Origin of the sequence: Pseudoalteromonas sp. L21, from assembly GCF_021728035.1 — a bacterium.
GTDB lineage: Bacteria > Pseudomonadota > Gammaproteobacteria > Enterobacterales > Alteromonadaceae > Pseudoalteromonas > Pseudoalteromonas arabiensis.
Genome location: NZ_JAKKCV010000010.1, coordinates 1 through 57,671 on the forward strand (window position 1 = coordinate 1; position 57,671 = coordinate 57,671).

Annotated in this window: 57 protein-coding genes (1 of these 57 running past the window's edge); 29 read left to right on the forward strand and 28 right to left on the reverse strand. The window is 41.2% G+C overall.

Features of this window, described 5'->3' with window-relative positions; all coding sequences use genetic code 11:
* Window positions 1–114: 114 nt before the first annotated feature.
* Complete coding sequence (locus L3V41_RS19315; protein ID WP_237128314.1) at window positions 115–327, reverse strand: hypothetical protein; 213 nt, start codon at window positions 325–327, stop codon at window positions 115–117.
* Between the two features lie 78 nt (window positions 328–405).
* On the opposite strand from L3V41_RS19315, the gene L3V41_RS19320 reads away from it, so the two are divergent.
* Window positions 406–939 (forward strand): gamma carbonic anhydrase family protein, encoded by a 534-nt coding sequence (locus L3V41_RS19320; protein ID WP_237128315.1) that lies wholly within the window; start codon window positions 406–408, stop codon window positions 937–939.
* On the opposite strand, the gene L3V41_RS19325 is transcribed toward L3V41_RS19320, so the two are convergent.
* Both L3V41_RS19325 and aroE read right to left on the reverse strand, forming a co-directional pair.
* Window positions 936–1,190, reverse strand: a complete 255-nt coding sequence (locus tag L3V41_RS19325; RefSeq protein ID WP_237128316.1) for a DUF1488 domain-containing protein — start codon at window positions 1,188–1,190, stop codon at window positions 936–938. The two genes, L3V41_RS19320 and L3V41_RS19325, sit on opposite strands and share 4 nt — an antisense overlap.
* On the reverse strand, window positions 1,187–2,011 hold the full coding sequence (gene aroE, locus L3V41_RS19330) for a shikimate dehydrogenase (RefSeq protein ID WP_062568429.1): 825 nt from the start codon (window positions 2,009–2,011) through the stop codon (window positions 1,187–1,189). The genes L3V41_RS19325 and aroE overlap by 4 nt, the downstream gene beginning before the upstream one ends.
* A 41-nt stretch (window positions 2,012–2,052) precedes the next feature.
* Between aroE and L3V41_RS19335 the strand changes: the two genes are divergently transcribed.
* Window positions 2,053–2,484, forward strand: coding sequence for a group II truncated hemoglobin (locus tag L3V41_RS19335; RefSeq protein ID WP_062568430.1), 432 nt, complete (start codon window positions 2,053–2,055; stop codon window positions 2,482–2,484).
* Between the two features lie 76 nt (window positions 2,485–2,560).
* A complete protein-coding gene (locus L3V41_RS19340; RefSeq protein WP_237128317.1) occupies window positions 2,561–4,153 on the forward strand; it encodes a methyl-accepting chemotaxis protein in 1,593 nt (530 codons plus the stop codon).
* A gap of 57 nt (window positions 4,154–4,210) precedes the next feature.
* Here L3V41_RS19340 and hemF read toward each other — a convergent pair whose 3' ends face one another.
* The 6 genes from hemF to L3V41_RS19370 form a co-directional block, all read right to left on the reverse strand.
* On the reverse strand, window positions 4,211–5,161 hold the full coding sequence (gene hemF, locus L3V41_RS19345) for an oxygen-dependent coproporphyrinogen oxidase (protein ID WP_062568432.1): 951 nt from the start codon (window positions 5,159–5,161) through the stop codon (window positions 4,211–4,213).
* Window positions 5,162–5,163: 2 nt separating this feature from the next.
* Window positions 5,164–5,730: an L-threonylcarbamoyladenylate synthase gene (locus L3V41_RS19350; RefSeq protein WP_237128318.1), complete on the reverse strand. Its 567-nt coding sequence runs from the start codon at window positions 5,728–5,730 to the stop codon at window positions 5,164–5,166.
* A gap of 34 nt (window positions 5,731–5,764) precedes the next feature.
* The gene (locus L3V41_RS19355; protein ID WP_062568434.1) at window positions 5,765–6,334 is read right to left on the reverse strand and encodes a topoisomerase DNA-binding C4 zinc finger domain-containing protein; all 570 of its coding nucleotides are present in this window, start codon (window positions 6,332–6,334) and stop codon (window positions 5,765–5,767) included.
* 71 nt (window positions 6,335–6,405) lie between these two features.
* Complete coding sequence (locus tag L3V41_RS19360; protein ID WP_062568435.1) at window positions 6,406–6,879, reverse strand: DUF494 family protein; 474 nt, start codon at window positions 6,877–6,879, stop codon at window positions 6,406–6,408.
* Window positions 6,872–7,969, reverse strand: coding sequence for a DNA-processing protein DprA (dprA, locus tag L3V41_RS19365; protein WP_237128319.1), 1,098 nt, complete (start codon window positions 7,967–7,969; stop codon window positions 6,872–6,874). The genes L3V41_RS19360 and dprA overlap by 8 nt, the downstream gene beginning before the upstream one ends.
* A gap of 30 nt (window positions 7,970–7,999) precedes the next feature.
* Window positions 8,000–9,118, reverse strand: coding sequence for a LysM peptidoglycan-binding domain-containing protein (locus L3V41_RS19370; RefSeq protein ID WP_193988075.1), 1,119 nt, complete (start codon window positions 9,116–9,118; stop codon window positions 8,000–8,002).
* Between the two features lie 118 nt (window positions 9,119–9,236).
* On the opposite strand from L3V41_RS19370, the gene def reads away from it, so the two are divergent.
* From def to trkA, 4 genes are read left to right on the forward strand one after another with little or no spacing between them, the layout of a single operon-like run.
* Window positions 9,237–9,746, forward strand: coding sequence for a peptide deformylase (gene def, locus L3V41_RS19375; RefSeq protein ID WP_062568438.1), 510 nt, complete (start codon window positions 9,237–9,239; stop codon window positions 9,744–9,746).
* A 20-nt stretch (window positions 9,747–9,766) separates the two neighbouring features.
* Window positions 9,767–10,720 (forward strand): methionyl-tRNA formyltransferase, encoded by a 954-nt coding sequence (fmt, locus tag L3V41_RS19380; protein WP_237128320.1) that lies wholly within the window; start codon window positions 9,767–9,769, stop codon window positions 10,718–10,720.
* Window positions 10,713–11,999, forward strand: coding sequence for a 16S rRNA (cytosine(967)-C(5))-methyltransferase RsmB (rsmB, locus tag L3V41_RS19385; protein ID WP_237128321.1), 1,287 nt, complete (start codon window positions 10,713–10,715; stop codon window positions 11,997–11,999). The genes fmt and rsmB overlap by 8 nt, the downstream gene beginning before the upstream one ends.
* Window positions 12,000–12,011: 12 nt before the next feature.
* On the forward strand, window positions 12,012–13,388 hold the full coding sequence (gene trkA, locus L3V41_RS19390; protein WP_054563775.1) for a Trk system potassium transporter TrkA: 1,377 nt from the start codon (window positions 12,012–12,014) through the stop codon (window positions 13,386–13,388).
* A 72-nt stretch (window positions 13,389–13,460) separates the two neighbouring features.
* On the opposite strand, the gene L3V41_RS19395 is transcribed toward trkA, so the two are convergent.
* The 9 genes from L3V41_RS19395 to L3V41_RS19435 all read right to left on the reverse strand — a co-directional run bounded on the left by L3V41_RS19395 (window position 13,461) and on the right by L3V41_RS19435 (window position 21,302).
* Window positions 13,461–13,679: an EF-hand domain-containing protein gene (locus L3V41_RS19395; protein ID WP_237128322.1), complete on the reverse strand. Its 219-nt coding sequence runs from the start codon at window positions 13,677–13,679 to the stop codon at window positions 13,461–13,463.
* Between the two features lie 81 nt (window positions 13,680–13,760).
* Window positions 13,761–13,976 (reverse strand): EF-hand domain-containing protein, encoded by a 216-nt coding sequence (locus tag L3V41_RS19400; RefSeq protein ID WP_237128323.1) that lies wholly within the window; start codon window positions 13,974–13,976, stop codon window positions 13,761–13,763.
* 148 nt (window positions 13,977–14,124) lie between these two features.
* Entirely contained in the window at window positions 14,125–14,337 is a 213-nt protein-coding gene (locus tag L3V41_RS19405) for an EF-hand domain-containing protein (RefSeq protein ID WP_062568443.1), read from the reverse strand.
* Between the two features lie 67 nt (window positions 14,338–14,404).
* Window positions 14,405–14,617, reverse strand: a complete 213-nt coding sequence (locus tag L3V41_RS19410) for a calmodulin (RefSeq protein WP_193988073.1) — start codon at window positions 14,615–14,617, stop codon at window positions 14,405–14,407.
* A 481-nt stretch (window positions 14,618–15,098) separates the two neighbouring features.
* Window positions 15,099–15,752: a flagellar brake protein gene (locus tag L3V41_RS19415; RefSeq protein WP_237128324.1), complete on the reverse strand. Its 654-nt coding sequence runs from the start codon at window positions 15,750–15,752 to the stop codon at window positions 15,099–15,101.
* Between the two features lie 31 nt (window positions 15,753–15,783).
* Entirely contained in the window at window positions 15,784–17,235 is a 1,452-nt protein-coding gene (locus L3V41_RS19420; RefSeq protein WP_062568447.1) for a TrkH family potassium uptake protein, read from the reverse strand.
* Between the two features lie 89 nt (window positions 17,236–17,324).
* Window positions 17,325–17,948, reverse strand: coding sequence for a YigZ family protein (locus L3V41_RS19425; protein WP_062568448.1), 624 nt, complete (start codon window positions 17,946–17,948; stop codon window positions 17,325–17,327).
* A 56-nt stretch (window positions 17,949–18,004) separates the two neighbouring features.
* Entirely contained in the window at window positions 18,005–19,327 is a 1,323-nt protein-coding gene (gene pepQ, locus L3V41_RS19430) for a Xaa-Pro dipeptidase (protein WP_237128325.1), read from the reverse strand.
* A gap of 88 nt (window positions 19,328–19,415) precedes the next feature.
* Window positions 19,416–21,302 (reverse strand): transglycosylase SLT domain-containing protein, encoded by a 1,887-nt coding sequence (locus L3V41_RS19435; protein WP_062568450.1) that lies wholly within the window; start codon window positions 21,300–21,302, stop codon window positions 19,416–19,418.
* Window positions 21,303–21,497: 195 nt separating this feature from the next.
* Between L3V41_RS19435 and fadB the strand changes: the two genes are divergently transcribed.
* Both fadB and fadA read left to right on the forward strand, forming a co-directional pair.
* Window positions 21,498–23,657, forward strand: coding sequence for a fatty acid oxidation complex subunit alpha FadB (gene fadB / locus L3V41_RS19440; protein WP_062568451.1), 2,160 nt, complete (start codon window positions 21,498–21,500; stop codon window positions 23,655–23,657).
* A 5-nt stretch (window positions 23,658–23,662) separates the two neighbouring features.
* Complete coding sequence (fadA, locus tag L3V41_RS19445; RefSeq protein WP_237114651.1) at window positions 23,663–24,829, forward strand: acetyl-CoA C-acyltransferase FadA; 1,167 nt, start codon at window positions 23,663–23,665, stop codon at window positions 24,827–24,829.
* A gap of 68 nt (window positions 24,830–24,897) precedes the next feature.
* Here the strand turns inward: fadA and L3V41_RS19450 are convergent, their stop codons facing one another.
* Window positions 24,898–26,862: an RNA-binding domain-containing protein gene (locus L3V41_RS19450; protein WP_062568453.1), complete on the reverse strand. Its 1,965-nt coding sequence runs from the start codon at window positions 26,860–26,862 to the stop codon at window positions 24,898–24,900.
* A gap of 140 nt (window positions 26,863–27,002) precedes the next feature.
* Here L3V41_RS19450 and tusA point away from each other — a divergent pair, with 140 nt between their 5' ends.
* The gene (gene tusA / locus L3V41_RS19455) at window positions 27,003–27,242 is read left to right on the forward strand and encodes a sulfurtransferase TusA (protein WP_062568454.1); all 240 of its coding nucleotides are present in this window, start codon (window positions 27,003–27,005) and stop codon (window positions 27,240–27,242) included.
* A gap of 73 nt (window positions 27,243–27,315) precedes the next feature.
* On the opposite strand, the gene L3V41_RS19460 is transcribed toward tusA, so the two are convergent.
* The 7 genes from L3V41_RS19460 to dnaA form a co-directional block, all read right to left on the reverse strand.
* A complete protein-coding gene (locus L3V41_RS19460; protein WP_062568455.1) occupies window positions 27,316–27,765 on the reverse strand; it encodes a hypothetical protein in 450 nt (149 codons plus the stop codon).
* A 61-nt stretch (window positions 27,766–27,826) separates the two neighbouring features.
* Entirely contained in the window at window positions 27,827–29,896 is a 2,070-nt protein-coding gene (gene glyS, locus L3V41_RS19465) for a glycine--tRNA ligase subunit beta (RefSeq protein ID WP_237128326.1), read from the reverse strand.
* Between the two features lie 8 nt (window positions 29,897–29,904).
* A complete protein-coding gene (glyQ, locus tag L3V41_RS19470) occupies window positions 29,905–30,804 on the reverse strand; it encodes a glycine--tRNA ligase subunit alpha (protein ID WP_237120476.1) in 900 nt (299 codons plus the stop codon).
* Window positions 30,805–30,946: 142 nt separating this feature from the next.
* Complete coding sequence (gyrB, locus tag L3V41_RS19475; RefSeq protein WP_237114648.1) at window positions 30,947–33,373, reverse strand: DNA topoisomerase (ATP-hydrolyzing) subunit B; 2,427 nt, start codon at window positions 33,371–33,373, stop codon at window positions 30,947–30,949.
* A gap of 12 nt (window positions 33,374–33,385) precedes the next feature.
* Complete coding sequence (recF, locus tag L3V41_RS19480) at window positions 33,386–34,480, reverse strand: DNA replication/repair protein RecF (protein ID WP_062568459.1); 1,095 nt, start codon at window positions 34,478–34,480, stop codon at window positions 33,386–33,388.
* Window positions 34,481–34,486: 6 nt separating this feature from the next.
* Window positions 34,487–35,590: a DNA polymerase III subunit beta gene (dnaN, locus tag L3V41_RS19485; protein WP_062568460.1), complete on the reverse strand. Its 1,104-nt coding sequence runs from the start codon at window positions 35,588–35,590 to the stop codon at window positions 34,487–34,489.
* A gap of 13 nt (window positions 35,591–35,603) precedes the next feature.
* Window positions 35,604–37,004, reverse strand: a complete 1,401-nt coding sequence (gene dnaA / locus L3V41_RS19490; RefSeq protein ID WP_237128327.1) for a chromosomal replication initiator protein DnaA — start codon at window positions 37,002–37,004, stop codon at window positions 35,604–35,606.
* Window positions 37,005–37,509: 505 nt separating this feature from the next.
* On the opposite strand from dnaA, the gene rpmH reads away from it, so the two are divergent.
* The 4 genes from rpmH (at window position 37,510) to yidC (ending at window position 40,115) form a co-directional block, all read left to right on the forward strand.
* A complete protein-coding gene (gene rpmH / locus L3V41_RS19495) occupies window positions 37,510–37,644 on the forward strand; it encodes a 50S ribosomal protein L34 (protein ID WP_045980711.1) in 135 nt (44 codons plus the stop codon).
* Between the two features lie 7 nt (window positions 37,645–37,651).
* Window positions 37,652–38,074, forward strand: coding sequence for a ribonuclease P protein component (rnpA, locus tag L3V41_RS19500; protein WP_062568462.1), 423 nt, complete (start codon window positions 37,652–37,654; stop codon window positions 38,072–38,074).
* A gap of 128 nt (window positions 38,075–38,202) precedes the next feature.
* Entirely contained in the window at window positions 38,203–38,475 is a 273-nt protein-coding gene (gene yidD, locus L3V41_RS19505; protein ID WP_054554794.1) for a membrane protein insertion efficiency factor YidD, read from the forward strand.
* 8 nt (window positions 38,476–38,483) lie between these two features.
* Entirely contained in the window at window positions 38,484–40,115 is a 1,632-nt protein-coding gene (gene yidC / locus L3V41_RS19510) for a membrane protein insertase YidC (protein WP_237128328.1), read from the forward strand.
* Between the two features lie 56 nt (window positions 40,116–40,171).
* Here yidC and L3V41_RS19515 read toward each other — a convergent pair whose 3' ends face one another.
* Window positions 40,172–41,377, reverse strand: coding sequence for a PepSY-associated TM helix domain-containing protein (locus L3V41_RS19515; protein ID WP_237128329.1), 1,206 nt, complete (start codon window positions 41,375–41,377; stop codon window positions 40,172–40,174).
* A gap of 9 nt (window positions 41,378–41,386) precedes the next feature.
* Window positions 41,387–43,534, reverse strand: a complete 2,148-nt coding sequence (locus L3V41_RS19520; RefSeq protein WP_237128330.1) for a TonB-dependent siderophore receptor — start codon at window positions 43,532–43,534, stop codon at window positions 41,387–41,389.
* 209 nt (window positions 43,535–43,743) lie between these two features.
* On the opposite strand from L3V41_RS19520, the gene mnmE reads away from it, so the two are divergent.
* From mnmE to atpD, 15 genes are all read left to right on the forward strand, one after another.
* The gene (gene mnmE / locus L3V41_RS19525; RefSeq protein ID WP_062568466.1) at window positions 43,744–45,108 is read left to right on the forward strand and encodes a tRNA uridine-5-carboxymethylaminomethyl(34) synthesis GTPase MnmE; all 1,365 of its coding nucleotides are present in this window, start codon (window positions 43,744–43,746) and stop codon (window positions 45,106–45,108) included.
* 144 nt (window positions 45,109–45,252) lie between these two features.
* Window positions 45,253–46,011, forward strand: a complete 759-nt coding sequence (locus L3V41_RS19530) for an isocitrate lyase/phosphoenolpyruvate mutase family protein (protein ID WP_237128331.1) — start codon at window positions 45,253–45,255, stop codon at window positions 46,009–46,011.
* Between the two features lie 532 nt (window positions 46,012–46,543).
* Window positions 46,544–46,993: an FMN-binding protein MioC gene (gene mioC, locus L3V41_RS19535; RefSeq protein WP_062568476.1), complete on the forward strand. Its 450-nt coding sequence runs from the start codon at window positions 46,544–46,546 to the stop codon at window positions 46,991–46,993.
* Between the two features lie 428 nt (window positions 46,994–47,421).
* Window positions 47,422–49,311, forward strand: a complete 1,890-nt coding sequence (gene mnmG, locus L3V41_RS19540) for a tRNA uridine-5-carboxymethylaminomethyl(34) synthesis enzyme MnmG (RefSeq protein ID WP_193988063.1) — start codon at window positions 47,422–47,424, stop codon at window positions 49,309–49,311.
* A 15-nt stretch (window positions 49,312–49,326) separates the two neighbouring features.
* Window positions 49,327–49,947: a 16S rRNA (guanine(527)-N(7))-methyltransferase RsmG gene (rsmG, locus tag L3V41_RS19545; RefSeq protein ID WP_062568478.1), complete on the forward strand. Its 621-nt coding sequence runs from the start codon at window positions 49,327–49,329 to the stop codon at window positions 49,945–49,947.
* A 12-nt stretch (window positions 49,948–49,959) separates the two neighbouring features.
* Complete coding sequence (locus L3V41_RS19550) at window positions 49,960–50,745, forward strand: ParA family protein (protein ID WP_062568479.1); 786 nt, start codon at window positions 49,960–49,962, stop codon at window positions 50,743–50,745.
* 20 nt (window positions 50,746–50,765) lie between these two features.
* Window positions 50,766–51,677, forward strand: coding sequence for a ParB/RepB/Spo0J family partition protein (locus L3V41_RS19555; RefSeq protein WP_062568480.1), 912 nt, complete (start codon window positions 50,766–50,768; stop codon window positions 51,675–51,677).
* 160 nt (window positions 51,678–51,837) lie between these two features.
* Window positions 51,838–52,218 (forward strand): ATP synthase subunit I, encoded by a 381-nt coding sequence (locus L3V41_RS19560; protein ID WP_062568481.1) that lies wholly within the window; start codon window positions 51,838–51,840, stop codon window positions 52,216–52,218.
* 15 nt (window positions 52,219–52,233) lie between these two features.
* Window positions 52,234–53,091, forward strand: coding sequence for a F0F1 ATP synthase subunit A (atpB, locus tag L3V41_RS19565; protein WP_062568482.1), 858 nt, complete (start codon window positions 52,234–52,236; stop codon window positions 53,089–53,091).
* Window positions 53,092–53,147: 56 nt separating this feature from the next.
* A complete protein-coding gene (gene atpE, locus L3V41_RS19570; protein ID WP_004335261.1) occupies window positions 53,148–53,381 on the forward strand; it encodes a F0F1 ATP synthase subunit C in 234 nt (77 codons plus the stop codon).
* A 42-nt stretch (window positions 53,382–53,423) separates the two neighbouring features.
* The gene (gene atpF / locus L3V41_RS19575) at window positions 53,424–53,894 is read left to right on the forward strand and encodes a F0F1 ATP synthase subunit B (RefSeq protein ID WP_054554807.1); all 471 of its coding nucleotides are present in this window, start codon (window positions 53,424–53,426) and stop codon (window positions 53,892–53,894) included.
* Window positions 53,895–53,910: 16 nt separating this feature from the next.
* Window positions 53,911–54,444, forward strand: coding sequence for a F0F1 ATP synthase subunit delta (atpH, locus tag L3V41_RS19580; RefSeq protein ID WP_062568483.1), 534 nt, complete (start codon window positions 53,911–53,913; stop codon window positions 54,442–54,444).
* A 14-nt stretch (window positions 54,445–54,458) separates the two neighbouring features.
* Window positions 54,459–56,000, forward strand: a complete 1,542-nt coding sequence (atpA, locus tag L3V41_RS19585; RefSeq protein WP_054554809.1) for a F0F1 ATP synthase subunit alpha — start codon at window positions 54,459–54,461, stop codon at window positions 55,998–56,000.
* 59 nt (window positions 56,001–56,059) lie between these two features.
* Window positions 56,060–56,920, forward strand: a complete 861-nt coding sequence (gene atpG, locus L3V41_RS19590) for a F0F1 ATP synthase subunit gamma (RefSeq protein WP_062568484.1) — start codon at window positions 56,060–56,062, stop codon at window positions 56,918–56,920.
* A gap of 32 nt (window positions 56,921–56,952) precedes the next feature.
* Window positions 56,953–57,671, forward strand: the 5' portion of a protein-coding gene (gene atpD / locus L3V41_RS19595; RefSeq protein ID WP_054554811.1) for a F0F1 ATP synthase subunit beta. The gene runs 667 nt beyond the window's last position; only the first 719 of its 1,386 coding nucleotides appear in the window; its start codon is at window positions 56,953–56,955; its stop codon lies off the right edge, out of view.

Consider the following 57,671-nt stretch of genomic DNA (forward strand, 5'->3'; position numbering starts at 1 on the left):
CAATCTGTACGAGTGCCCACACAGATGATTGCTTTATATTGTTAAAGAACGTTGCGACGTTGTCGCTAGGGATGCGTATAATACATCCTTAATTTTTCGAGTCAACACTTAATTTTAAACTTTCTTTCGATTATTTGAAACCGAAGTTTTATTTAACTCTCTGCCACCTTGTTCAGCGTCTTTCGTTGCTGCCCGCCGTGTCAGTGGGGTCGCATTATAGGGAGATGGATTTTTTACGCAAGCACTTTTTTCAATAAAATTTAAAAAAAACTGCTGTTCGCTCAGCTTTTGAACTAAACACCCTAAAACTGGGTGTTTTGCAGTCAATTTAGGCCTGTTTTGGTGTATTTATTTGCTTCGCTGTTACACTAGACTGAGCACATTTTAAAATTAAAAGGTGAATTTATGACTATCCGTTCTTATAAAGGGATCACTCCGACATACGATAATAGTGTTTATATTGATGAGTCATCGGTTTTAGTCGGTGATATTTCGCTTGGTAAAGATTCAAGTGTATGGCCTCTTGTTGCTGCGCGAGGTGATGTTAACTATATACGTATTGGTGAACGTACGAACATTCAAGATGGCAGTGTTTTACATTTAACACGTGCCTCTAAGTCAAACCCCGATGGTTACCCTCTTATTATTGGTAATGATGTCACTGTGGGTCATAAAGTTATGCTACACGGCTGCCAACTTGGTAATCGTATACTTGTTGGGATGGGTGCAATTGTGATGGACAACGCTATTGTTGAAGATGATGTGATCATTGGTGGTGGTTCGCTGGTACCACCTAACAAGCATTTAGAGTCTGGCTACCTCTATGTAGGTAGCCCTGTTAAGCAGGCTCGCCCTATAACAGAGCAAGAGCGCGCCTTTTTAAAAATATCAGCAGATAATTATGTTCAGCTTAAAGATGAATACTTAGCAGAGGGCTAAAACACCTCGGTTAATTCAATTTGCCCTGCCGAGTTATACTGCTCATCTTCGATCAGTTGCTCGGCGAGCTCTTCATAATCGAAACGATAAGATTCAAAGTAATTAACCGCACTGCTTTGATCAGCAAAATCATACTTGCTGGTATCAATAACACACTCCACCATCAAGCCACTTACTTGGGCAAAGAACAGCAACTGCTTTTTTTCTGGCTTAAATTCGAATCGGTCGATAAATTGGATAGCTTGATTCACGCAACTTCTCCTGCTTTAAGTGCGGTAACAACAGGAATGATTTCTGGCATTTTATTGCGCCATACAAAATAAGCTTGTGCCGCTTGGCCAACCAGCATGCCACAGCCATCGAGTGTTAAACATGTCGAGTTAATCGACTTAACCCAACTGATAAATGCCGTATCGTCATCCGCGTAAAACATATCGTAAGCACACTGACACTTAGCAACATACTCTTCTGCTATACCTGGCAAGTCGCCAGTAACACTGCTTGAGGTAGAGTTAATAACCACGTCATAGTTGTTTGCTGGGATATCAGTTAAAGCAAAGCCTTGCACATCTATTTCACCATTAAAATGACTCGCTAGTGCCTTTGCTTTTTCAGCGGTACGGTTGGCTATTGTTAAGCTTCCGATTTGCTCATTTAATAATGGCTGAATGACACCTCGCGCCGCCCCCCCCGCTCCAATAAGGAGTACTCGCTGCCCTTTTAAGGTGACATTATTGGCTACAAGATCTTTAACAAGCCCTACACCATCGGTGTTATCACCGAGTAAGCGGCCATCTTCGAGTTGTTTAATAGTATTTACGGCTCCAGCTATTTTCGCTTGCTCTGTTAGTTCATCGACCATAGCAAACGCCTGCTCTTTAAATGGCAAGGTGACATTAGCGCCTTTACCACCCGTAGCGAAAAACCCAGCGACAGTTTTTTCAAATGCATCTGTTGGTGCTAAAATGGCGTTGTATTGTATTTGCTCGTTTAATGATGCAGCAAATTGTGCGTGTATTGCGGGTGATTTCGAATGTTTGATTGGATTTCCAAAAACCGCGTATTTGTCCATAGTGAAGCAACCTCTTCGCCCTGTAGAGCTTTATTAATATTATGATTAAACGACTTTTTTCTAAATCGAAACCAACGCCTGAAACACCTACTCCAGAAAAAACACCTTACGAAATTATCGGCGGTGAAGCAGGCGCTCGCGCAATTGCAAATCGATTTTACGACATAATGGCCACAGATGAATACGCCAAACCATTATATGATATGCATCCTCAGCCTTTAGATAGAATTCGCCAAGTATTCTTTGAATTTTTATCGGGCTGGCTAGGCGGCCCTGACCTTTTCGTTGAAAAATATGGTCACCCAATGCTAAGAAAGCGTCACATGCCTTTCCCTATTGATCAAGACCTACGCGATCAATGGATGCATTGCATGAATAAAACGCTCGATATCGAAATTGATAACCCACTACTTCGCGAAGGGTTAAGACAATCTTTATCGCAACTCGCCAGTCATATGATCAATCAACATTAAGCTTGAGTTATATCAATGTATGCTTTTTCTAAATAAAGATAATACTCTTTCCTTAGTTTAGAAAAAGCGTCGTTGAATGAAGTCTATCCAATTTAAAATTTATGCCTTGTTGGCACTGACAGGTGTCTTGGTATTATTTGCCAGCATATTTAGCAGCGCCCAGCAACAACACGAATTAGCGCAAGATACTGTTGAAAGCAACATAAAATTACTTGCCGATAATTACTTTGATTCTATTAACACCATGATGCTCACAGGCACCATGGCAAACCGTGAAATTCTTAGCAACAAGCTTAGAAGCCATCCAAATATCAAAGATGCACATATTATTCGCAGCCCCATTGTTAATAAAATTTATGGACTAGGCAATGCCAATCAAGTTGCCACAACCGATACCGAACAAGCGGCACTGGCAGGTACAGAAGCATTATATATAGATAACAACAGTACGATGACCTATCTTAAACCTATGTTTGCTAGCAGTGACTATAAAGGCACCAACTGTTTAGGATGCCATCAAGCGCAAGAAGGCGATGTGCTTGGGGTCGTTAAAATCAGTTATTCATTAGCCGACATTGAACATGAAGTATCACAAAATACGTTAATGAACACTTTACTGCTAGCAACTATATTCATAACTGCGTTCTCTTTATTAGCAGTCATGTTTAGAAAAGTATTTATTAAACGCTTGAAGATGATTAGCCATACGATGCACTTGGCAACCACAAACAAAGATTTGAGCCTTAAAGTTAATGACGATAATAACGATGAACTTAGCTCACTCGCCACCAGCTTTAATCACATGATTGGTGCGTTTAAAGATAATATTGCCCAAGTATCACACTCATCAAAAGTGTTAATCCATTCAGCGGAGAGTATATACACTTCAGCAGATGCCACTGAGCAAGCCATAATACAACAAAAGCAAGGTACTGACTCCGTTGCAGCCGCAATAAATGAACTTGAAAGTTCATCAAGTGAAGTTAAAAATACAACGCATTTTGCATCTGAAAAATCAGAACACAGTAATCAACTTGCACAGCAAAGCTTGCAAGTTGCAGAGCATACCGAACATAGCATTAACCAACTTGCGACAGATGTCCGTGCAGCCGCAGATCAAGTCTCTGAACTTCAGGCGCAAACTTTAGAAGTCGGTAAAGTATTAGAAGTGATCAGTAGTATTGCCGAGCAAACTAACTTACTTGCACTCAATGCTGCTATTGAAGCTGCGCGAGCAGGCGAAGCCGGTCGTGGTTTTGCAGTAGTAGCAGATGAAGTTAGAACGCTTGCGAATAGAACCCATGACTCCACGGATGAAATTCGCCGAACAATAGATAAGCTACAGAGCGAAGCGGCACAAACAGTTAGCACTATGAATAATTCATGTGAAGAAGCTGATGAACGTGCTGTACAAGTTAAGCAAGTTGCTAAAGCCTTGCGTGATATTTCTTTGCAAATGAGTGAAATAAATCAACTCAATGTACAAATAGCCGATGCCACCGAGCAACAAAATCTTGCCGCAGAAGAAATAAATAGGAGTGTGGTCGCTATCAGTGATAACGCAGAGCATTCGTTGGTTGATGCTCATGAAAATCAAAAAGTCAGTGAAGAGCTCTTATCATTAGCACGCTCCTTAGATGAGCAAGTTAGATGCTTTAAATTTAACTAGATAAAATACTTGAACGTGCAGGTTGTCACCTTTATATAAAGTGACAACCTAAGCACTTTAAAGCTGCCATTCACGCGCAACTAACTCAGATTCCTCTGTATTTAGCCATTCTTGCGGTCTTAAGTAATATTGATAAAGCTTTGCTTCAGGGCTATTTTCAACAGGGGTATAACTATACTCCCAACGAGCGAGTGGCGGCATAGACATTAAAATCGATTCTGTCCGTCCACCAGTTTGTAGACCAAATAAAGTACCACGATCCCACACTAGGTTAAATTCAACGTAGCGGCCACGGCGGTAAAGCTGAAAATCTCGTTGCTGCTCTGTAATTGGCGTATTTTTACGACGCTCAATTATAGGTAAGTAAGCATCTAAAAAGCCATTTCCAACAGCTTGCATAAAAGCAAAACTCTGCGCAAAACCGAGCTCGTTTAAATCATCAAAGAATAAACCACCTACCCCACGTGTTTCGCTGCGGTGCTTTAAATAAAAATACTCATCACACCATGTTTTATACTTATCATACACATCTTCACCAAATGGCTGACATAAGTCACTTGCTACTTGATGCCAATGCTGTACATCTTCGAACACCGGATAAAAAGGTGTTAAATCAAAACCACCTCCGAACCACCAAATTGGCTCCTCGCCTTCTTTTTCAGCAATAAAGAAACGCACGTTAGCGTGGCTAGTTGGAATGTGTGGGTTATTAGGATGGATCACCAATGATACACCGCAAGCATGAAAACTACGACCAGCGAGCTCTGGACGATGCGCGGTTGCAGAGGCTGGCATTGAAGCGCCAAACACATGCGAGTAATTTACCCCGCCCTGCTCAATGATATTGCCACCTTGAATAACGCGAGTACGACCACCACCGCCTTCAGCTCGTTGCCAATTATCTTCAACAAACTTTGCTTTGCCGTCAGTATTCTCAAGGCCCGCACAAATTGTGTCTTGTAAAGCCATTAAATAGGTTTTTACTTGTTCGAGTAGCTCGCTTTGCATGGTTATCCTCTGAAAACTTTTCCGGTCATTGCGTCTTTAATTACACTGGGGTTCACGTTCCCACCAAGCGGCTCATCAACATAAAAATCGACGCTATCAGCAAATTCGCTTTTTGCTTGCGTGATACTCATTACTGTTGGTTGGCCAGTTAAATTTGCACTTGTTGAAACCAGTGGTTTGCCGAATCGCTGGCACAGTTTTTTTACCGTTGGATGGTTCGTTACACGCACAGCAATAGTATCAAACTGACCCGTTAACCATTTTGGTGTCTGCTTTGCGGCTGGCATTACCCATGTAATCGCCCCTGGCCACTGCGAGAAGATATCTGCCCGTTTATCCATTGGGATTTTAGCATCATCAACATACTTTAATAACTGACCATAGTTATCAGCAATTAAAATTAAGCCTTTTTCAATTGGCCGCTGCTTAATTGCTAAAAGCTTTTCTACAGCTGCTTGGTTATCAGGATCACAACCAAGACCAAATACAGCTTCAGTTGGATAAACAATCACACCGCCTTGGTTTAAGGCTTCAATAGGATTAGCTGGTTGAGCAACAGGATCGGACAAGAATATCTCCTAACTATAATAGGGAACGAATATGTTAAGACTCTGCAAGCTTATGCATACAGGCTTTTTGTGGGCATTGTAACACAACGCCCGATGCAGTTTTCTTCTCTGTCATTATAGGCCAATCACAAGCGGGACACGTCTTAGACACAGGTTTGTTATTAAGGGTATATTTGCAACGAGGATAACAGTCGCATGAGTAGAATGTTTTACCAAATTTATTGCTACGGGAAACCAACTTGCCTTTTTTGCATTTTGGGCAGCTAGGAAGCACCTCTGTATTACTAGGCTCTTCATCATGCGCAATATAATGGCAATCAGGATACCCTGTGCAACCAATAAACATGCCATAGCGGCCATTTTTAATCACCAATGGCTTGCCACACTCAGGGCATGCACTGTCTTCGAGTACTTTAATTTGCTGACTATCATGATGAGCCAAAGGACGAATAAAATCACACTTAGGGTAGCTTGCACAGCCTAAAAAAGGCCCTGACTTTGAATTTCGCATGACCAATTCAGAACCACATTTAGGGCAAACCTCATATTCTTTCTCTAATGCGTGTTTATCTGCAGAAAAAAGAGAATGATCGATTTTACTCATAAGGTTCCTGTTAGGCTGGCTAATTTTCGCCTAATATACCCAAACTCAACAAAGATACAAGCAAAGTCGAACTAATGAAGCACATCAGCGGGCTCATCAAAGATCAAATCTTCCATTTGTGCATATGCTTGCTCAGATCCTGGCACATTAAACAGCACCATTAACACCACCCATTTTAAGTCCTCAAGTAAAATAAACGGTTTATCAAGCGCGCATAATCTATCTATTACCATTTCACGCGTAATGCTATTTATGACGCCTATTTGCTCAATAAACATTAAAAAGCCGCGGCACTCCGTGCAAAGCATTTGGCATTCACTGTCGGTATAAATACGCATAGCATGTTGCGGCTGCGCGTTTAGGTACGGATACACGTCACTTTGCTGCAAGTCAGCCAATTGCTCAAGCCAGTCAAGTGCTTTATAAATTTCAGGTTTATTAAACCCTGCTCGAACCAACTCATCAGTAAGCTCGTTTTCTTCAGTAAAAATTTCAGCTTCACTATGGATATAGTTTTCAAAAAGATACATGAGGATGTCAAACATATTTATGTCCTCCAAGTCTTATATAGCCATCTAGCACTCGCTCTACTTTATCTGCGAGCTCTAGGTCAAGTAACCGAGCTTGTACTTCATCAACAGGTAACTGAGTGCGTTGAGTAATAACATCGACACTTGTTACCTCAAATCCTATACTTTGAAACACGGGGCAGTCGTGTTCTTCGATGATAGGCTCTTCTGTTATATATAGACTGTTTTCACAAAAAAAGCTCACTTCATCAAGAATATCACTTATATTTTCGACTAATTTAGCACCTTGCTTTATCAAAAAATGGCTAGCTTCTGAAAGCGGGTTTTTAATTGAGCCGGGCACTGCAAAAACATCCTTATTTTGCTCAAGTGCATAACGTACCGTGACTAAAGAGCCACTTTTTATTTGTGCTTCGACAATTAAAACACCAAGTGAAAGACCTGATATTATTCTATTTCTACGGGGGAAGTTCGCTGCATTAGCAGCCGTACCAGGCAAGAACTCCGATATAAGCAATCCGCGTTCTGCTACCTGCTTTGTCAATAGTTTATGACGCTTAGGGTAAGCAATATCTAACCCTGTACCAAGCACAGCAATGGTTTTTCCAGAACCAGCCAGAGCCCCTTTGTGTGCCGCACCATCAATGCCAAGTGCCATACCAGAAGTAACTGTGATGCCAGCACAACTTAATTGATGCGCAAACTCAGCTGCGATCTCGAGCCCTGTAGGAGTTGCATGTCGGCTGCCAACAATCGCAACTTGTGGTGAAGTTAAAAGCTCAATATTCCCCATACAAAATAGTAATAAAGGTGCACTGGCAATTTCCTTTAACTGTGCGGGATAGTGATCATCAAAGTAACAAATGGTGGTTATTTGGTAAGCATGAATAAGTTCTTCGTAGTAAGCGACTTTTTGCCAATCGGTATTAGCGAGATTATCAGCTTGGTTTTTTGTTAAACCTAAATTCTGCAGCTGTGTACTTGTAAACGAAAAAAGCTCACTTAAGATGTGGTTTTGGGCCAATGCTATAAGGCTTTTAATTCCCAGCCCTTTACATAAATAAAAGGCAAGCCAATGAGATAGCTTGCCTGAAATCTGTTCCATGCTCCCTCCTTAGAGCATCCTGAGTGTGGGTTAGTTTATGACAGCATAGTCACCAACTCGAATAGGATGCTGATTTTTCACAATCAATGCATAGCTCACGTTATCGTATACCTTAAACACCATGAGTTCGCCTACTTTCTCTTTAGGCATGTGCCATACCTTGCTATCTTTGTCTGCTTCCACACCAAAATACTCATTAGTATCCGTGATTAGCTTCTCAAGACTCGTTGAGTCTTCACGATAACGAGGGCCACTTCGACCATCAAATACCTCTGGAGATTGACGTTCAATATCAAGTACAAAACCAGGCTTGACCTGTTCTGCACCTAAATTTAAAACAACAATATCCATGGTGCTAAATTCTCGCAGCTCATTTGCTGACGCGATAATTGTACCGTTAAGCTCACCTTCTGGACGTTTCATATTGAAATAGGCTGGTAACATTTGTCCGTCCATTGCAGGCATTAAGAAATCATTCGGTTTAATTTCTTGTTTTACCATCTCAATCTTAACGGACGCTGGTACACCATGTTCAACATCACCACTTCTAAAGGCACGTACAATTGCAACTAATTCAGCTTTATTGGCTAACACTTCATTTGTATTAGGGTCTACTAACTCATTTCCTTTACGATAAACGCCATATGCTTCATTTAAATTTAAATTACCTTTCACATAAAGAATATGACCCATGGTATTCATTTTTGTATTCACACTGGCACCTAAAATATATGGCTTATCTGCCATAACCTGATGACCGATTGCTTGCTCGTAGGTCAAATATGGGCGCAGCAGTTCAAGGGGTAATGTGGGTACAGCCTGTTTACCTTTAGGTGTAATACGCCCTTCTGGAGAGAGTTTTTTATACCGGCTATTTTTAACTAAACGCGGTTTTCCATCTTGATCATAAATTAAAGTAAGCGCATCACCTGGGTATATCAAATGAGGATTGGCTATTTGAGGATTCATTTGCCATAACTCTGGCCATTGCCATGGATGATTAAGATATATGCCTGATATATCCCAAAGCGTGTCCCCTTTTTTTACAACATATTGTTTTGGAGCATCTTTTTTTATTGTTAACACATCAGCTGCTGCTGAAAATGCACAGCTAATGGCTAATAAAGCCGCAACTAACGGATATCTCATTTGGCTTCCTAGTGTTGTTTTTAGATTATTATCAACCAAAACCTGTTAAAGGTGAACACGAATGGCTAAAATAAAAGCATACAATACCCTAAATGAATCACAAGTGTAAAAGGTAACTATGGCTAGGTTAGATGTTTTAAGATTTCCGGATGAGCGTTTACGTACAATCGCGAAAGAAGTACCAGAAGTAAACGATGATGTTCGTCAAATAGTCAAAGACATGCTTGAAACTATGTATGACGAGAACGGTATCGGCTTAGCAGCAACGCAAGTAGATATCCACCAGCGAATTGTGGTGATCGATGTCTCAGAAGAGCGCGACCAACCGCTAGTACTAATCAACCCAGAAATCACCAAGAAAGATGGCTCAACGGTGAGTGAAGAAGGTTGTTTATCTGTGCCTTATTCTTATGCGAAAGTTGACCGTGCAGAAACAGTGACTGTTAAAGCACTGAATGAAAATGGTGAGGAATTCAGCCTAGACGCTGACGAGCTCTTAGCGATTTGTATTCAGCATGAGCTTGATCACCTAAAAGGCACTCTATTTATTGATTATTTATCGCCTCTAAAGCGCCAACGTATCCGTAAGAAGCTTGAGAAAGAAGCGAAGCTGGCAGCTAAATCATAAATCAATCAATAGGAATACCTGTGACACAACCATTACGTATTATTTTTGCTGGTACGCCGGATTTTGCTGCGCGCCACTTACAAGCCTTAATAGACTCCGAGCATGATATTGTTGGTGTTTATAGCCAACCAGATCGCCCTGCAGGCCGTGGCAAAAAGCTTAAAGCCAGTGAAGTAAAAGAACTCGCACTTGCTCACGATTTACCCGTATTTCAACCGCAGTCATTAAAATCTGATGAAGCACTTGCAGAGCTTACCAGCCTGAACGCAGATATTATGATTGTGGTGGCATACGGCTTACTGCTTCCAAAAGCGATTTTAGATGCACCGCGCTTAGGCTGCTTAAACGTGCATGGCTCTATTTTACCGCGCTGGCGTGGTGCTGCACCGATTCAACGCGCGATTTGGGCTGGCGACAGTGAAACTGGTGTAACAATAATGCAAATGGACGAGGGCTTAGATACCGGCGATATGCTGCACATCAGCCGCTGCCCTATTGATAACACAGAAACCAGTAGTTCTTTATACGATAAACTGGCTGCACTTGGACCTGATGCTCTGATCAGTACCATAAATCGTCTCGCTGCAGGTGAAATCACCCCAGAAAAGCAAGATGACGCACTAGCAAATTACGCCAAGAAGCTATCAAAAGACGAAGCTAATATTGATTGGTCAATGGATGCTGTGCAAATTGAGCGTAATATCCGTGCCTTTAACCCATGGCCTGTTTGCTTTACTGAAATGGCAGGACAAACGGTAAAAATTTGGCAAGCAGACGTTGTATCGCAAACTGCACAAGCAGGTAAAATCATTGCTGCTGATAAGCAAGGTATTACCGTTGGCTGCGGGCAAGATGCACTTAAAATCACCCTTCTTCAACCACAAGGTAAAAAACCAATGGCTGTTAGTGACTTTTTAAATGGTCGCAGTGATTGGGTAGAGCCTGGTTCAGTATTAGGTCAAAGCAATGAGTAATGTAAGAGCACTGGCTGCTGAAACTCTCTACAACGTGGTCGATAAAGGTGCGTCGCTTAATCAAGAGCTACCTTTTGCAAGTCAAGGTTTATCACCGAAAGATAAAGCCCTACTGCAACAAATTTGCTATGGTGTGCTGCGCTATTTACCTAGTTTAGAGAATTATTGCCAGCAACTTTTAGATCAACCGCTAAAAGGCAAGCGCCGTATTTTCCAGTTTTTGTTGTATGTGGGTATTTACCAACTCCAACATATGCGTGTACCGCCTCATGCGGCAATCAGCGAAACAGTTAATGCGCTTCAACAAATGCGTGCACTGGGTTTAAAAGGCCTGATTAACGCTATTTTACGTAGTTTCCAACGTGAACAAGCTGAGCTTGAAGAAAAAGCGCAGCAAATTCCGGTTTGCAAATTTAACCACCCTGGTTGGTTTATCAAACAAGTTACTGCAGCTTACCCTGATAGCTGGCAAGAAATCCTAGAAGCGAATCAGCTACAAGCTCCTATGTGGTTACGGGTCAACCAAGCGCAATACAGCACTCAAGAATACAGCGAGATGCTTAAAGCGAATGATATTGAGCATACCCTTAATGCTGACTTTCCTGATGGTATTAAACTAGCTAAACCGTGTGATGTATACGCATTACCAGAATTTGATACCGGTGCCTGTTCTGTACAAGATGCCGCTGCACAATTAGCTGCACGCTTTTTAGAGCCACAAAATGATGATGTCATTTTAGATGCGTGTGCTGCACCTGGTGGTAAAACGTGCCATATTCTAGAGCTTGCCGATGCCGATGTATTAGCACTTGATAGCGACAGCGAACGCCTAGAACGGGTTAAACAAAACTTAGTGCGTATTGGTTTAGCTGCCGATCTACAATGTGCCGATGCTTCACAACCGCATATCTGGTGGGATGAGCAGCAATTCGACCGTATCTTGCTTGATGTGCCTTGTTCCGCTACCGGCGTTATTCGTCGTCACCCTGATATTAAATGGTTACGTCGTGCATCTGATATTGAAGATCTGGCTAATTTACAAGGCGATATCCTAAATAGCATCTGGCCTCTACTTAAGCCAGGTGGTACGTTAGTTTATGCGACCTGCTCTGTATTACCGCAAGAGAACCAACAACAAGTTGCTAAGTTCCTTGCCAATAATCAAAGTGCTGAACACATACCTCTGCATGAAAACGACACCCCGACTTTACCTGGCCTACAATTACTGCCTGGTGAAAGTGACGGTTTCTATTATGCAAAGCTAGTTAAAAAACACTAATAAGAACACGCTATGAAAATAATCATACTCGGTGCCGGACAAGTTGGTGGCACATTGGCAGAAAACCTCGTAGGTGAGCAAAATGAGATCACCGTTGTTGATATCGACGGTAACCGTTTGCGAGAGCTACAAGATAAGTACGACTTACAAGGTGTTACTGGCCACAGTGCGCATCCCGATGTATTGCGCCGTGCAGGTGCAGAAGACGCCGATATGATTATTGCCGTAACCAGTTCTGATGAAGTGAACATGGTTGCTTGCCAAGTTGCTTATAGTATTTTTAACACGCCAACCAAAATTGCCCGTATTCGCTCAGAGCAATACTTAAAGTACCGTGAAAAGTTATTCCATAACGATGACTTACCTGTTGACCACTACATTGCTCCAGAAGCACTCGTTACTAAGTATATTCGTCGCTTAATCGACTACCCGGGTGCTTTACAGGTATTACAATTTGCCGATGGCATGTTATCGCTGGTTGCGGTGAAAGCCTATTACGGTGGTTTGCTGGTGGGTTATGCGCTTTCAGCCTTGAAAGAACACATCCCGAATGTCGAAACCCGTGTCGCGGCTATTTACCGTCAAGGTAAAGCGATTAAACCGCTTGGCACCACGGTTATCGAAGCGGACGATGAAGTGTTCTTTATCGCTGCAACAAAGCATATTCGCGCAGTCATGAATGAGCTTCAAAAACTCGAACGTTCATACAAAAAAATCATGATTGCCGGTGGTGGTAATATCGGTGCGGGCCTTGCGCGCTCACTTGAGAAAAACCACAGCGTTAAGCTGCTTGAGCGCAATAAAGAGCGCGCAGCCCAGCTATCTGAAATGCTTGATAATACAGTAGTATTTTGTGGCGATGCCTCTGATCAAGAGCTGTTATCTGAAGAACATATTGAGCAAGTGGATGTATTCATCGCGGTGACTAACGACGATGAAGCAAACATTATGTCTGCGATGCTGGCAAAACGTATGGGCGCACAAAAAACCATGGTGCTTATTCAACGTGGTGCTTATGTTGACTTAGTACAGGGCGGTGAAATTGATATTGCTATTTCACCTCAGCAAGCCACTATCTCGGCGCTGCTAACACACGTTCGCCGTGGTGACATCGTTAATGTTTATTCGTTACGTAAGGGCGCAGCAGAAGCCATTGAGGCTGTCGCTCACGGTGATGAGCATACTTCTAAAGTGGTTGGCCGAGCAATTGCTGATATCAAACTACCCGCAGGCACAACCATTGGTGCAATTGTGCGTAACGATGACGTACTGATTGCCCATGACGATACGGTGATTCAATCGGGAGATCATGTGATTATGTTCTTAATCGATAAGAAACATATTACGGTTGTTGAAAAGCTATTCCAAGTAAGCGCTATATTCCTTTGACTTTTGGCATAAAAAAAGCAGCAAATCTTAATGATTTAGCTGCTTTACGACTCTTGAAGTGAAAAAACTTAACTATTGAATCTGTGCAAATTCTTCTTTAGAAAGCTCACCATTGTCATCTGTATCTAGCTCTGGGAATAGTTTCTCTAGTTGCACATTTGCTGATGCTTCTTCTTTACTGATAACACCATCACTGTTAGTGTCAAACGTTGAGAAGCTTACACCTTGTGCAAATGCCGCTGATGAAGTTGCTAGCGCTAAAATTGCAAGTGTTGTATTGATCTGTTTCATAATAATTACCTTCATTTTTTAAGAGTGAAATCCGTTTCTGAGATCCCTGTTTAATGGAAACTGGTTAATTGCGAGTTTGTTTTACTCTGCTTCTGAAAATTCGGCTTCAGTTAGTACGCCATCGCCGTCTACATCAAGGGTTTTAAATTGCGTCATGATGTTAGCATCGACAGATGCTTCGCTTTGACTGATAACACCATCTCCGTCTACATCTAATGTATCGAAATCTGTGCCTGCAAATGCTGCTGACGAAGAGGCTAATGCGATAAGTGCTAGTGCTTTGTTAACTGTTTTCATAATCATAATCCTTCAATATCTACTCAAAAAAGTGTTAGCTGATCACACTCTCCTTGCTATCCTTTATCATGGATTCCCTTATCCATTTAGGTTGTCTTTGGCAACTCAGAACTAATCAGCTAAATTAATGGGTTTACTAAATACATCATTAAGCTTTAGAGAACTCTTCTTTTGATAACTCACCGTTACCGTCTGTATCAAGTTCTGTGAAAATACTCATTAACTCTGCATCAACTGATGCTTCGCTTTGGCTGATGGCACCGTTTCCATCCACATCTAATGTGTCAAAATCGCTCATTGCAAATGCTGCAGATGAAGATACAAGTGCGACTAGTGCTAATGTTTTATTTACTGTGTTCATAATGTTATTCCTTCAAAGTGTGTTGTCTTGTGTAGAAAATCCTTTTCAGAGCTTCCCTACTGTAAAATTATGCTTTTGCGAATTCTTCTTCAGAAAGTTCGCCGTTACCGTCTGTGTCTAATTCTTTAAACTGACTCATTAAAGTTGCATCAACTGACGCTTCACTTTGGCTAATTGCACCATCGTCGTTAACATCAAGTGTTTCGAAATCTGTCGCTGCAAATGCTGCTGAAGAAGATACTAGAGCTAAAAGTGCAAATGTTTTGTTTACTGTTTTCATAATCACTATTCCTTCAATGTTTAGTCTTAACTGTGTTAGAGGTGTGAAACTTCTAATCACTTTTCTCTGTGTTCGCTAAGACTATTTCAACTTCGATGCCAAAGTTTAAAATCCCTTAATTTTCATTAAGTTAAAGCGAATTTGGTGATTTTACGTGGGAAATGAGCTAATTTTCTGTTGCTTTTTAGCAACACACATAAAGCTTAAAAAATTATTTCTTTATTAATCATGAAGTTAAAAAACATAAAACAGAGACATTGAGTGAAATTAGCTACCTAAACACTAAAAATGTTCGAACGTGAGTCTAAACCTTGTATGAACGGTGAAAATAATTAAAATAAATAAAAATATTTTTTAATTTTAACCAGCTGATTTAGTTGAACTTTTAACAATTAACGGAAAATTTTTTAGTTTATTTTCAATGAAAGTATAAAAAACAACCGTCTTGTTGCAAAACGGCGGATCGGGAAGGTGAATGGCTTCAATCAAGTACTGAAAAGTCTATCAGGTGCTCTTTCATGAATGACTTCATTTGTTCTTCACCTGTATTTAACTGAAGTCCTAGTTGGTAGCTAGACGCATTTTTACGAACACTGCACACCTTTCCAGCAAATTCATGCTTATTGAGTACAAGGTTACAGCTCTGTTCTTTTAAAAAGCTGAGATCGATATCACTTTTAATATCAAACTGTACGCCTGTAAGGGAGATATCCTTAATGAGTCCTTGGTATTTCTGCTCATCGGTGTTTAAACAAGCACTGAAGAGTGTTGGAATACGGGTTTCACTGCGAAGACTGAATAACTGAACGTGTTTCGGAAAGTCTAAAAATATTAAACGATACGGGTGTGAAGCGACGGCCTTAATTTGTTGGCGAAATGCAATCACCTGCCCACCGCCACTTTCGAGCACTGCGCGCACAATGACCATCACACCTTCTTTGATTAACTCGCCACTATTAATTAATCGCCTTGCTGAGGGGTAATTAAGAATAATATGTTGTTCGTTGAGTAAACCTATAAACTCCGTTTTAACTCGCTTACTATCTATCGGAGTGATTATCTCAACATCAACAATACTACCCGCAGGTATATAAGCGAGCTTATCTAAATTACGCTGTAGCTGTGTCTTTGCCATTCATTAAGTCCTTTTAAATATAAACGGCTCACTAGCCACGCCAGAATGTTGGAGTGAACAATACCAGTAAGGTAAATATTTCAAGACGACCAAATACCATTGCAATGGTCAATAACCACTTAGCAGTATCGGATATCGCCCCATAATGGGCGGCAACTTCACCCAAGCCAGGACCTAAATTATTTAGACACGCTGCGGTTGCTGAAAACGCACTAATGTTATCCATACCTGTGCCCATTAGTGCCAACATGATAATCACAAACACTAAAGCATAGGCTGAGAAGAATCCCCAGACAGCTTCTACCACTTTATCTGGAAGTGCTTTGCGGCCTAGTTTAATTGAATAAATTGCACGCGGATGTACAAGACGATTAAGCTCACGAATACCTTGTAAGTAAAGTAAGAACACACGCACAACTTTCATTCCACCACCGGTAGACCCTGCACAACCACCAATAAAGCTTGAGAATATTAATAAAATAGGCAAAAACAATGGCCATGCAGAAAAGTTATCGGTAGCGAAACCTGCGGTAGTACTCATTGACACGGCTTGAAACATAGCTTGATCTAATGTTTCGTCACCATCTGCATAAATGTTATTAGATGACAGCACAGTAAAGCAGACAATCACTAGAGCGAGCTGAATAAGTAAGAACACTTTAAATTCAGGGTCACGTAAATAAACACGAATACTGCGCGAGGATACCGCCGCATAGTGCAGCGAGAAATTTATTGCTGCAATAAGTAAAAACACCACACATATAAAGTTAATCAGTGGACTATCAAACTGCCCCATAGACGCATCGTAAGTAGAGAAACCACCAATAGCAATCGTTGAGAAGGCATGACAAATAGCATCAAACCAGTCCATTCCCGCTCCCCAATAGGCAAGCGTACATGCGATAGTCAGTGACACATAAATGTACCATAGGTGTTTGGCGGTATCGGCAATGCGGGGCGTCATTTTTGAATCTTTAACTGGGCCAGGAGTTTCGGCACGATACAGCTGCATACCACCAACCCCAAGCATGGGTAACACAGCAACAGCAAGTACGATGATCCCCATACCACCAAGCCACTGTAGTTGTTGGCGATAAAAAAGCACTGATTTTGGTAGGTACTCAATCCCAGTTAACACGGTTGCCCCTGTCGTTGTAAGGCCTGAAAATGCCTCAAACACAGAGTCAGCTAACGACAAACTTGGCTCTTGTAAAAAAACTAAAGGCACAGCCGCAAAGCTGCCAAGTACCAACCAGAACAACACCACAATTAAAAAGCCTTCGCGCGCTTTTAAATCGCCCCGCTCATGGCGGTTTGGATAATACGCTGCTAAACCAATCACAACACTAAAAATAAACGCAAGAACGAACGGCACACCACCACCATCTTTATAGATTAAAGATACCAGTGCTGGCGGCACCATGGTGATACTAAATAAAGCCACCAGCTGGCCTAGAATTTTTATTATGGTACGAAATTGCATCTGTGCGTATCGCTTTTTAAATATCTGATTTAGCTATTAGAGTTTATTGTCTTACAGGCTTAACTGTAAGTAAACGCTGTATGTTTATTTCATGGTGTATCTTTTTTAACGGCGAACTCAACGGCACCATGTGTTAACTCATGTATCTCTTTGATTGCCAGCTCTACTTGGCGACTATCTATTTGGATTTTCCAAGCAATATTTTCAGCAAACTGTTTTTCTATATTCAATACTTGATATTGGCTTTTCAATAACTGCTCTATAGCTCCCTGAGCACTGTAATCACTGTAGCCGACTAACTCAACGCTCGGTACTTTGGTGATTGTTTTGAGCTCACGCATGGCATTGTTTAAACTCCCGCCATAAGCACGCACGAGTCCACCGGTCCCCAGCTTAATACCGCCAAAATAACGCGTTACAACAGCGGTGATCTCACCAATTCCAGACCCCGCCAGCACATTAAGCATTGGTTTTCCTGCGGTGCCATTAGGTTCTCCATCATCTGAAAAGCCATATACATGGCTACCACCTGGGTTTCCTGCAACATGTGCCCAACAGTTGTGACGCGCATCACTGTATTTATTTTGGATCTCTTTGATGAATGCTTTTGCTGACTCTAAGTTAGGAGTATGGGCAATATGCACAATAAATGTACTTTTTTTAATTTCTTCTTGGTAAAAAACAGGCTCTGCCGGATATTGATATTCAGACATATTCTTCTATCTAAAAAAATGGGGCCATTTGGCCCCTCTTGTTAATCTCGTTTTTATTAGTCTAGATGTAGATCACGGGTCATGTTTTCTAGGCTATCATCATGAACGATAATATTATCTTCAATACGGATGCCGCCGAATGGTTTAAGCGCTTCAACTTTTTCCCAGTTAATAAACTGTTTATTATCGGTTTGCGCAAGGTCACCCAGTAACGATTCAATAAAATATAAACCAGGTTCAATAGTAAAGACTTGGTTCTTTTCGATTAAACGCGTGCAACGTAAGAACGGGTGCCCTTCAGGTGGTGCTTGATGTGCACCTTTATCATCCGCCATAAAGCCACCCATATCATGAACTTGTAAACCTAGGTGATGGCCAAGACCATGCGGGAAGAAGGTTGATGTTATACCGCGCTCAACAATTTCAGCCGCCGATAGCTTCACAATATTAAAGTCGCTCAACACCTGCGCTACACGCTGATGACAGTCCAAATGCAATTCGCCATATAACATACCTGGTTTTAATGCTTTACCTAAAGCAATTTGATGCTCCGTCATGACCTTAATTAAGTCGCTAAACTCACCCGACTGATTAAAATCATAAGTACGCGTGATATCAGCTGCGTAGCCGTTAAAATTTGCACCAGCGTCAATTAGGAATGAGCGATGTGTCTCTGGCGCTTTAGTCTCAAAGTGCGTGTAATGTAAGATTGCACAGTTTTCATTAAGCGCAACAATATTACCGTATGGCATTTCATTTTCACTTTGACGCGTCGCCATTAAGTAAGCCTGTTGAATATCAAATTCAGAGCCACCTGCAAAGAAAGCATCACGTGCCGCTTTATGACCATCGACGGCAATACGGTTAGCTTGACGCAAACACTCAAGCTCGTATTGTGTTTTATATGCACGATGAAAGTGCAAATAGTTCATAACTGGCTCTGGGTTCATAATACTAAAGCCCAGTGCTTGCGCTACGTCTAAATATTCACCAATATAGGCAAATTTTGCCTTATCGTAAGGAAGCAGTTTTTCTACCTGATCTGGCTGTACTAATAATTCAATATCAAAATACTCAGCCCAAAAATCACGAGGCTCATCAGGTACTTTATGCCAAAAATCAACTGGGCGATAAAATATCAGCTTTGGCTTAGATGCACCGTCTACAACTATCCAACAATGAGGGTTATCAATTACAGGTAACCAAGCTTTGAATTGCGGGTTAACCTTAAACGGGTAGTACATATCATCTAAAAACTGGCGCTTTGCCTGACCAGAGTGAATAACAAGGCCTTCTAAACCTTCACGCTCTGTAATTGTACGCGTGCGCTGTTGCAAGGTTGCAATATGTTCGGCATATAACACCGCTAATTTATCCATAGTAAACCCATATAAGTAAATTCGACTTAGTCGCAGTCTATCATAGTCGACCTTAACGCCCAACACAGGGTATTAAGGTCAATTAGTATCAGCCGCCCATTTTCATATCTAAAATTGGTGCAAGCACATTACCATCTCGCCCTAAGCGCGTATGGTAAACTTGCCTGTAAGCAAATACATTCTTCACGTAGTTACGTGTTTCAGTATAAGGTATAAGCTCAATCCATAACTCCGCAGGCATTGCTTGTTCAGGGATCCAACGTTTAATTCGATGATAACCTGCATTATAAGAAGCGGTGGCTAATATTTCGTTGCCGCGATTTTTCTTTTTTAAATACTTTAAGTATTCACTCCCTAAACGAATGTTCGTTTTAGGGTGAAACAACTTTCTACGCGAAACAGTACTTCTATTAATGTATTTAGCGGTGCTCGGTAATAGTTGCATTAAACCATAGGCATTGGCATGAGAGCGGGCGTCAGGCGCAAATGAGCTTTCACGACGTGAAATTGCAATACTCCATGCCATGTCTATATGATTACGGTTACTATAGCTCTCAAATACATCTTTAAACGCAAATGGGAAACGCAAATCAACATAATCCCATTCTTTAATTTGTGCCAAGGTATAAATAGTGCTGTCATACCAATCAAGCTCAGCAGCAAGCATTGATGCCGCGAGCTTTTCTTCTTTGGTTGATGTACCTGTTAAGTAATTCCACTCCCTGCGAGCTGACGTGTAGCGCTCAAGCTCATAAAGTGCACGCGCACGCTTAAAGCCTGGTGCATTTGCGACTTCTAGTTGGAGCTTATCAGAAATTTGCAACTGTTGATTATTTAGACTAACCGGAATACCTAATCGAGCAGATGCTAAAAAGCCGTAATAATCGCGCTCTTTGGCAACTTTTTGCCAAAGAGTGCGGGCATCTTCAACTTCGCCACGCTGATTTAAGCTATATGCTAACCAATATTGCTGACCTAGGCTTAGGTTTTCTTTACCAGTAAAAAACGCCACAATACCAGACCAATCTTGCAGTTCGAGCATATTAGCAAGCTGCCACTGCATTAACTTCGTTGTTTGACGCTCTTTAGGCACCTTATTTAACCAAAAGCGAGCTTGTTTATGCCCGCTTGAGGCAAGCGATAGTGCAAAGTTGTAGTACACATCCGCTTTTTGTTCTTCCGTGTAAACAAACATTTTTTCAAGCTTTTCCCATGCTCGAAGCGCTAACTCTTTATCACGCCAAACTAAGCGTTTCACCCCGTATAATGCTATTTGCCCTTCTTTGGCTGTCTTTTTCTTGAAGCGATATAAACCAGCCGAAGCACTCGGGTCTTTGCGTACTTTTAAATATAAATCAGCCAAGTACTGCTCATCTTTAGGGAGTAATGACTTTAGGTAAGGCAATAAGCTTGACGTACCCCCTTCTGCAGCGAGAGAAACTCGTTGCCAAATGCGTTCTTGTGTTTGATAACCTTCTTTTTTCCAAAGTGAAAAAAGTGTGTCGCATTCTTTTGGTTGAGAATGCCCTACCACCCATAAATCACTAACTTGATTCATTATTGCTTCTTTAGGCGCACCTAAGTCCAATTGAAAGCTTAAATAAGGACAAGTCAATTCGTTATTACTGGTCTCTCTGTAATTACGAATATAAGCGGCTTTTTTATTGTTCTGTTTTAAGTAGTTAAGCCATGCTTTACGCACAGGCCACTCTAATGGCGTATTACGATAAACATTAAGATAGTTTTCTATTTCTGTTTGATGCTTCAAACTTGGGTTTCGTTGCCAATAGGCTTTTTCGACGTAAGGCTTTAGCGGGTGGTCTAATCCATTGGCCGCCTCTTTCATATCGTCATAATCACCGTATCGCGCCTTTTTTTCTGCTTTTAAAAAAGCGTCATGTTTGTCGTTGGCTTCAGCTGCAAAAAAAGGAAAAAGTAATGCGGCAGCTGTCCAACCAAGGAGTTGTTTTTTCATGATGACCTTTAACAAAAATTAAAGAATTAATAACAAAAAACTTCTTCTACACCTTAGCACCAAACCAGCTATATTTTAACCAATAGCGATAAAGCGCAGTAAATTTTTCGTTGCATTTTCATTTTAAAGCAAGCACACTGATTGAAATGCAAACTCATCGTACCAGTCTTAGTTAATAAACTAGGGAGAATAATAATGTTATATAAAAGCGATTCATTTGAAGTTGCTTTCATCAAGGACAACATCGCCGAGTTTAAGTTCTGTGCAGACGGCTCAGTAAATAAACTTTCGCAGCAAACCTTGCAAGATTGCGCTTTAGCATTAAAAGAATTGGCAACAAACTCAGATATCAAAGGCATGGTGTTCACCAGCGATAAAGATCATTTCATTATCGGTGCCGACATTTTCGAATTTTTACCTACTTTCACTAAACCGCAAGAAGAATTGGTTGCATGGATCAAAAATGCAACTGACGTTTTTGACGCGATTGAAGATTTACCTTTCCCAACGCTAAGTGCTGTAAACGGCATGGCGCTTGGCGGCGGGTGTGAGTGGGCACTTGCTACCGATTATCGCGTTGCTAGCTCTAACGCTAAAATTGGCCTACCTGAAGTTAAACTAGGCATTATGCCTGGTTTTGGTGGCACAGTTCGCCTTCCACGCCTTATTGGCGCTGATAATGCGATGACATGGATCACTACAGGTAAAGAAAACCGCGCTGCTGATGCCCTAAAAGTAGGAGCATTTGACGCGGTAGTTAGTGCTGACAAGCTTTTAGAGTCAAGTATTGCAACACTTGAGCAAGCAATAGCTGGCAAGCTAGATTGGCAAGTAAAACGACAAGTAAAATTACAGCCACTGAAAATGAACCGTGTTGAGCAAGGTATGAGCTTTGCGATGGCTGAAGGCATGGTAATGGGTAAAACGAAAGGTCACTACCCAGCACCTGTTATGGCTGTAAAAACAATCAAAGCTGCAGCAAACTGTGAACGCGCTGAAGCAATGGCAATTGAAAACGCTAACTTTGCTAAACTTGCAGCAACAAGTGAAGCTGCCGCGCAAACAGGTATTTTCTTAGCTGACCAATACATTAAAGGTAAAGCGAAGAAGCAAGCTAAACACAGTGAACTTGAGATCAAACAAGCCGCAGTATTAGGTGCAGGTATTATGGGCGGTGGTATTGCTTACCAATCGGCTTATAAAGGCACGCCTATTATCATGAAAGACATCAACCAAGATGCACTTGATTTAGGTATGGGTGAAGCATCTAAGCTACTAGGTAAGAAAGTACAACGTGGCCATATGGCGATGGATAAGATGGTTGCCACTTTAGGCAAGATCAAACCAACGCTAAACGATGCAGACCTACAAAGCGCTGACATTGTTGTTGAAGCCGTGGTTGAAAACCCTAAAGTGAAGCAAGCCGTTCTTGCGGGTCTTGAAAAAGACTTACCAGCAGGCACTATCCTAACTTCAAATACCTCAACAATTCGTATTGACGAGTTAGCGTCTGCACTTGAGAAACCAGAAAACTTCTGTGGTATGCACTTCTTTAACCCAGTGCCAAAAATGCCACTAGTAGAAATCATTCGTGGTGAAAAAACATCAGAAGCAACAATTAATGCGGTTGTTGATTACGCATTAAAACTGGGCAAATCACCAATCGTTGTAAACGACTGCCCTGGCTTCTTTGTAAACCGCGTACTATTCCCTTACTTTGCAGGTTTCAGCAAACTTGTTGTTGAAGGTGCTGACTTCACGAAAGTTGATAAAGTAATGGAAAATGTATTTGGTTGGCCAATGGGTCCTGCGTACCTTCTTGATGTGGTAGGTATTGATACAGCTTACCACTGTACTGGTGTAATGGCTGACGGTTTCCCTGAGCGTATGGCTCGCCAAGATAAAGACCCTGTTACTGTATTTGCAAACGAAAAACGCTTTGGCCAGAAAAATGGTGCTGGTTTCTACCAATATGCACCAGACCGTCGTGGTCGCTTGAAAAAAACTAAAGATGCAACAGCAACTGAGCTACTAAGTGCTATCACTGATGCACCGAAAGATTTCGATAAACAAGAAATCATTGACCGTTGTATGATCCCGATGATCAACGAAGTTCTACTTTGTTTACAAGAAGGTATCGTAGCGTCTCCACAAGAAGCTGACATGGCGCTAATTTACGGCATTGGTTTCCCTCCATTTAGAGGCGGTGCATTCCGTTACTTAGATCAAACTGGTTTAGCGAACTTTGTTGCAACAGCAGACAAGTACGCTCACTTAGGTGCGATTTACCAAGTATCAGATGAAACTCGCAAGTGGGCCGAAGAAGGCCGTGTATTCTATAAGGTGGAAGGATAAGAAACATGAATAATCCAGTAATCGTAGATTGTATCCGCACACCAATGGGTCGTTCAAAGAACGGCGTATTCAAAAACAAGCGTGCGGAAGATTTAAGTGCTCACTTAATGAAAGGTTTGTTAGACCGTAACCCAGCCGTTGATCCAGCATCAATTGATGATATTTACTGGGGCTGTGTACAACAAACTTTAGAGCAAGGTTTTAACATTGCTCGTAACGCAGCACTCCTTGCCGGTATCCCTCACTCAGTACCAGCAGTAACAGTTAACCGTCTATGTGGTTCATCAATGCAAGCTCTGCACGATGCAGCACGCGCTATTATGACTGGCGCTGGTGATACCTATATCATTGGTGGTGTTGAGCACATGGGTCACGTACCTATGACTCACGGTAATGATTTTCACCCAGGTTTATCAACGTCTGTGGCACAAGCTGCTGGCGTAATGGGTTTAACAGCAGAGTACCTTGCAACGCTGCACGGCATTAGCCGCGAGCAACAAGACGAATTTGCTTACCGCTCACACCAACGTGCACACGCTGCAACAATTGAAGGTCGTTTCCGTCGTGAAATCCTAGCAATGGAAGGTCACGATGCAGATGGTTCTTTAATTTTAGTTGAAGACGATGAAGTAATCCGTCCAGAAACAACTGTTGAAGGCTTATCGCAACTACGCCCTGTATTCAATCCAGCATCAGGTAGCGTAACTGCAGGCACTTCATCTGCACTTTCTGACGGCGCGTCAGCAATGCTTGTAATGAGCGAAGAGAAAGCTAAAGAACTTGGTTTACCAATTCGTGCGCGTATTAAATCAATGGCTGTAGCAGGTTGCGATCCATCAATCATGGGTTACGGCCCTGTTCCTGCATCGCAAAAAGCACTTCAACAAGCAGGTATCACTATTGACGATATCGATGTTGCAGAGCTTAACGAGGCATTCGCAGCACAATCTCTACCAGTATTAAAAGACTTAGGTCTGATGGATGTGGTAGATGAAAAAGTTAACCTAAATGGTGGTGCAATTGCACTTGGTCATCCACTAGGTTGTTCTGGTTCACGTATTAGCACAACGCTTGTTCACCTAATGGAAGATAAGAATGCTAAGTACGGTCTAGCAACAATGTGTATTGGTTTAGGCCAAGGTATTGCAACTGTATTTGAGCGCGTAGAATAACGAGCTCACACCAAACATCTTGGTGATAAAAAGGCGCATTGATTTACTCAGTGCGCCTTTTTTATTTGCTATAAAGCCGTATAACCTTGCATAGGCGAATTTGGTTTATGTGGAAAGGCCATTTTTAGAACCCCTTCGGACACCATCGGCTTTAAGTAGTTTTGCCTTAGGCTTTGTGGTTTACGATCAAGCAAAACCTCAAGCACAGCAACCGATATATAATGCCCTCTACAAAGATCTTTTATCAACATTTTCATAGTATCTATATCAAGGCGCCTCTGTTCTCGAGCTCTTACTCCTAATGCGTTAAGCTCAGTTCTATAATGCTCGGTCAATGAATCTAGTTCATCAACAAAAGGCTTATCAAGCATGTCACTGATAAATCTACCTTTTTCATCTCTGTCATCAGATTTCTTTTCCGCATTCAGCTCTTTATGCGTTAAGCCATCTTCACTATACGTTAAGCTATTAACGTTATGCGTTAACCTATCAATAGAGGTTAACACATTTGTAAATACATCCTCAGGAGATGGAGGCTCCATACCTGGTAAACTATATGATTTATCTTTCTTCTCTCCACTTGATACTAAGAAGCCTTTATCAACTAATCTTGGTAAAGCTAGTGTAACATCCCGGGAATGTTTACTTGTAAGCTGGCAAGAGCGCTCATGATTTACCCACCCTTCAATAGCAGCAGTGGTTACAATCATTTGCTCCAACTCACCTAATGAGTAAAAAGAGTCACCAAAAAGAGAACCTAAAAGTTCTGTAATTTCTTTAGGTATTAAGCTTACAGTAGATAGTTCTAATAACGTTTGTTCAGACGGAGTTTGCTTTTCATATAATTTGGGTGTTCTCCAATTGGCCCATCTCCAACCACTATATATCTTCGGCACACCTGAACCAGCCCTCTCACCAGCCCCTATCATAAGAAACATTTGGTGCATTCTCCGATTCCGGCAATCACTTTCACCTCCCTTAACTGCTAGTTCGGGAGGGACTCTCATTAATCCAGGATTACGAAACCCATATAAATCAGGACGTTTTACAATTAAAATAGAGCTTCTTCCGGTATAATCGGCATGAACAAGTGTATTAACTAAAGCCTCTCTTATAGCTTCATGCGCCTTTGATTCATCAAGGCGTACACCATCTTGAAGCTCAAATGGCACTTTTAGATCATTAGTTAATTTTCTATAAGTACGGCGATAGAAGTCAAAAATATTCCCGGACCATGAACCATCAGGGTAAAGCCTATCGACCCATCTCTCTGTATTCGCTTCATCACGTTCTCGATAATCAACAAAATAATTGGGGAGGGCCTCTTGAATTGCATCCCAATTACCGAACATCAAAATCCCTGCTAAAGTTAATCCTTCCTCTCCTGAAGCCCTATCTTTTCTCCAACCACCAAGCTTCTTAAACATATCAAAAAGATCTAACTCTAACCAAGGGTGCTGAGGTTTTGCAACTGCTAATAGATTCTTATATGCTCTTAAACTTTCAAGCTCTATATCATCAAAATTATATCCAATTAATATTTTGTCATCCCTACAACTTTCAATTTGCTCAGCCATCATTCTTTTCACTTGCTCTTCATCACAGTGTTGATCACCTTCATGAAGCCGAATGTATGTCTCTTTCATTGGTTGATTATTAAGATAAACGGGTTTATTTTCACGTTTAGCTGATGGGATTCTAATCACTAGCAACAGCTTATTATCAATATTTATTTGCTTAACATCTTCGTTAGTTAATAAGTTGATGTTAACCTTCGCCTTATTATTTGCTATATCAAACAATTGTTTCTGTACTGTATTTATATCTTGAATTCCAACAACAGTTAAAGAGCCTCTCTTTTCTTTTACGCCTAATACAACATACCCACCACGAGTATTTGCCATTGCACTATAGGTAGGCCAAAAATCATCCGGTAATTTCCCACGACCGTCCTTACCTTGAGCTAATTTAAACTCCAGCTCCTCAGACTCAGAGAGTGCTTGCAAGTCCTTTTCATCTGTAATCTGAAACATTCTGTAAACCCTAGTAAATCAATACTGTAAATACATACTTAAAATTACATACACGACAATTGTTGTACAACTTTATTTATTATTTTTTGAAAGTTAAAATAGCCGCTTATTAATCGTCTCTTTCATCCAAAAGGTCAGCCATGAGTTTTGATAATCCCGATCACCAATTAGATGCACTTGGCCTTCGTTGTCCAGAACCTGTCATGATGGTGCGTGGCGCAGTACGTAAAATGAAAGATGGCGAAACATTACTTATCATCGCCGATGACCCATCAACCACCCGCGACATTCCAAGCTTTTGTACTTTTATGGATCACACGCTAGTGGCTAAAGATGTTGAGCAAGCGCCATTTAAATATTTGCTGAAGAAAGGACTATAGGCTAGATAAATAAGATGAGAGTGAGCATTTAATTGTTACCTTTATCAATTAAAAACCCACTCAAAAACTCCAGTTACTTTTTAGTAACTGTCACTTTTGGCTTATTACTATTGCGGTAATCAAAGCTCACTACATACACGCCTTTTGTCGCTGGTTTAAAACTAAAGTAGTTGTAAATAGTATTACAATCGGCAATGGCAGCCTGACCTAATAATAGTACTTGTCCTGCGGGGTCCATGTCACTATAACCACAGTTATAGCCTTGACTAAAGTTAGCATCAGCCACTTTAAATTCATAGATTTTTCCTGGTGTTGAGAACGTTACTTCTGCTTGGAAGATACCTGATGCAACTTGCTCAAGTATATATTGTGGTTCAGCATCCCATAACGTAAAGTCGCCACGCAGGTACATGGTACGGTCTAAGTCTTTGCTTGGCAGCATGTCGTCAATGCTTGGCATTTGTATTTGGCTCGTGCAGGCTGTTAATAAACCTGCTAATGCTAAAGTAATTACACGTTTCATTACTGTTCCTTATGCTACTAAAAAGCCAGCACAAAGCTGGCTTTTATTAATTGGCTACTACTTACTTCTGAAGTACAGAAATATCAGCAATATCTAAAAACAGACGGCTTAACTGACTTAATAATGCTAAACGGTTTTGTTTAACCGCTTCGTCATCTGCCATTACCATGACATTATCGAAGAAGTTATCAACACTCTCACGGATACCTGCAAGTTGTGATAGTGCTTCTTGGTAATCGCCATTTGCATACAAAGGTGCAAGCTCGGTTGCAAACTTAGCAACGTGTGACGCTAATACTTTCTCTGCGTCATCGCTTAATAGGCTCTCATTCACATCACCTTGTGTTGTGATGTCATTCTTAGCCAAGATGTTGCTTACACGTTTATTTGCCGCTGCAAGTGCTTCTGCTGCGTCTAATGTACGGAAGTGACTTACCGCTTTAACGCGACGATCGAAATCAACTGGTTTAGTTGGACGACGTGCTAGTACCGCTTGAATGACATCAACTTCGATACCTTCGTCTTGATACCATGCGCGGAAACGCCCTAGCATGAACTCAAACACATCCGTTGATACATTCAGGTTAGTTAGCTTTTCACCGAATAGCGTTTGTGACTTAGCAACAAGATCTAAAATATCTAGCGGTAATGATTTTTCTACCATGATGCGTAAAGCACCAATGGCAGCACGACGAAGTGCAAATGGATCTTTGTCACCCTTTGGCGCTTGGCCAATACCAAAAATACCTACCAGCGTATCAAACTTATCCGCAATTGCGACCGCACAGCTGATCACATTTGTTGGTAAGTTATCGCCCGCAAAGCGAGGCATATATTGTTCGTTTTGCGCCAGTGCAACTTCTTCGGCTTCACCGTCGTGACGAGCGTAATGCATACCCATTACACCTTGTACGTCGGTAAACTCCATGACCATTTCGGTCATTAAGTCTGTTTTACTTAGAAGACCTGCACGCTTAGCAAGCTCTGCGTCGGCACCTAATTGCTCTGCAATGTAACCTGCAAGTTCACTAATACGCTCAGATTTATCTTTCAGCGTACCAAGTTGCTTTTGGAATAAAACAGTATCTAACGACTCTAAACGACTCTCTAACGTTTTCTTCTTATCAGTTTCGTAGAAGAACTGCGCATCAGCTAAACGAGGGCGTACAACTTTTTCGTTACCAGCAATTACCACGCTCGGATCTTTACTTTCGATATTAGAAACAAATAGGAACTTGTTAAGTAAGTTGCCATCTTGGTCTAATAACGGGAAGTACTTTTGGTCGTCCTTCATGGTATAGATAAGCGCTTCTGAAGGGACATCTAAGAATGCTTCTTCGAATGTTGCTGTCAGCGTTACTGGCCATTCAACCAACGATGTTACTTCTTCAAGTAAGTCTTCATCCATCGCTACTTTTGCATTTACAGCGCTAGCTGCTGCTTCAATCTGTTCGCGAATTTGTGCTTTACGCGCTTCGAAGTCAGCGACAACGTAAGCAGATTTCAGCACATCAAACACATCATCAGCGTGGTTGATTGTTACTTTTTCTGGGTGATGGAAACGGTGACCTTGTAATTGGTTGCCAACTTGCTTACCAAGGATTTCGCCTTCAATTAGCGTGCTACCAAACAAAATAGTTGCAGTGTGTACTGGGCGAATAAATTGTGTTTTATTTGCACCCCAACGCATTGGTTTAGGGATAGGTAATTTAGCAAGTGCTTTGTTTACAGCTTCACTCATAAGCGATGTCGTTGCTTGACCTTCAACCTGTGCTTTATGTAATAACCAAGCGCCTTTATCTGTTTCTAGCGTTTGTGCGTCGCTTACATCGATGCCACAGCCACGAGCCCAACCCATTGCGGCTTTAGTTGGATTACCATCGGCATCAAACGCTGCTGCAACTGCAGGGCCACGCTTTTCTACCACCTTGTCACTTTGTTTAGCTTCAAGTGCAGTAACACGTAAACCTAAGCGACGTGGTGATGCGTACCAGTTAACGCCTTGATGATTTAGTTCTAAGCTTACAAGCTCAGCTGCTAAGTTCTCAGCAAACGACTCAGCAAGTTTACGAAGTGCTTTTGGTGGCAACTCTTCAGTGCCAATTTCTACTAATAAATTTTCTGCTGACATGCTAATTCTTAATCCTTACAAAGCGGGAAACCAAGAGCTTCACGGGCATCATAGTAACTTTGCGCACATGCTTTTGATAAAGCACGAACACGTAAGATATAACGTTGACGTTCTGTTACTGAGATAGCGTGACGAGCGTCTAATAAATTAAACGCATGTGATGCTTTCATTACTTGCTCATAAGCTGGTAATGATAAGCCTGCTTCAATTAGCTTTTCGCTTTCTTTTTCACAATGATCAAACTGTGCAAATAAGAACTCAACATCCGCTTGTTCGAAGTTATAAGCTGACTGCTCTACTTCATTTTGATGGAATACATCACCGTATGTCACACGACCCATAGGACCGTCTGCCCATACTAGGTCATAGATGCTATCTACGCCCTGAATATACATTGCTAAACGCTCAAGACCATAAGTGATTTCACCGGTTACTGGTGAGCACTCTAATCCACCAACTTGTTGGAAGTAAGTAAACTGAGTTACTTCCATGCCGTTTAACCAGATCTCCCAACCTAGCCCCCAAGCACCTAATGTAGGCGACTCCCAGTTGTCTTCTACGAAGCGCACTTCATCAGTTAGTGTATCGATACCAACAGCAGCTAATGAGCCTAAATACAGCTCCTGGATGTTTTCTGGCGATGGCTTTAATACTACTTGGAATTGGTAGTAGTGCTGTAAACGGTTCGGGTTTTCACCATAACGACCATCAGTTGGACGGCGGCATGGTTGAACATACGCGCTCGACATTGGCTCTGGGCCAATCGACTTTAAGAAAGTTAACGGATGAAATGTCCCTGCTCCCACTTCCATATCGAGTGGTTGAGCAATCACACAGCCTTGCTGTGCCCAATAGTCCTGTAAAGCCAGGATCAAACCTTGAAAGGTTTTAACGTCATATTTTTGCATATTTGGCTTATAGTATCTGGTGCGTTTAGTCTGAAAATTGCTCTCAGTATACCTTGTGTGCAGTAAGGTTTTAAGCAGTTTGTGCTTTTTCAGTAATAAAAAAAGGAGCCAGTTGGCTCCTTTTTAAATATCTATTTTAACTTTATACGTCTAAGTTAACTACGCGTAGCGCATTCGTTTCGATAAAGTCACGACGAGGTTCAACTTGGTCACCCATTAATGTCGCGAACAATTGGTCAGCTGCAACAGCATCTTCAATTGTTACTTTCAACATCCGACGTGCACCAGGGTCCATGGTGGTCTCCCAAAGCTGATCTGGGTTCATCTCACCGAGTCCTTTATAGCGTTGGATGTATAGTCCACGCTTCGATTCAGAGATTAACCACTCTAATGCATCCACAAAGTTATCAACAGCTAATGTCTTCTCACCACGTTGAACATAAGCGCCTTCTTCAAGCAAGTTTGCAATGTTTACACCTGTCGCAGCAATACGCTTATAATCACGCGATGTAATGAAGTCGAAGTTCAATACATGTGCTTTATCCACACCATGCTGGCGAATATTCACAACAGGATAATACATATTGCGCTCAGTATCGTGCTCAGTGCCCGCGTGGAAAATAGTTGCATCTTCATCACGTGCAATTAAGTCGTCAACTAGCGTGTTAGTCCACTCTTTAACTTTTGCTTCATCTGCTAAATCTGCTTCTGTAATTTCGCTTTGATAAATTAAACGTTCCATAACCGAGTTTGGATATTTACGTTTTAAGCGCTCAATTACTTTAACTGTATTTTGATAGTCGTGAACAATTCTTTCTAATTCTTCACCTTCAAGTGCAGATGCCCCTTCACTTGTATAAAGTGCAGCATTGTTTAATGCTAATGATGTTAAGTAATCAACTAACGCTGGGTCATCTTTAATGTAGCGTTCTTGCTTACCTTTTTTCACTTTATAAAGTGGCGGTTGTGCAATATAGATAAAGCCTTTTTCTACAATCTCTGGCATTTGACGATAGAAGAAAGTCAGTAGTAAGGTACGAATGTGTGAACCATCCACGTCCGCATCGGTCATGATAATGATACGATGATAACGTAGTTTTTCTGGGTCATATTCATCACGACCAATACCACAACCTAATGCAGTGATTAGAGTTGCTACTTCTTGAGAAGAAAGCATCTTATCAAAGCGTGCTTTTTCAACGTTAAGAATCTTACCTTTTAGTGGCAAGATAGCTTGGTTTTTACGGTTACGACCCTGCTTAGCTGAACCACCTGCAGAGTCACCCTCCACTATGTATAGTTCAGAAAGTGCTGGATCTTTTTCTTGGCAATCTGCCAATTTACCAGGTAAACCAGCTAAATCCATTGCACCTTTACGACGTGTCATTTCACGTGCTTTACGCGCTGCTTCACGAGCGCGTGCCGCATCAATAATTTTGCCAACAACTGTTTTCGCATCAACAGGGTTTTCTAATAAGAACTCTGTTAGTTTTTCTGCCATAGCTTGTTCTACAGCAGATTTCACTTCACTTGATACTAGTTTGTCTTTAGTTTGTGATGAGAATTTTGGATCGGGAACTTTAACGCTTACAACCGCAGTTAAGCCTTCACGAGCGTCATCACCCGTTGCATTGCTTGTTGTTTTCGCTTTTTTGTTAAAGCCTTCTTTTTCCATGTAGTTATTTAGCGTACGCGTTAATGCTGCTCTAAAGCCAGCTAAGTGCGTACCACCATCACGTTGGGGAATATTATTTGTGAAACAGTAAATGCTCTCTTGGAAGCCATCATTCCACTGCATTGAAACTTCTACACTAATACCGTCTTCTTCACGCTCATGGGTAAAGTGGAAAACACTTTTATGCACAGGTGTTTTATTGCGGTTTAGATATTCTACGAATGCTTGAATACCGCCTTCATATTTGAAGTGGTCATTTTTAGATTCTTCACGCTCATCAGTAAGAATGATACTTACACCAGAGTTCAAGAACGAAAGCTCACGTAAGCGCTTTGCTAAAATATCATAGTGAAAGTTTAGATCAGTGAATGTTTCACCACTTGGCCAGAAACGTAGTTCAGTACCTGTGTCAGTTGCATCACCAATTACAGCTAATGGCGCATCTGGTACACCCATAGTATAAGTTTGTTGATGTACTTTACCTTCACGGCGAATTGTTAGTTGTAGTTTTTCAGATAGTGCATTTACTACCGAAACACCTACGCCGTGTAAGCCGCCCGATACTTTATATGAGTTATCATCGAACTTACCACCAGCATGAAGTACCGTCATGATAACTTCAGCCGCTGAAACTCCTTCTTCTTCGTGAATAGATGTAGGAATACCACGACCGTTATCTCTTACAGAGACTGAACCGTCTAAGTGAATCGTTACAAAAATATCATCACAATGACCAGCTAAGGCTTCATCGATAGAGTTATCAACAACCTCAAACACCATGTGGTGTAGGCCTGTACCGTCATCGGTATCCCCTATATACATTCCTGGACGCTTTCTTACTGCGTCTAATCCTTTAAGTACTTTAATACTCGACGAATCGTAATTCTCAGACATGGTTAATCCCACTTATCTTGTTATTAGGTTGCCATGTTTCACGTGGAACATTTTTAGTTCTCGTTGCATGGGTTCCACCACAGCAGAAATACTTTCAGATAAAATTGATGAGATAAAAAGTTGCGAATCGCAATGAGTCAAAAGCTGACCCACTTTTTCTTTTGTATCTTCACCTAGTTCTGAAGGTAAGTCATCTATTAGCAATATAGATTGCTTATCTGTTTCTGACTCAATTAAGCTATTTTGCGTTACTTTTAACGCATAAAGCAAGAGCTTCAATTGACCGCGAGAAAATGTATTTTCTACACTGTTACCAGAAACACTAAAACTAAAATCAGCTTTATGCGGACCTTTACTTGTGAAACCTTGTTTGGCATCACGTTCAAAGCTTTGCTCAAGCGCCTCAGAGAGCGTTTCACTCTCTTTCCAACCCGCATGAAAGTTAATTTCTAAATCGCTAACAAGCGTTAATTCTGCACACATTTTATCAAAAAACTGCTGCTTAAACCTACTTATATACGCGATTCTTAAATTATTTATTTGTTCAGCTAGTCTAACAAATTCTTTGTCCCAAAACTTGATCTGTTCGAAATAATCTCGAGGTTTACTTTTCAGTAAAGCATTACGTTGTTTCAGTACTTTATTAAAGGACTGCCACAAATAAAAAAAGTCATGTTCCACGTGGAACAATCCTAAATCGAGAAATTTTCTGCGCTCTTTTGGTCCACCAAAAAATAATGAATAGCTTTCAGGAGTAATAACTTGTACAGGTATTAGCTGAGCTAATTCAGAAATTTTACGGCTCGTTTTACCCTGAATCTTTAAAGATGTTTCACCCGCTTGGTTTTTACTTATACCAATCGGAATAGACAAATCATGTAGCGTTTTGCGTCCATGGATAACAAACTTGTTTTGTTGATGCTGAATAATATTTTTATGTTTGGCGGTACGAAATGATTTACCGTGAGAAAGGAAATATATCGCCTCAAGGAGGCTGGTTTTTCCGCTGCCATTCTCGCCATAAATTATATTAATTCCATTTACAGGCTCAAGTGTCAGCGCCTCAATATTACGAAAATTATTGAGGCTTAAATGACTTAAACTCATACAAGCTTATAGGCGCATCGGCATAACAACGTACATAGCTTCTTCGTCGCCCGCACCTTCAATTAGCGCACTGCTATTTGAGTCTGCAAGCGTAAACGTAACATCTTCTGTTTTTAATGTGTTAAGTACATCAAGAACATAAGAAACGTTAAAGCCAATTTCAAGTTCGCCGCCTTGATACATTACTTCAACCACTTCTTCAGCTTGTTCTTGCTCAGGGTTATTTGCTGTAATTTTCAATAAACCTTCAGACAGATTTAGTCGTACGCCACGGAACTTTTCATTTGATAAAATAGACACACGTTGGAATGCACTGCGTAACCACTCTCGATTAGCAGTAATTACTTTGTCTCCTCCACGCGGCAATACTCGACGATAATCAGGGAAACGACCATCAACCAGTTTACTGGTAAACGTAAATTCAGTATCAATAATACGAATATGGTTAGCACCAAATTGAATGGTAACTAGCTCATCATCAGCCACCATTAGGCGCATAATTTCTTGCACACCTTTACGTGGAATAATTAACTGACGCTGCGTATTTAAAGATTGTGGTAATTGTTTTTGCGCAATAGCCAAACGGTGACCATCTGTGGCCACTGTTTTAATATCTGCGTTATCAACTTCAAATGACATACCATTTAAATAATAACGGACGTCTTGATTCGCCATAGAAAAATGCGTGCTTTCTAAAAGCTTACGTAGCTCTAAACGCGTTAGTTGAAACTCTACTTCACCATCCCACTGTTCAAGGTTAGGAAAGTCTTCAGCAGCCAAGGTTGTTAAAGAGAAACGGCTTTTACCACTTGTTAGTAGAAGCTGATGATCTTGACTGCTCAGTGTAAGGTCAGAGCCATCGGGTAAACTTTTACAAATATCGAGTAATTTTTTAGCTGGTAAAGTTAACTGTGTATCTGGCGTATCTTCACCAACAAAAACACTGGCTACTAACTCAATTTCAAGATCTGTACCTGTCATCGAAAGCTGTCCGTTTTCAACAACTAGTAACACGTTCGATAAAATTGGTAAGGTGTGCTTACGCTCAATCGCACCTGACACTTGAACTAAAGGTTTTAAAAATTGCTCTCTTGATATTGTTATTTGCATAATAAAGTCGGCCTTAAGATGACAAGGTTCTTATTAAGTTTTGATAATCTTCTTTCACTTCGTGGCTTTCATCACGCAGTGATTTAACTTTACGGCATGCATGCAATACTGTGGTGTGATCACGACCACCAAATGCATCACCTATTTCAGGTAAACTATGATTTGTAAGCTCTTTTGATAACGCCATCGCTACTTGGCGCGGTCTTGCTACTGATCGGCTTCGACGCTTAGATAGTAAATCTGATACACGAATTCGGTAGTACTCAGCCACAGTACGCTGAATATTATCAATCGTTACTAATTTATCTTGTAATGCAAGTAAGTCACGTAGGGCTTCTTTTACAAAATCGATTGAAATTGGACGACCAGTAAAATTTGCATTAGCAATAACACGGTTTAACGCCCCTTCTAATTCACGTACATTTGAACGCAATTTTTTCGCGATAAAAAAGGCCACTTCATGAGGTAAATTAATTTTACTTTGCTGGGCTTTTTTCATCAAAATAGCAACGCGAGTTTCAAGCTCTGGCGGCTCAATAGCAATGGTTAAGCCCCAACCAAAACGTGATTTAAGGCGGTCTTCAACCCCTTCAATCTCTTTAGGATAACGGTCTGAAGTTAATATAATCTGTTGATTCCCTTCAAGCAAAGCGTTGAAGGTGTGAAAGAACTCTTCTTGCGAGCGCTCTTTATTAGCGAAAAATTGAATATCATCGATCATCAATGCATCAACACTTCGGTAATAACGTTTAAATTCTTCAATGGCATTATTTTGCAATGCTTTTACCATGTCTTGCACAAAACGTTCGGAGTGCATATAAACAATTTTCGCATCTGGCTTATTAGCCATAATACCGTTACCCACAGCATGCAATAAATGCGTTTTACCTAGACCCGTTCCACCGTAAATAAATACAGGGTTAAATGCCGAGCCTGGGTTATCTGCAACTTGAGTCGCTGCAGCTTTTGCTAATTGGTTTGATTTACCTTCAACAAAACTGTCAAAGGTGTAATTTTCTTTAATGTTTGATTTATAGCCTGATTTAGGAGCAGGCTCTACTGCTTTTTTCTCAGCCTTAGGCTGTTGTTTTTCAGTTGTGTGTTGTGCACTCACTGGTGAACTTGCTTCAGCAACTGCTGGCATCGTTGCTGCTTGGGCATTTAAAATCGGTTTACTACCAACATCAAAACGAAGTTCAGGTGCTTCATCACCACAAATTTCAACAAGCAATTCATTAATACGGTTTAAATATTTTTCTCTCACCCAATCTAATACAAAACGATTCGGTGCATATATAGTTAACGTATCTTCGGTACTTTCTGCTTGAAGTGGTCTTACCCACATACTAAATTGCTGCGACGGCAATTCATCTTGCAATACATATAAACAACTTTGCCAAACCGACAGATACACTATTAAACTCCTAGAGATTTAATTTTATTCCCGTTCATCTTAAATGATGGAAAATCAAACATTTATTGCTAATCTTTGACCGATTTTATCGACCCAGACCGACTATTATGAAGGCACTTTATCCACAAGTACAAGATTGATTTTTCTGAAAAAGATGATCTCACGCAAAAAAACAAGTAACACCATGATTTATAGTGTGTTTATTTTTTCAACCTGAACACTGATCATAGCAAATTTGCAGGCGGATCGCGATCGAAATCTACGATCTAATTTACTTTTCCCAAGCTTTTATTCACTTTTTATACAGAGGCTGTGGAAAACTTCTTATTTATGATGATCCTATATGATCAAGGTAAAGGATCCTTTATAATTACTACCTCTGCAGCGTTTTAATGATTGACTTTTGTGGTCTTCATCTATAATATCTCGCGCTCGCAATGGCACCTGTGCCAGGATCGCGACCTGCATAGGATGTTTTAACCTTAACCGATCGGATGGAATTGTTATGAAAAGAACTTTTCAACCTAGCGTTTTAAAACGCAAACGTACACACGGTTTCCGTGCTCGTATGGCATCAGCAAATGGCCGTAAAGTATTAGCTCGTCGTCGTGCTAAAGGCCGTAAAGTACTTTCTGCTTAATATATAAGTGGAAGACTTTAGCTTCAGCAGGGAGTTACGTTTGTTAACTCCCTCGCATTACTCCCGCATTTTTAATGAACCAGCACGCGCTGCGACTCCTTTCTTTACTTTATTAGCCAAACGCAATGACCAAGCTAATCCTCGATTAGGTCTTACGGTTGCAAAAAAACGCGTTAAAAAAGCCTGTCAACGAAATCGAATTAAACGCCTTGCTCGCGAAAGTTTCCGTTTAAATCAACATAAACTCGATAACATTGATATAGTGCTTATGGTTAAAAGTGGTATTGATGAGCAGTCAAACGCAGAGCTAACCAAACAATTGGATAAATTGTGGCGAAAAATTAATGAACGCTGCAAGCCAGGTGCACCAAAGCCACCTCCTTTTAAAAAACGCCCCAATAAATTGGCTAAATCTAATAAACAAGCCTGATAGCAATAGAATTACAGGCTTAATTAGGGTATCTTTAGCTCACCTTTTAATCATGCATTTAAAATTCTATATTGGGAATTTAAATTCATGGTATCCATTGACTAAATTAACGCAGGGGCAGACACATCATGAGGTTACTTAAGCCACTTGTTGCTATTCCAAAGCGCTGTTTAGTCATGCTTATACGCGGCTATCAAAAATGGGTAAGCCCGTTATTAGGCCCGCATTGTCGTTTTAATCCAACCTGCTCAAGTTATGCTATTCAAGCAATTAATTTGCATGGAAGTGTAAAAGGCAGTTGGTTAGCTGTTAAACGCATATTAAAATGTCACCCTTTACATGCTGGTGGGGATGATCCCGTACCGGCAAAAAATCATATTAACCACCAACACGAGAAATAAGAGCTGTTATGGAATCGCAACGCACGTTTTTATTAATCGGCTTGATGCTTGTGTCGTTTTTATTATTCCAAGAATGGAATAACGACTACAATGCACCAAAAGCTGATCCAAGTGCCACAACACAAACACAAGGCGCAACAACACCAGAATCAGATGAGTTTATTCCGGCATCATCTGACGGTGAAGTACCTGCAGTTACAACAGCAAAGCGCTCAGTTATTGATGTAACAACTGATGTGTTTACTGTAAAAATTGACACCCGCGGTGGTGACATTATTGAAGCAGACCTACTTCAATATGAAGAGACAAAAGGTAGTGATACTCCTTACATGCTCCTAGGTGTGTTTGACGGTAAACAATACTTCTCACAAAGTGGCTTGATAGGCTTAAATGGCCCCGACGCAACAGTCAAAGGCCGCCCTGTTTACAAAACCACACAAAAAGCATTTACATTAAATGGTGATGAGCTGCGTGTTCCACTTGAATTCACTGACAGTAAAGGTATTACGTTTACTAAGACTTATATTTTCAAAAAAGGTAATTACGCCGTTGATTTAGAGTACACAGTAAACAACGTAACAGCAGAGCCTATTCAAGTTCAGCTATACACGCAAGTTAAGCGTACTGTACAAGAAAAAGGTAGCTTAGTTGATCAAAACTACCTAGGTGCAGCTTACGGTACTGAAGAAGAGCCATACGAAAAGTACAGCTTCTCAGACATGGCTGATAAAAACCTCAACATCACTACATCTGGCGGTTATATCGCATTTATCCAACATTACTTCGTAAGTGCATGGGTGCCAAAGCAAGATCAACAAAATACCCTTTACAGCAAACTAGTTGCTGGTAATGCAGCCATTATTGGTACTAAAGGTGAAGCGGTAAATGTTCAGGCAGGCTCACAAACGACTCTTTCTTCTACGTACTACATGGGCCCAAAAGAGTCTGATGTACTAGAAGCAATTCACCCAGACTTAGACCTCACAGTAGACTATGGTTGGTTATGGTTTATCTCTCAACCATTATTTGTATTACTGAAGTGGTTACACAGCATCCTAGGTAACTGGGGTCTGGCAATCATTGCAATTACGGTTATCGTTAAAACTGCAATGTACCCTCTTACAAAAGCGCAATATACGTCGATGGCGAAGATGCGCGCATTACAACCTAAAATGGCTGCTCTAAAAGAGAAGTATGGCGATGATCGTCAAAAATTCGGTCAAGCTATGATGGAAATGTATAAGAAAGAAAAAGTGAACCCTATGGGTGGCTGTTTCCCTCTTTTACTACAAATGCCTATTTTCTTAGCCTTATTCTACGTATTCCTAGAATCAACTGAGCTACGCCATGCTGAATTCGTTTTATGGTTAAATGACTTATCAGCAATGGACCCATACTATGTATTACCAGTTCTATTTGGTTTAAGTATGTTCGTTACTCAGAAGCTGCAACCTATGACAGTTCAAGATCCTATGCAGCAAAAAATGATGACCTTTATGCCTGTAATCTTCTCAATTTTCTTCTTATGGTTCCCATCTGGTCTAGTACTTTACTGGTTAGTATCGAACCTTATCTCAATCGCACAGATGCTAATCATCTACCGCGGTATGGAGAAAAAAGGTATTAAGGTAAGAGGCTAAACTCTTAACCCAACAAAAAAGGCGCTAACTGCGCCTTTTTTAATACCTGAAAATAGCTAACCCAGAATAGGAGAATAAACCTGATTGGGTACACTGCGCTCAGTAAAGCTCAAACTTGTTGTTAGTAGCGAAGCAACCACCAAACCGATTGCAATCATCCCTGATAATCCAAGCCACTTTACAGCCGTTGTTTTACGCTTAACCCTAAGCCAACTCATATAGATGCCAGCAGCGCTTACAAAGCTCATCAATGCACCAAATAACCCCCAAATAAGCTTAGTACCAATTCCTGCAAAGTTACCAAAATGCAAAGGATCAGCGGTATCGGTGATTCTTGCGACAATAGGTAATTGTTCCCCTTTTTGTATGCCAAGAACTTCACCGGAGCTTGGCTCCAAATACACACGATTAGCACGTAGACGAAGTAAAATATCATTGTTATAACCACGCACTTCAATAGGTTGATCCGCTTTATTAGGATAACGAATATAGCGAATATCAAGGCTAGGAAATGCCTGTTGAGCGGCCTCATAAGCAGCAGCTAAACTAATTGGCGATACATCTTTACGAGGACTTTGTTTTTTAAACTCACTCACAGCTGGTGGAGCAGAAACAGTGTGTGGCACTTTTGCGGTTTGCAGCCCATGTTCGACTAAATACCAAATCCCTGTAATTGCCATCACAGCAATAAACCATAAACTCCAAAGCCCTAACAGCTTATGCCAATCAGACCAACTACTGCGCTTATCAAGGCTAAGCGCAGCAGGCTTTTTTATAAAGCCTTGCCACCAGCGCCGATACACATAAAAACTCGAAACCAATAAAATAACGAGTAACATACTCAAACTGGTGACGATTAATTTACCTGTCCAGCCCATCGACAAGTTCATATGCCAGTTACGTAAAAACCGCGATATCCGCGCCCACTCTCCTTCACCAAGTAAGGTGCCGGTTGCTGCATCTAAATAAACAAAACGAAATGAGTCACCAACTTTAAGGGCCGCTTCAGTGGCAAGGTAATCTTGCTTATGACGTTGTATATAGAGTATCTGAGCTTGCGGATAATGCTTATTAAGGGTGTTTTCGAGAGCAAGGTAGTTAGTAGAGGAAGAAGAACTTAAAGCACGGTACTTAGCGCCTGTTAAGTACTCGAGTTCATGGCTTAACGTAGCGAGTGTGCCCGATACACAAGTAACAAAAAGCAGGACTCCAACAAAGAGTCCTGCCCAAGAGTGTAAGTTAAACCATCTTTTAGCGTTCACACGCCACCATTAAAAGCTGTATTTAGCACTTAAATAGACACGGCGCGGTTCACCAGGAAAGTGCCCTGTTCGCTCGATAAAGCCGCTGCTTGCGTATTCTTTATCAAACACGTTCTTAACTGATAGCTGCCATTGCCAGTTATCGACCCTTGTTTGCCACGCCATGTTGTAAACAGTGTAAGGTTTAACGTGTTGGCCACCTAAACTAAGCTGTTCATCAACATAATCTAAGCCAGCAGAAATGGATGACGATAAGCTAGGTAGCTCATAGCGTGTCCATATACCTAAGGTATTTTGCGGCGCGTTAGCAAATTTATCGCTATCAGGAATTTGGTTAGTAATACTATCATTTGCTTCAGTGATACGGGTATCATTATAAGCATAGCTTGCAGTAACTACCCAGCGCTCAGTGATGTCACCAACCACTTCGAGTTCAAAACCTTTACTTTGTACTTCTCCAACGGCAACTAAGTCATCAACGCCGTCACCTGCAACATCACCTAATAAGCTAGGCTGCAGGATGTTTTCGCGGACAATATCGTACACAGCCATATTTACGGCAAGCGTATCATCTAATAGCTTGGTTCTTAAACCTAACTCGTTGATACGACTAGTCTCTGGTGAGAATGGGCCGCCTTTAGCTGTTTCTTGATTACTGGCACTTTGCGGTACAAAGCCAGTACCATGTAACGCATAAGGGAAGAACATATTGTTAATGTTATAGCTGGTACCAATTCGGTAGGTTAAGTCGCTATCAGAAAACTCTGTTTGATTTAACAAATCTTTATCTTCAAAACGATCATACCTTAAGCCAGCAGTCACACTCCAATTTGCGGTGATATCTAGCTGGTCTTGCAAGTACGCACCAAAACGGGTGCTATTCGTTTTGCCAAGCCTTGGTGTAATACTATCAAGGTCATAATCATCAGCAGAGGTTAAACCATATTCAGGGTTGTTAAGAGCAAGACCTGGTACTGGGCCACCTTTACTTTGTTGTGTAGCTGTACGGTAAACGCTTTCAAAATCATGTTCATACCAATCACTACCAAACAGCACTTGATGCTGCATGTCTGCCACTACAAATTCTGCAATCGCATTAGCTGTTAAGCTAAAGCCTTTGTTCTCACGTACTTGATCACGAAACTCACGGTGGCTCCAATCAACAATACCGTCGTCATCTGTATCAACGAGGCCTCTTGGTTCATGGTAGTTTTGCACTTCTTTGTTATCAAAATAACGTGCTGTAACATCTGTGCGCCAAACATCATTAAACTCATGTTTTAAAGTAGCCTGATAAACATGGGCTTCAACATTTTGAAAGTCTGTCGCCTCGTTATGGTTCCAGCTAATATCAGTTAGAAAATTGCCATTATCATCGGCAGGTACACCACGTAAACGTGCTCCACCCAACTCTTGCTCTATATAGGTATACTGAGTGGTCAATTCGGTTGCACTATTTATAAACCACGTATAACCAAGATCAACAATGGTATTATCGCTGCTAGTATTAGCGCGGAATGGTTTTTCAGTATCACGGTAAAGACCAATACGATAAGCATGGTTATCAAGTGACTCACTTAAAGTCCCCGTGCTTTCTAATGCGCCACTGAAGAAGTCATCATTCCCCACTTCCACTTCAATATTGTGCTCACTGGTGAATTTAGGCTTCTTAGTCACATAGTTAATAATACCGCCCGGATTACCACTGCCGTATATAGCACCAGCAGGCCCTTTTAAAACCGCAACTTGTTCAATATTAAATAATTGCGGTACAGCAAAGCCATTGAAAGGATCGCCCTTTACACCATCGTATAAAATCTCATCTTGGCGAAAGCCACGGAATGTCACGCCTGAATAACTAAAAGCATTAACACCAGCAATATTGCTATAAAGGTCGGTAATTTGGCGAGCAGCCTGATCGCTAATCAGCTCCTGCGGCAAAATTTGAATTGACTGAGGAATTTTCTCTAAAGGTGTATTGGTACGAGTAGCAAAGCTAGACTCGGTTGGCCGATATAAAGAAAACGCACGACCAACAACTTCTATTTTTTCGAGTTCTTTTAAATCATTTTGATCAGAAGTAGCAACTTCAGTTTGCGAATGAGCAATACCTGAAAAACCCGCAGCAAGAGCAATAAAAACAGCAGAAAAACGCATAGTAAAAAGGGTCAAGATTAATAATGCGCAACATGTTAATGAATATAATTATCATTTGCAATATGTGTTTATTATTAATTAAAGCTAAATAAAGTATTACTTACATCAGGCTTTTGCTACTTCATTACTCAAACAGCTATTCGCATGAAATTAAGCCATAGGTTACAATAGAGCCAGCATTCATTCTTTTATTGGCATTATTTCATCGCATGATTAATCAAGACACAATTGCAGCACAAGCGACCGCACCTGGACGTGGTGGGGTTGGTATTATTCGCGTCTCTGGCAGCTTAGCTAAAACAGTGGCAGAGCACATTATTGGCCGTTGCCCTAAAACACGTTACGCAGACTATGTGCCCTTTAAAAGCTTGAGCGGTGAACAGCTTGACCAAGGTATTGCTATTTACTTCCAAGGGCCAAACTCATTTACCGGCGAAGACGTACTTGAACTACAAGGTCACGGCGGTCCTGTTGTATTAGATATGCTATTAAAAGAGATTAGCCAAATTGACGGTGTTCGTTTAGCAAAGCCAGGAGAGTTCTCTGAGCGCGCATTTATGAATGACAAGCTTGATTTAACTCAAGCTGAGGCAATTGCCGACCTCATCAATGCAACCAGTGAACAAGCTGCAAAAAGTGCACTCCAATCTCTACAAGGTGAATTTTCTAAGCACATCGAAACGCTGGTGGAGAAAGTCATTCACCTACGTATGTATGTTGAGGCCGCGATTGATTTTCCAGATGAAGAAATCGACTTCCTATCAGACGGTAAAGTATCCGCAGATCTCAATGCTATTATTGATCAATTAGAGAATGTAACTCAGCAAGCTAAGCAAGGTAGCATCATGCGTGAAGGTATGCGTGTTGTTATTGCCGGTCGCCCTAATGCTGGTAAATCAAGCTTATTAAATGCGTTAGCTGGCCGAGATGCAGCCATCGTTACCGAAATAGCTGGCACAACACGTGATGTATTACGTGAGCATATTCACATTGACGGTATGCCACTGCATATTATTGATACCGCAGGTCTGCGTGAAAGCCCAGATAAAGTTGAGCAAATTGGTATTGAGCGCGCATGGGATGAAATTAACCAAGCCGATCGCGTACTATTTATGTTAGATGGCACAGATACATCAGCCACTGACCCTCATGATATCTGGCCGGAGTTTATGGCCAAGTTACCAGAAGGTATGGGCGTTACTGTGATCCGAAATAAAGCCGATATTTCTGGTGAAAATGTCGGTATGGATGAACATGATCAATATCCAGTGATCCGCTTAAGCGCTAAAAATGCAGAAGGTATAGAGTTAGTTCGTACTCACTTAAAGGCATGTATTGGTTTCCAAGGTGCCACAGAAGGTGGATTCATGGCGCGCCGTCGTCACCTAGATGCACTTGATCACGCAGCCTATCATTTAAACACGGGCAAAGAGCAATTAGAGATGCATATTGCAGGTGAGATCCTGGCTGAAGAGTTACGTCTAACTCAACAGTTCTTAAATGAGATAACGGGTGAATTTACTTCTGATGACCTACTAGGGAAAATCTTTAGTTCGTTCTGTATCGGTAAATAAATTCCGGTCATCAATATTTATAAAAAGAGTCGCAAGACTCTTTTTTATTTTAATCCTGCAATCAATTATCGGTTCAGGGCCGAAACCAGCCAGTAATTAATTTCATATCAATTAGTCTAGCGATGTCATTAAACGGAGGACATCATGGACAAATATCAACTCTTTCACCAATTACACCACCAGCAAAAGGGCTTTGTACTCGCTAATGCGTGGGATCTAAGTTCTGCACAATTCATCCAAGCTGCGGGAGCTAAGGCTGTAGCAACAACCAGCTGGGGTATTGCTGCCAGTTTAGGTCTAGCTGATGGTGAAAACATTTCTTTTCAAACTCAGATAACGCTGGTTAAAAGCTTAACCAAACACCTTCATATTCCACTTTCTGTCGATATAGAGTCAGGTTACAGTAACGATCCGCAGCAAATCAGCCAAAACGTTTTAGTATTAGCAAGATTAGGGGTTGTAGGCATCAATATAGAAGATTCAGACAAAGAGACTGACACACTGAGATCTATCGAGCAGCAATGCACTATTATTAGTGAGATAAAGAAAGTACTTAACGAAAATAGCTTCGGTAGTTTATTTATTAACGCCAGAACCGATACCTACTTTGTTAGTGACAGCCCTTTTCAAGCAACATTGAAGCGCGCAAAAGCATATCAAGATGCAGGTGCAGACGGTCTGTTTGTGCCCGGCATAACTAACATTGAGCACATCAGCTTAGCTAACACGATAGATATGCCACTAAATGTGATGGCGATAAACAGTTTTAACTCAGCAAAAGCGGCTTTCGCTGGTGGTGCAAAACGGTTTTCATTGGGTAATTCGCTCTATGATCTAGTCGGCAATACGATAAAAACCAGTTTAAATCAGATCAAAACAGCTTTTAAGATCGAATTTAACTAAAAATGTTATCCACATTTGGGGCTTTTTTAGATCTAAAGGCTGATTTGATCATAAAAAAACGCTGTAATTTGAATCTATTTTCATACAACGGCCTTTTTTAATAACTAATTTTCTTAAAAACACCCTAAATTGGCGCTTATTTTAGTTTTTTTCGATCTATTTTATTGATCGCAAATTGCAAACCGATCGTTATCAACAAGCGATCTATCCACAAAACGATCATACTCACTATTTAAATCAGATCTAAAAAACAAAGCACTTACGCACAATTAAAGATCAACAACTTAGCAAAGTTATACAGTGTCTAAATTCTAGCTTGATCAGAACTTTCCCCAAATTTATTAACAGCTTGATCAAAGGGTTTAATTTATGAACCAATATAAAAAACCATTAAAAACAGTTAATTATAAAAAACATTAAATTTAAGCTGTTATTTTAAGCAGAAAAACTTATTCAGATCGTAATTCAACGCTTTACTCACACCCTAACTTAGTTATCATGTGGCCACTTATTTCTATACATGATCAATCACATGCAATCAGTAAATATCATCGTTGGCAGCCAAATGGGATCTGCTGAATACGTGGCAGAGCAACTGGCAGAAGCCCTTGAACAACAAGGAGTTCTAGTGCAGCTTCACGAACAGCCTGAATTTGATGATATTGCTCAGCAAGATACTATTTGGTTGTTATGTACTTCGACATATGGTGCGGGAGACTACCCAGAGAACCTACTGCCATTTGTTGAATCAATTAACCAACAGGCTGATCTTAAAGGATTAAACTACAGTGTGATCGGATTAGGTGACACTAGTTACGACACCTATAATTATGCAGGCCGTAATCTCGATGAATTATTAGCAAATAAAGGTGCAAACCGCGTGGCAGAACGCTTAGAGCTCAATATTCTTGATGAAGCATTACCAGAAGACACAGCATTAGCCTGGTTACCAAGCTGGATCGAGTCAGTAGGACTCAATTAAGCCGATCGGTGTTGATCGTTGTAATAAAAGTTACCCACAATTTACTGATAATTTAGATCGGATTGTGGATAAACACTGATCTAACTGCGATTTTAACCTAGTTTATCCCTTGGATAAGATCCAACTGATATTCCCCTGTGTATAAATAGCCCTTTTGATCAAAGCTTGTACTCGGGAAGATCCGATCATACTAACACCTTTAGATCTGCGTTAAGATCATGTTTTAAATAGTAAAGCGAACATTATCAACAGATCTAGCCGTTACTAATAGTAAGAGTAATAAAAGATCTCTTTAAAAGATCCTTTATATTATTAGAGATCACCCACTTAGATCTTGAGCACTGTTTAATCATTTATCTTCTCTAAATTTCTAGGTAGAATACGCTCCCTTTACAAAGTTTTGCTGGTTGATTAGTAGGATCCCATAAATGATTTTTCACGAACGTTTTGATGTTATTGTTGTAGGTGGTGGACATGCAGGTACTGAAGCTGCATTAGCATCTGCTCGCATGGGCATGAATACCCTATTGCTAACTCATAATATGGATACCCTTGGTCAAATGTCTTGTAATCCGGCAATTGGCGGTATTGGTAAAGGCCATTTAGTTAAAGAGATCGATGCACTTGGTGGTGCAATGGCTCAGGCTATTGATAAAGGCGGTATTCAATTTCGTACTTTAAACTCATCTAAAGGCCCTGCTGTACGTGCTACACGTGCGCAAGCTGACCGTGCTTTGTATAAAGCAGCTATTCAACACACTTTACAACATCAAGAAAATTTAAAGATCTTCCAACAGTCATGTGACGATCTAATCGTTGAAGGTGATCGAGTAATCGGTGTTGTAACTCAAATGGGTCTTCGTTTTAGCGCGCCTTCTGTGGTTCTTACCGTGGGTACTTTCTTAGGTGGTCAGATCCATATTGGTTTAGAGAACTTCAAAGGCGGTCGTGCCGGTGATCCACCTTCAATTGCACTTGCAGAGCGTTTACGTGAATTACCGTTTCGTGTTGATCGCTTAAAAACAGGCACGCCTCCTCGTATTGATGCGCGTACTGTTGATTTTAGCAAAATGCAAGAACAACCTGGTGATACCCCAACGCCTGTATTCTCATTTATGGGTAAACAAGCAGATCATCCACAGCAGATCCCGTGTTACATCACTTATACAAATGAAAAAACACATGATGTGATCCGCAATAACTTACATCGCTCACCTATGTATTCAGGCGTTATTGAAGGTATTGGTCCACGTTACTGCCCTTCAATCGAAGATAAGATCGTACGTTTTGCTGATAAAGATAAACATCAAATCTTTGTTGAACCTGAAGGTCTAACATCATACGAATTATATCCAAATGGTATCTCGACAAGTTTACCGTTTGATGTGCAACTTGAAATTGTGCAATCAATCACTGGTTTTGAAAATGCACATATTTGTCGTCCTGGTTATGCTATTGAGTATGACTTCTTTGATCCGCGCGACTTAAAGCAATCATTAGAAACGAAATTTATTAATGGTTTATTCTTCGCAGGTCAAATCAATGGAACAACCGGTTACGAAGAAGCCGGCGCACAAGGTTTAATCGCGGGTATGAACGCGGCATTACAAGTACAGGGCAAAGAGTCTTGGACACCTCGCCGTGATGAAGCATACACAGGTGTACTAATTGACGATTTAGCAACATTAGGTACTAAAGAACCGTACCGTATGTTTACCAGCCGTGCTGAATACCGTTTATTACTTCGTGAAGACAATGCTGACATTCGTTTAACTGCTAAAGGCCGTGAACTTGGCTTAGTTGATGATGCTCGTTGGGCTGCCTTTAACGAAAAAATGGAAATCATCGAAAAAGAAACGCAACGTTTAAAAGAAACATGGATCCACAAAGATCACGTTGCTGTTGATCAAGTAAACGCGCTATTAAAAACACCACTTACGCGTGAAGCGAGTTTAGAGGATCTGATCCGTCGTCCTGAAATTCGTTATAATGACCTAATGGCGATCGATGGTTTAGGTTCTGAGTTTGATAACCAAGCTGCACTTGAGCAAGTTGAAATTCATACTAAGTATGCAGGCTATATTGCTCGTCAACAAGATGAGATCAACAAGCAACTACGTCATGAACAAACTGTATTACCAAAAGACTTTGATTATTCAACTGTTTCTGGTTTATCAAATGAGGTTATTGCAAAGCTTACTGATAGTCGTCCAGATACAATTGGCCAAGCGTCACGTATTTCAGGTATCACCCCTGCTGCTATTTCGCTATTATTAGTTTATCTGAAAAAGCAAGGCTTACTGCGCAAGACTGCGTAGTTGGTGAGGAATACAGTGTTACAACAACAATTAACTTCACTGTTAGCGCAAACTGACATTGCGCTAACAGAAAAACAGCAACAACAACTTGTGCAATATGTTGAATTACTCGACAAGTGGAACAAAGCATATAACTTAACCTCTGTTCGTTTACCTGAAGAAATGATGGTTAAGCATATTATGGATAGCTTAGTTGTTGCACCACACCTTGAAGGCAAACATTACATTGATGTAGGTACAGGCCCTGGTTTACCGGGTATCGTATTAGCTATCGCTTTACCTGATACACAATTTGTATTGTTAGATAGTTTAGGTAAACGGGTGCGCTTTTTGATGCAGGTAAAACATGCACTAGGCCTTGAAAATGTAACCCCAGTGCAGTCTAGAGTTGAAGAATATCAACCAAGTGTTAAATTAGATGGTGTTTTAAGTCGTGCATTCGCTTCATTGCAAGATATGGTTGACTGGTGTGCGCACTTGATTGATCATTCAGGTAAATTTATCGCCTTAAAAGGCGTGTTTCCGAGCGAAGAACTAGACTCATTACCTAAAGGTATTAAGTTTGATGAAAAAATCAGCTTGGAAGTACCTGAGTTAGATGCACAAAGACATCTAATCATTCTATCTAAAGACTAGGGATCAGACACTGTGGCAAAAGTCATCGCATTAGCAAACCAAAAAGGGGGAGTTGGTAAAACAACCACCGCTGTGAATCTTGCGGCATCTATGGCTGCGACGAAGCGTAAAGTGTTATTAATCGATCTTGATCCGCAAGGAAACGCTACTATGGGTAGCGGTGTCGATAAATACGGCGATGTAGCAACGATTTACGATTTATTAATTGAAGAAACCCCGATTAATGAAGTTATTAATAAAGAAACGTCAGGTGAATATCATTTAATTGCAGCAAATGGGGATGTGACAGCCGCAGAAGTTAAATTAATGGAATTGTTTGCACGTGAAGTGCGCTTACGCAATGCACTTGAACAAATTCAAGACCAATACGATTTCATTTTTATCGACTGCCCACCTTCACTTAATATGCTAACGGTTAATGCTATGGCTGCCGCAGATTCGATTTTAGTTCCGATGCAATGTGAGTATTATGCCCTTGAAGGTTTAACCGCATTGATGGATACCATCACGCAACTATCTAAGTTAGTAAATCCAGCGTTAACAATTGAAGGTATTTTACGCACCATGTATGATCCGCGTAATCGCCTTGCAAATGATGTATCTGAACAACTAAAACAACATTTTGGCGATAAAGTTTATCGTACCGTTATCCCACGTAATGTCCGTTTAGCAGAAGCGCCAAGTTTTGGTGCCCCTGCCATGTATTATGACCGTGCATCAAGTGGCGCTAAAGCATACTTAGCCCTTGCCGGTGAAATGTTACGTAGAAAAGAGAAAACTTCTTCAGCAGTAGCCTAACTTTGAGGTAAAAAAATAACATGTCTGCTAAAAAACGCGGTTTAGGCCGAGGACTCGATGCTTTATTAAGTTCATCAAAACCTGCCCCTAGTGCAGATAATCAGCAACAAGCTACAGCAAAGCCAGAACAAGTCTCTGAGGTTGTTGCAGAGCAAAGTAAAGGTGAACTGCAAAAGTTAGCGATTGAGTTTTTACAGTCGGGTAAATATCAACCTCGTAAAGACATGTCTGAAGAAGCGCTAGAAGAATTAGCAAGCTCAATACGAGCACAAGGTATTATTCAGCCGATTGTTGTGCGCCCTATTGGTGCAAATAAATACGAAATTATCGCTGGTGAGCGTCGTTGGCGTGCAGCCCAATTGGCAAAGTTAGATACCGTGCCTTGTATCATCAAGGACGTGCCAGACGAAGCTGCTGTTGCTATTGCCCTTATTGAAAACATTCAACGTGAAGATCTCAATGCAATGGAAGAAGCGATTGCTCTTAATCGTTTGTTGAATGAATTTGAACTGACTCACCAACAAGTCGCAGAAGCCGTTGGTAAATCGCGTACTACAGTAACTAACTTACTGCGTCTGAATAACCTTAACGACGATGTTAAAATATTGTTAGAGCATGGCGACATTGAAATGGGTCATGCGCGCTGTTTATTAGCACTTGACGGTGAAGCGCAGTCTGATGCCGCAAGATCGGCCGTCGCTAAAGCATTAACAGTACGTGAAACAGAAAAATTAGTACGCGCTATTTTAGAACCAGCACCTGAAAAAGAAGTGCAAGAAAAAGATCCAGATGTCAAACAGTTAGAGCAAAAGCTTGCTGAAAATCTAGGCGCTAAAGTTGAAATAAACTACAACAAAAAGGGCAAAGGCAAGCTGGTTATTTCATATACAAATCTTGATGAGTTAGATGGCATTTTAAGCCGTATAAATTAAGACTATTCCCGTCATTAATTAATAACATGTCCAAAAAGAGACATTTGTGGTGTTTTTGCACTACAAAGGGTCGACTCAAGTTGCAAAACTGGTAGGAATCAGTATAATTTCGCCAGTTTTCATACCCTGACAATTTGAACGTTTACAAGGTTAATAAAACGTGACTAATAAGTTAGCAAAGCCATATCGGCTTGCCGCATTTAAATTAATTTGTCTTCAGGGTATCGTAGCGCTTATCGCTGCAGTAATTGTTTTTGTAGGTTGGGGAGTCAATGCCGGCCAGTCAGCGCTTGCTGGCGGAGCTGTTGCACTACTCCCTAATTTTGTATTTGTCGTCTATGCATTTAGATATATGGGTGCTAGTCGGACAAATCAAGTGTATGCCTCGCTCAAGCGCGGCAACGGATTAAAATTTATGCTAACAATCGTATTGTTCGCACTAATACTGAAGTCTTATACGGTCATTTTATTGCCGTTTTTTTGTGTGTATGTATTGGTGTTGTTCAGTGGATTGTTTGCGCCCGTTTTTTTTAATCATTAACTTTTGGGATATAACATGGCTGCAGAAGAAGTAACTCTATCAAGCCATATTCAGCACCACTTAACGAACGCTAAGATGTGCTCGACCGACGCTGGTCTTGCCTTCAACAAAGCGTGTGCAGACAGTGGTTTCTGGACATGGAATATAGATACCCTCGCATGGTCAATCGGTTTAGGTCTTGTCTTTTTATGGATCTTCCGTAGTGCCGCTAAAAAAGCAAATACCGGTGTACCTGGTAAATTTCAGTGCTTCATTGAAATGATTGTTGAGTTCGTTGGTGACAACGTACGTGACACATACCACGGTAAAAGCGCATTAATCGCTCCATTAGCTCTGACGATTTTCGTTTGGGTGTTCTTAATGAACTTAATGGACTTGATTCCGGTTGATTTCCTACCTGCATTCGCTGGCTTCGTTGGCGAGCAAGCATTTGGTATGGACCCTCACGATGTTTACATGAAGATTGTACCGACAACAGACATCAATATGACTGCTGCACTAGCTATTGGTGTATTCATTCTGATGATCGGTTACGCAATCAAAATCAAAGGGATTGGCGGATTCATAGCTGAATTAACGCTTCACCCATTTAGCTCTAATAACAAGCTAGCGATGGTGTTCTTAATCCCATGTAACTTATTACTAGAAACAATCGCTTTAGTTGCTAAGCCATTCTCGTTAGCACTGCGTTTATTCGGTAACTTATATGCTGGTGAGTTGATTTTCATCTTGATCGGCGCAGTTGGTTTAATGCAACTACCGTTGCACTTTATTTGGGCTGCATTCCACATCTTAGTAATCGTATTACAAGCATTCGTATTTATGATGCTGACTATCGTTTACCTAAGCATGGCAAGCTCAGATAATCACTAATTTTTTACACTTTTAAATTTTAACTTTAATTTACAATTGAAACTTTGGAGAAAAAAATGGAACTAGTATTAGGTCTTAAGTATATCGCTGTTGCTCTACTTATCGGCTTCGGTGCAATCGGTACTGCTATCGGCTTCGGTAACATGGGTGGTAAATTCCTAGAAGCGTGTGCTCGTCAACCTGAGCTTGCACCTTCATTACAAGTTAAGATGTTCATCCTTGCTGGTCTAATCGATGCTGTAGCTATGATTGGTGTTGGTATCGCAATGGTATTGTTGTTCGTACTTTAATATTATTTTTTGAACAGCTTACTATTTTAAGGAGGAGCGGTCGTGAACTTAACAGCCACTCTTATCGGTGAATTAATTGCATTTACGGTTTTCGTACTTTTCTGTATGAAATACGTATGGCCACCACTAAATGGTGCAATTGAAGCTCGCCAGAAGAAAATCGAAGATGGTTTAGCTGCCTCTGATAGAGCCGAAAAAGACTTAGAACTTGCGCAAAAGAAAGCTGCTGAGCAGCTTAAAGAGGCAAAAGCTCAAGCGGCTGATATCATTGAACAAGCTAAAAAGCGTGCCACGCTAATCGTTGACGAAGAAACTGTTCGTGGTCAACAAGAGCGTGAAAAAATTATTGCTCAAGGGCACTCTGAAATCGAAGCAGAGCGTAACCGTGTAACAGAAGAACTACGTAAACAAGTAGCGACGCTGGCAGTGGTTGGTGCTGAGAAGATTTTAGAGCGCGAAATCAATCAAGCCGCACACAGTGACATCGTTGAAAAACTTGTCGCTGAGCTGTAATTAGGAGGGTATGAGCATGTCTGAATTGGCTACTATCGCTCGCCCATACGCTAAAGCGGCTTTTGAACTTGCCGTTGAAAAAGGCACTGTTGAAAGTTGGAACGACATGCTGTTCTTTGCTGGCCATGTTGCCAGCAACGAGCAAGCCGCTGCCGCGCTAGCTGGATTGCCTACTGCTACTGAACAAGCCGATCTGTTTATCAAGATCTGTGCAGAGCAGCTCAACGAACAAGGTCAGAACCTAATCAAGGTGATGGCTGAAAATGGACGTTTAGTTGCACTGCCTGCTGTTGCTGAGTTATTCGCTGAATTTAAAGCGGACTACGACAAAGAAATCGACGTAGATGTGGTTTCTGCAACACCGCTTGCTGCTGAGCAGCAAGCATCATTGGTAGCGGCACTTGAAAAACGTTTCGCACGCAAAGTTAAGCTGAATTGTAGTGAAGATACTACAGTTGTTGGCGGTCTTATCATTAAGGCGGGTGACACTGTAATTGACGGCTCTGTACGTGGCAAATTAGCCCGCTTAGCTACATCACTACAATCGTAATTGGGAAAAAGAGCATGCAACTTAATTCCACTGAAATTTCAGATCTGATCAAACAACGTATTGAGCAGTTCGAAGTTGTAAGTGAAGCTCGTAACGAAGGTACTATCGTATCTGTTACTGACGGTATCATCCGCATCCACGGTCTAGCTGACTGTATGCAAGGTGAGATGATTGAGCTTCCTGGCAACCGTTATGCTATCGCACTAAACCTTGAGCGTGACTCAGTAGGTGCAGTAGTAATGGGTCCTTACGCTGACCTTAAAGAAGGCGTAAAAGTTAAATCAACTGGTCGTATCCTAGAGGTTCCTGTTGGTCGTGGTCTACTTGGTCGTGTTGTTAACACACTAGGTGCACCTATCGATGGTAAAGGCGCTTTAGATAACGACGGTTTTGAACCTGTTGAGAAAATCGCACCAGGCGTTATCGAACGTCAATCAGTAGATGAGCCAGTACAAACTGGTTATAAATCTATCGATGCGATGATCCCAGTAGGTCGTGGTCAACGTGAGCTTGTGATCGGTGACCGCCAAACGGGTAAAACTGCATTAGCAATCGATGCTATCATCAACCAAAAAGGTACAGGCGTTAAGTGTGTGTACGTTGCAGTTGGTCAAAAAGCATCTACTATCGCTAACGTAGTACGTAAATTAGAAGAACACGGTGCACTTGAAAACACGATTGTTGTTGTTGCATCTGCTTCTGAATCTGCGGCACTTCAGTACCTAGCACCATTCTCTGGTTGTACTATGGGTGAATACTTCCGTGACCGTGGTGAAGACGCGCTAATTGTATATGATGATTTATCTAAGCAAGCTGTTGCTTACCGTCAAATCTCATTACTACTTAAGCGTCCACCAGGCCGTGAAGCATACCCAGGTGACGTATTCTACCTTCACTCACGTCTTCTAGAGCGTGCATCACGTGTAAACGCTGATTACGTTGAGAAGTTCACTAATGGTGAAGTGAAAGGTAAAACAGGTTCATTGACGGCATTGCCAATCATTGAAACTCAAGGCGGCGACGTTTCTGCGTTCGTACCGACAAACGTTATCTCTATCACCGATGGTCAGATCTTCTTAGAAACTGACTTATTCAACTCAGGTATCCGTCCAGCTGTTAATGCTGGTATCTCGGTATCGCGTGTTGGTGGTGCAGCGCAAACTAAAATCGTTAAGAAACTAGGTGGTGGTATCCGTCTAGCGTTAGCTCAGTACCGTGAATTAGCTGCGTTCTCGCAGTTCGCGTCTGACCTTGACGATGCAACACGTGCTCAATTAGAGCATGGTGAGCGCGTAACAGAGCTAATGAAGCAGAAACAGTACGCACCAATGTCTGTTGCTGAAATGTCTCTGTCGCTATTTGCTGCTGAAAAAGGCTACCTAAAAGATATCGAAATCGCGAAAATCATGGATTTCGAAGCTGGCCTAATTTCTTACGCAAACAGCACATACGCAGAGCTAATGGCTCAAATCAATGAAACTGGTAACTACAACGCTGAGATTGAAGCGCAACTTAAAGAACTTCTAGAGAAGTTCAAGTCGACGCAAACTTGGTAATTTAGTTATGAATGGTGAGCTTTAGGCAACTAAAGCCCACCTGATTCGGAGAGAGAGTCATGGCCAGCGGAAAAGAGATTAAAAGCAAGATCGGGAGTATCAAGAATACTCAGAAGATCACCAGCGCAATGGAAATGGTTGCTGCGTCTAAAATGAAAAAAGCGCAGGAACGTGTGGCGTCAAGCCGTCCATACGCTGAAAACTTACGCCAAGTGATTGGTCGTGTTGCTCAAGCAAATCTTGATTTTACTCACCCTTTCTTAGAAGAGCGTGAAGTAAAACGAGTTGGTTATATTGTTATCTCTACTGACCGTGGTCTATGTGGTGGCTTGAACTCAAATGAGTTCAAAAAAGTTGCCCTAGACGTGAAAGCGTGGAAAGAAAAAGGCGTTGAAGCTGAATTTACTACTTTAGGTAGCAAAGCAGCTGGCTTTTTCCAACGTTTTGGCGGTAAGTTAGTCGCTAAAAAAGCGAACTTAGGAGATACACCTTCACTACAAGACGTGATTGGTCCTGTAAAGACAATGCTAGATGCATACTCTGAAGGTAAAATTGACCGCTTATACGTCGTATTTAACAAGTTCGTTAATACGATGAAGCAAGAGCCAACAATCGATCAGTTACTCCCTTTGCCAAAAGCTGAAGAAGAAGTATCTCAACATTCTTGGGATTACTTATATGAGCCAAACCCAGATGCGATTTTAGAAGCTCTGTTAGTACGCTTTATTGAGTCTCAAGTATACCAAGGTGTAGTTGAGAACGCTGCCTCTGAACAGGCTGCCCGTATGGTTGCAATGAAAGCTGCAACTGATAACGCAGGCGACCTTATGGATGAGTTACAGCTTGTTTATAACAAGGCTCGTCAAGCTGCAATCACACAAGAAATCAGTGAGATTGTTGGCGGTTCGGCAGCAGTTTAACGCTTCGGCAAAGTTTAATGAGAGGAATAGACATGAGTTTAGGTAAGGTCGTCCAAATTATCGGCGCCGTTGTGGATATCGAATTTCCACAAGACAACGTGCCAGCCGTATATGACGCACTAAAAGTAACAGATGGCGACTTAGCGGGTTTAACTTTAGAAGTTCAACAACAGCTAGGTGGCGGTGTGGTACGTGGTATCGCACTTGGTACTACTGACGGTTTACGTCGTGGTACTGCAGTAGAAGGTACAGGTCAGCCAATCCACGTTCCTGTAGGTACGAAGACACTAGGTCGTATCATGGACGTATTAGGTAACCCTATTGATGAAGCTGGTCCAATTGGTGAAGAAGAGCGTATGTCTATTCACCGTGCAGCACCTTCTTATGAAGAACAATCAAGTTCAGTAGAACTTTTAGAGACGGGTATCAAGGTAATCGACCTTGTATGTCCATTCGCTAAAGGTGGTAAAGTTGGTCTATTCGGTGGTGCCGGTGTTGGTAAAACCGTAAACATGATGGAACTTATCCGTAACATCGCAATCGAGCACAGCGGTTACTCAGTATTCGCAGGTGTTGGTGAGCGTACTCGTGAGGGTAATGACTTCTACCATGAGATGAACGACTCAAACGTACTAGATAAAGTATCGCTAGTATACGGTCAAATGAATGAGCCACCGGGTAACCGTTTACGCGTAGCATTAACGGGTCTTACTATGGCTGAGAAGTTCCGTGACGAAGGTCGTGACGTACT

Bases quoted from the DNA above. Each gene is read 5' to 3' on its own strand.
- mioC (WP_062568476.1), top strand. From the start codon at position 46,544: ATGCAATCAGTAAATATCATCGTTGGCAGCCAAATGGGATCTGCTGAA.
- dprA (WP_237128319.1), bottom strand. From the start codon at position 7,969: ATGGAACAGATTTCAGGCAAGCTATCTCATTGGCTTGCCTTTTATTTA.
- aroE (WP_062568429.1), bottom strand. From the start codon at position 2,011: ATGGACAAATACGCGGTTTTTGGAAATCCAATCAAACATTCGAAATCA.
- glyQ (WP_237120476.1), bottom strand. From the start codon at position 30,804: ATGCAAAAATATGACGTTAAAACCTTTCAAGGTTTGATCCTGGCTTTA.
- trkA (WP_054563775.1), top strand. From the start codon at position 12,012: ATGAAAATAATCATACTCGGTGCCGGACAAGTTGGTGGCACATTGGCA.
- tusA (WP_062568454.1), top strand. From the start codon at position 27,003: ATGAGTTTTGATAATCCCGATCACCAATTAGATGCACTTGGCCTTCGT.
- gyrB (WP_237114648.1), bottom strand. From the start codon at position 33,373: ATGTCTGAGAATTACGATTCGTCGAGTATTAAAGTACTTAAAGGATTA.
- mnmG (WP_193988063.1), top strand. From the start codon at position 47,422: ATGATTTTTCACGAACGTTTTGATGTTATTGTTGTAGGTGGTGGACAT.
- L3V41_RS19425 (WP_062568448.1), bottom strand. From the start codon at position 17,948: ATGTCTGAATATCAATATCCGGCAGAGCCTGTTTTTTACCAAGAAGAA.
- L3V41_RS19420 (WP_062568447.1), bottom strand. From the start codon at position 17,235: ATGCAATTTCGTACCATAATAAAAATTCTAGGCCAGCTGGTGGCTTTA.
- rpmH (WP_045980711.1), top strand. From the start codon at position 37,510: ATGAAAAGAACTTTTCAACCTAGCGTTTTAAAACGCAAACGTACACAC.
- L3V41_RS19555 (WP_062568480.1), top strand. From the start codon at position 50,766: ATGTCTGCTAAAAAACGCGGTTTAGGCCGAGGACTCGATGCTTTATTA.
- atpA (WP_054554809.1), top strand. From the start codon at position 54,459: ATGCAACTTAATTCCACTGAAATTTCAGATCTGATCAAACAACGTATT.
- L3V41_RS19360 (WP_062568435.1), bottom strand. From the start codon at position 6,879: ATGTTTGACATCCTCATGTATCTTTTTGAAAACTATATCCATAGTGAA.
- def (WP_062568438.1), top strand. From the start codon at position 9,237: ATGGCTAGGTTAGATGTTTTAAGATTTCCGGATGAGCGTTTACGTACA.
- L3V41_RS19320 (WP_237128315.1), top strand. From the start codon at position 406: ATGACTATCCGTTCTTATAAAGGGATCACTCCGACATACGATAATAGT.
- pepQ (WP_237128325.1), bottom strand. From the start codon at position 19,327: ATGGATAAATTAGCGGTGTTATATGCCGAACATATTGCAACCTTGCAA.
- L3V41_RS19335 (WP_062568430.1), top strand. From the start codon at position 2,053: ATGATTAAACGACTTTTTTCTAAATCGAAACCAACGCCTGAAACACCT.
- L3V41_RS19530 (WP_237128331.1), top strand. From the start codon at position 45,253: ATGGACAAATATCAACTCTTTCACCAATTACACCACCAGCAAAAGGGC.
- L3V41_RS19355 (WP_062568434.1), bottom strand. From the start codon at position 6,334: ATGAGTAAAATCGATCATTCTCTTTTTTCTGCAGATAAACACGCATTA.
- fadA (WP_237114651.1), top strand. From the start codon at position 23,663: ATGAATAATCCAGTAATCGTAGATTGTATCCGCACACCAATGGGTCGT.
- fadB (WP_062568451.1), top strand. From the start codon at position 21,498: ATGTTATATAAAAGCGATTCATTTGAAGTTGCTTTCATCAAGGACAAC.
- L3V41_RS19340 (WP_237128317.1), top strand. From the start codon at position 2,561: ATGAAGTCTATCCAATTTAAAATTTATGCCTTGTTGGCACTGACAGGT.
- L3V41_RS19395 (WP_237128322.1), bottom strand. From the start codon at position 13,679: ATGAAACAGATCAATACAACACTTGCAATTTTAGCGCTAGCAACTTCA.
- atpG (WP_062568484.1), top strand. From the start codon at position 56,060: ATGGCCAGCGGAAAAGAGATTAAAAGCAAGATCGGGAGTATCAAGAAT.
- recF (WP_062568459.1), bottom strand. From the start codon at position 34,480: ATGAGTTTAAGTCATTTAAGCCTCAATAATTTTCGTAATATTGAGGCG.
- L3V41_RS19410 (WP_193988073.1), bottom strand. From the start codon at position 14,617: ATGAAAACAGTAAACAAAACATTTGCACTTTTAGCTCTAGTATCTTCT.
- L3V41_RS19415 (WP_237128324.1), bottom strand. From the start codon at position 15,752: ATGGCAAAGACACAGCTACAGCGTAATTTAGATAAGCTCGCTTATATA.
- L3V41_RS19435 (WP_062568450.1), bottom strand. From the start codon at position 21,302: ATGAAAAAACAACTCCTTGGTTGGACAGCTGCCGCATTACTTTTTCCT.
- yidD (WP_054554794.1), top strand. From the start codon at position 38,203: ATGAGGTTACTTAAGCCACTTGTTGCTATTCCAAAGCGCTGTTTAGTC.
- L3V41_RS19450 (WP_062568453.1), bottom strand. From the start codon at position 26,862: ATGTTTCAGATTACAGATGAAAAGGACTTGCAAGCACTCTCTGAGTCT.
- atpH (WP_062568483.1), top strand. From the start codon at position 53,911: ATGTCTGAATTGGCTACTATCGCTCGCCCATACGCTAAAGCGGCTTTT.
- mnmE (WP_062568466.1), top strand. From the start codon at position 43,744: ATGATTAATCAAGACACAATTGCAGCACAAGCGACCGCACCTGGACGT.
- L3V41_RS19520 (WP_237128330.1), bottom strand. From the start codon at position 43,534: ATGCGTTTTTCTGCTGTTTTTATTGCTCTTGCTGCGGGTTTTTCAGGT.
- atpE (WP_004335261.1), top strand. From the start codon at position 53,148: ATGGAACTAGTATTAGGTCTTAAGTATATCGCTGTTGCTCTACTTATC.
- L3V41_RS19460 (WP_062568455.1), bottom strand. From the start codon at position 27,765: ATGAAACGTGTAATTACTTTAGCATTAGCAGGTTTATTAACAGCCTGC.
- L3V41_RS19405 (WP_062568443.1), bottom strand. From the start codon at position 14,337: ATGAACACAGTAAATAAAACATTAGCACTAGTCGCACTTGTATCTTCA.
- L3V41_RS19370 (WP_193988075.1), bottom strand. From the start codon at position 9,118: ATGAGATATCCGTTAGTTGCGGCTTTATTAGCCATTAGCTGTGCATTT.
- yidC (WP_237128328.1), top strand. From the start codon at position 38,484: ATGGAATCGCAACGCACGTTTTTATTAATCGGCTTGATGCTTGTGTCG.
- L3V41_RS19400 (WP_237128323.1), bottom strand. From the start codon at position 13,976: ATGAAAACAGTTAACAAAGCACTAGCACTTATCGCATTAGCCTCTTCG.
- rsmB (WP_237128321.1), top strand. From the start codon at position 10,713: ATGAGTAATGTAAGAGCACTGGCTGCTGAAACTCTCTACAACGTGGTC.
- hemF (WP_062568432.1), bottom strand. From the start codon at position 5,161: ATGCAAAGCGAGCTACTCGAACAAGTAAAAACCTATTTAATGGCTTTA.
- glyS (WP_237128326.1), bottom strand. From the start codon at position 29,896: ATGTCAGCAGAAAATTTATTAGTAGAAATTGGCACTGAAGAGTTGCCA.
- atpB (WP_062568482.1), top strand. From the start codon at position 52,234: ATGGCTGCAGAAGAAGTAACTCTATCAAGCCATATTCAGCACCACTTA.
- dnaN (WP_062568460.1), bottom strand. From the start codon at position 35,590: ATGCAAATAACAATATCAAGAGAGCAATTTTTAAAACCTTTAGTTCAA.